Here is a 56,174-nt window from a genome sequence, read left to right as displayed (position 1 = left end):
CAGCAGGGTCGATTTGCCGATGCCGGGATCGCCGCCCATCAGGATCGCCGAACCGGGCACGAGTCCGCCGCCCAGCGCGCGGTCGAATTCCGCAAAGCCGCTGGCGCGGCGCTTGGGGAGAGGCCCCGGCGCGTCGAGAGGCGTGAAAAGGATCGGCCGCCCGCCCGAAGACAGATCGTGCTTGGAGGAAAACACCGTCTGCGGCGCCTCTTCCGCCAAAGTGTTCCACTCCCCGCAATCGGGGCATTGACCTTGCCAGCGGGTGGAGACGCCTCCGCAGGCCTGACAGACATATCGACGCTTGGGCTTTGCCATGCGGCCTCGAATATCTGGAACGGAATGAGAACGCAATTGCCTTTCCTCAAGGATCCCGCCAACATGGAGCCATGCGGCAAAAAGAACTGCGGATTGCGCTGGTCTGCTACGGCGGCATCAGCCTGGCCGTCTACATGCATGGGGTCACCAAGGAGCTTTGGAAAGCGCTTCAGGCCAGCCAGGCATTCTGGTGCGGAGAAGATGCGCCGCAAGGCGCCGCCGGCGTTTACCGCAAGCTGCTGGAAAGGCTCGAATCAGGTAGCAACCTGAGGCTGCGCATCCTCACCGATATCGTCGCGGGCGCCAGCGCCGGCGGGATCAATAGCGTGTTCCTCTCGCAGGCGATCCATTCCGGTCATTCGCTGGAACCGCTGACCGAACTCTGGCTGGAAAACGCCGATGTGGATGTGCTCCTCGATCCCGAAGCGCGGGCGCGCAGCCAGGTCACGAAATTCTGGGCGAGGCCCATCGTCTCCTACCTGCTGCATCGCCCCGGCAACGCCGTGACCACCAGCGTCGCACCGGAGACGCGAGAGGAAGTGCGGCAGAAGCTGTCCCGCCTGATCCGTTCGCGCTGGTTCGAGCCGCCCTTCAGCGGCATGGGCCTTTCGCGGCTGCTGGCCGGTGCCTTCACCGCCATGGCCGAGAGCAAGGCCGGGCCGCCGCTACTCCCCCAAGGCCATCCCATCAACCTGTTCGTCACCGCCACCGACTTCAAGGGCCATCTCGAAACCCTGCGCCTGCACTCGCCGGAACTGGTGCTGGAAAGCGAGCATCGTCTCAGCATCGGCTTCGAGGGGCGTGCCGGCTCCCCTGCCCTCGCGGCGATGCCCGAACTGCTGTTCGCAGCGCGATCGACCGCGAGCTTTCCCGGCGCCTTTCCCCCGCTCCAGATCGAAGAGATCGATGCGCTGATCGGCGAACTTGGCTTGGCCTGGCCAGGGCGGGAAGCGTTCTTCCGCCGCGTCATGCCGGAACATAGCCAGCGCGGCGATCTCGACAATGTTGCACTGATCGACGGCTCCGTCCTCAACAACGCGCCTTTCGCCGATGCCATGAGCGTGCTGCGGGACCGCCCAGCAACCCGCGAAGTGGACCGCCGGTTCGTCTACATCGACCCCACGCCCGATCGCATCGGCGCATCGGTGCGGCAGGAGCGCAGAGCTCCCGGCTTCTTCTCGACGATCTTCGGTTCACTATCCTCGATCCCGCGCGAGCAGCCGATCCGCGACAATCTCGAAGCACTGGAGCGCGATTCGCAGGAGATGGCGACCTTGCGCGCCATCGTACAGGCCGTCCGCCCCGAGATCGAGGACACCGTCGACCGCCTCTTCGGCAACACCTTCTTCCTTGACCGGCCAACGCCCAAGCGGCTTGCGGCTTGGCGCAACAAGGCGCAGCAGGCGGCCCTGGAACAGGCCGGTTTCGCCTATCACGGCTATGTGCAGGTTAAGTTCTCCGGGATCGTCGCCAAGCTGGCTCGGCTTATCCTGGATGCTTCACCGCAGCTCGGGCTCTCTTCCAGCGAGCCGGTCGCGCTGCGGTTGCACGATCATTTCGCCAGCATCGGACTCGACCGCATCCACGGTCTGAAAGGCGACGGATCACCGGGCATGATCGACTTTTTTCGCCGTCATGACCTTGCGTTCCGCATCCGGCGCCTCAGGTTGCTGGCACGGCGCGTCACGCAGGAATGGCAGCAGGAAGCGAGCGTGACGGAAACAGAGCGGGACAAGGCCCGCGAAACGATCTACGCAGCGCTGGCGCTCTATCTCGACTGCGAGCCGGTGTCGGCCATGGGCGAGGAATTCGCGGATTTGGCGGCGAGCATCTTCACCGATCCCGCTGCAGCGATCGACCACATCGAGAAAGTTCGCAGCCTTGCCGAGATCGACGGGCAAGTGGACGTCATGCTGACCGAAGCGCTCGCGGAAATGCCGCAGGTCCTGCGGCGGCGGGTGCTGCTCGCCTATCTCGGCTTCCCGTTCTACGATACCGTCACTCTGCCGCTGCTGCGCGGCGAAGGGCTGACCGAGTTCGACCCGATCCGCGTCGATCGCATCTCGCCGGAAGACTGCCACATGATCCGCAAGGGGCCGGTGCTGCGCGGAACGGAGTTCTTCAACTTCGGCGCTTTCTTCAGCCGCGCCTATCGCGAGAACGACTATCTGTGGGGGCGGCTCCACGGCGCGGAGCGGATGATCGACCTGATCGCCTCGACAGCAGAAGGGGAGCACGCGCTGTTGGAAGGCGAACTCTGGACCTTCAAACGCGAGGCGTTCCTGGCCGTGCTGGACGAGGAGCAGGAGCGACTGACTGCCGATCCGTCACTCGTCCGCAATGTGCGTGATGAAGTGCTGCGAGGCGGCTGAGAAGGAGACTACGTCGTCCCGGACTTTATCCGGGACGACGTAGTAACTCATCTTATTCCGTCAGATCGCTCCAGGCTTCCTTGATCCGGTCGAAGAAGCCCTTCGACTGCGGGCATTCGTCGCCGGTTTCAGTGGCCTGAAGCTCGCGGATAAGCTCCTTCTGGCGCGCCGAAAGCTTGGTTGGCGTTTCCACGCTGATCTCGATGACGAGATCACCGCGGCCCCGGCCCTGAAGCACCGGCATGCCTGCGCCGCGCTTGCGCAGCTGCTTGCCGGACTGGATCCCGGCCGGAATGTCGATCGAGAGATTCTCGCCGTCCATGCCCGGAATTTCGATGGAGCCGCCGAGCGCTGCGGTGGTGAAAGTGATCGGAACGCGCGTGATCAGCGTCGTGCCGTCCCGTTCGAACACCTTGTGCCGCTTGACGTGCAGGAAGATGTAGAGGTCTCCCGGAGGCGCACCGAACGGTCCGGCCTCGCCCTTGCCGGAAAGGCGGATACGGGTGCCCGAATCCACGCCCGGCGGGATTTCCACCTGCAAGGCCTGCGGCTTGTCGACCCGGCCCTCGCCGCCGCACGAACGGCACGGCTTTTCGATCACTTCGCCGCGACCATGGCAGGTCGGGCAGGTGCGCTCGACCACGAAGAAGCCCTGCTGCGCGCGAACCTTGCCGTGGCCGCCGCACATGTTGCAGCCGCGCTTGCCCGTCCCCGGTTCAGCGCCGGAACCGTTGCACGGCTCGCAGCTTTGCGAGACTTCGATGGTGATTTCGGTCTGCTTGCCGTGGAAGGCCTCGTCCAGGCTCACTTCCATATCGTAGCGCAAGTCGGCGCCGCGACGGGCCTGCTGGCGACCGCCGCCACCGAAAGCACTGCCAAATATGGATTCGAAGATGTCTCCGATGTCGCCGAATTCGGCGCCGCCCGGATGGCCACCACCACCCATGCCCTGCTGGAACGCGGCATGGCCGTAGCGATCGTAAGCCGCCCGCTTTTGGGGATCCTTGAGGCAGTCGTAAGCCTCGCTGATCTGCTTGAAGCGCGCTTCGGAATCTCCACAGCCGGGATTCTTGTCCGGATGGTAGCGCATCGCGAGGCGACGGTAGGACGACTTGATCGTCTTGTCGTCGGCGCCGCGCTCTACTTCAAGCAGTTCGTAATAGTCGATTTCGGTAGCTGACACGTCTCGTTATTCCCCGCGTGCGACCTGGCCGCCATCCTCACATGGAGCAAAGATGGCGGCCACGCTTGTCATGAGGACCGATCAGCCCTTGTTGTTTTCGTCGACTTCCGAGAACTCGGCATCGACGACATCATCGTCACCGCCGGCCGGAGCGGCTTCCGGCGAAGCGCCCGCAGCCTGTTCCTTCTCGTAGATGGACTGGCCCATCTTCATCGCGACTTCGGTCAGCGCCTGCGACTTGGCGGTGATCTCGGCGGGTTCGCCGCCTTCGATTGCCGTCTTCGTCGCGGCGATGGCCGCTTCGACTTCGGCCTTCAGGCCGGCGTCGATCTTGTCGCCATGTTCGGCGATCTGCTGCTCGGTCGCGTGGACGAGGCTGTCGGCGTTGTTCTTGGCCTCTGCGGCCTCACGACGCTTCTTGTCCTCTTCGGCGAACTTCTCCGCGTCCTTGACCATCTGGTCGATGTCGTTGTCCGACAGACCGCCAGACGCCTGGATGCGGATCTGCTGTTCCTTGCCGGTGCCCTTGTCCTTGGCGGAAACGTTGACGATGCCGTTGGCGTCGATGTCGAAGGTGACTTCGATCTGCGGCACGCCGCGACGCGCGGCCGGGATGCCCACGAGGTCGAACTGGCCGAGCATCTTGTTGTCCTGCGCCATCTCGCGCTCGCCCTGGAACACGCGGATGGTCACCGCCTGCTGGTTGTCCTCGGCAGTCGAGTAGACCTGGCTCTTCTTGGTCGGGATCGTCGTGTTGCGGTCGATCATCTTGGTCATGATGCCGCCCAGCGTCTCGATACCCAGCGACAGCGGGGTGACGTCCAGCAGCAGCACGTCCTTGACGTCGCCCTGAAGCACGCCAGCCTGGATCGCGGCGCCCATGGCCACGACTTCGTCAGGGTTCACGCCGGTATGCGGTTCCTTGCCGAAGAAGTCCTTCACGACTTCGCGCACCTTGGGCATGCGGGTCATGCCGCCCACGAGAACGACGTCGTCGATGTCCTTTGCCGAAACGCCGGCATCGGCCAGCGCCTTGCGGCAGGGCTCGAGCGTGCGCTGGATCAGGTCCGCGACCATCTTTTCAAGGTCGGCGCGGGTGACGGTCTCGACGAGGTGCAGCGGGGTGGTGGCGCCGCCTTCCATGCGCGCGGTGATGAAGGGCAGGTTGACCTCGGTCGTCGCGGTGGACGAGAGTTCGATCTTCGCCTTCTCGGCCGCTTCCTTCAGGCGCTGCAGAGCGAGCTTGTCGCTGCGCAGGTCCATGCCTTCCTTGGCCTTGAACTTGTCGGCCAACCATTCGACCAGCTTGGTGTCGAAGTCTTCACCGCCCAGGAACGTGTCGCCGTTGGTGGACTTCACTTCGAACACGCCGTCGCCGATCTCGAGGATCGAAACGTCGAACGTGCCGCCGCCAAGGTCGTAGACCGCGATGGTCTTGCCGTCCTGCTTGTCGAGGCCATAGGCCAGCGCGGCCGCGGTCGGCTCGTTGATGATGCGCAATACTTCAAGACCGGCGATCTGGCCGGCATCCTTGGTCGCCTGGCGCTGAGCGTCGTTGAAGTAGGCGGGCACGGTGATGACGGCCTGCGTCACAGTCTCGCCGAGGTACGATTCGGCGGTTTCCTTCATCTTCTGCAGCGTGAAGGCAGAGATCTGCGACGGGCTGTAGTCTTCGCCGCCGGCCTGGACCCAGGCATCGCCGTTCTTGCCCTTGACGATGTGGTACGGAACCAGCTCGGTGTCCTTCTTGGTCACCGGGTCGTCGAAGCGGCGGCCGATCAGGCGCTTCACCGCGAAAATCGTGTTATCGCCGTTGGTCACGGCCTGGCGCTTCGCAGGCTGCCCGATCAGACGCTCACCATCCTTGGTGAAGGCGACGATCGAGGGCGTGGTGCGCGCGCCTTCGGAATTTTCGATAACCTTGGGCTTGCCGCCGTCCATGACGGCGACGCAGCTGTTGGTGGTGCCAAGGTCGATACCAATTACTTTTGCCATTATCCCCATTCCTCACGTCAGTGGATGACACCATGCGGATCGCCTCCCTCCACAAGGCAAGGCGGCTTGCACGGCTCGATGACGTTCAAAGTCGTCGGAGCGGCATATAGGTGCGGTTTCGCTTGGAACAAGTCATTCGCAATGGCATTACGCGGGGGAAATTTTCAGCGCCCCTGAACTCCTTGTGGTCAGGGTTCGTCCAGGAGGATCTGCCTGCCGTGAAGTTCGCCTTGAAGTCTGCGCGTCCGTTCGTTTCCGCCCGCACCATCTCCCTTGTCGGAGCCTCGACCCTGGTTCTGGCGGTCGGCGCCTGCCAGCAGGCAGACAAGGCCTCTGCGCCGCAGGAAAGCGCAGCGGCGGATAACGGCCCGAGCGCGAAGCCCGGCATCAGCGCCAGCGACGGCCACTTCGTGCTTCCCGTGGTCGCGGGGCGGCCCGGCGCGGTCTACTTCACGGTCCGCAACGATGGTGCCGCGCCCGTGAAGCTCGTGGGCGTTCACATCGAGGGTGCCGAAAGCGCGCAGATGCACAGGACCGACGGCGGCAGCATGGCCGCCGTGGAGTCGCTCGACATCGCTCCCGGCGCTCAAGTCGAATTTCGCCAGGGAGGCCTCCACGTCATGGCGTTCGGCATCGAAGACAGCGTGAAGGCCAGCGGCATGGCCGAGCTTACCCTCACGTTCTCTGACGGTGACAAGCTCTCGATGCCTCTGCGCGTGGAGACCATGGGCGGCGACGCCGGTGGCGATCATGGCGCGATGCCGGGCATGGGAAGCTGAGCGTCATCCCGAGCAGCGATGATTTGGAGAGCGGGGAACCCTGCCTGTCGAGGTCCGAAAGGCCACTGACGGGGGGCGAGATCGCGCTCGCTCGTTCCATTTTCGGAGACGCGCTGGACTGCACATTCGTTCGTGTCAGGCGGCGCAAGTGGTTTCCCTTGCAGCCTACGAACGTGGTCATGGCGCCTTGCGGGCATCTCCACTTCCATCACGCATCGCCGCTCTACCGGGATGACTTCTCGCAGGCCTCGGCAGGGCTCCAGGGGCTGTTCGTCCACGAGATGACCCATGTCTGGCAGACCCAGCGCAAGGGGCGCTGGTATCTCCCCCTGATGCGCCACCCCTTTTGCCGCTACGATTATGCGCTGCGGCCGGGCTGGACTCTCGATCGCTACGGGATCGAGCAACAGGCGGAGATCGTGCGCCACATCTTCCTGTTGGGCCGTGGGTGGCGTGTGCCCGGCGCGCCGCCGCTCGACAGCTATCGCGGCATCTTGCCGTTCACCGGGCTATCCGTCTGAAAAACGAAAGGGCGCGGAAAATCCGCGCCCTCTTTCATGTCCTTGGCGCAAGCGCGATCAGCAATCGCGATCCCAGTAGCGGTCGCCGCGCCGGTCATAGCGGTAGCAGCCGTTATGCTTCTTCTGGGTCGAGCCGACCGCAGCACCGGCAGCAGCGCCGACGGCGGCACCAGCCCCGACATCACCTGCCAACGCGCCCACGCCCGCGCCCAGCGCGCCGCCAGCCAGAGCGCCTTCGCCGCCGTAATTGCTCGCGCAGCCCGTGATGCCCAGAGCACCTGCGGCCAGGAGAGGAAGAATAAGCATTCGCATGGTTTGTCTCCGCTGATTTTCAGGTTTCTGCCTGATCAACGGGTGCAGGGCGAAGCGGTTCCATACCCCCTCTCAAGCCATCGACGCCACACCCCTGTCCGTCGCGCAAGACCTTGACGATCCTGGAAACTCGGCAGGAGTGCGGCCTCGAAGCGGCGGTCAGTCCGGCTTCTTGGCGACGGCAACCATGGCCGGGCGCAGCAGGCGATCCTTGATCATGTACCCGGCCTGAAGTTCCTGAACGATCGTCCCGGGCTCGGCATCGGCCGAGGGAACCTCGATCATGGCCTGGTGCTGGTTGGGATCGAGCGGCAGGCCCATTGCGGCCACACGGGTGATGCCGTGGTTGGTGAAGACCTTCTCGATCTCGCGGCCGGTCGCCTCGATACCGGCGACGATGCCCTTCAGCTTTTCGTCCTCCCGCAAGTCGGCGGGAATTGCCGAGAGCGCGCGGCTGAGGTTGTCCGACACGGAAAGAATATCGCGGGCGAAGCCGGTCGCGGCATAGGCACGCGTATCGGCGACGTCCTTTTCCAGGCGGCGACGCACGTTCTGTGTTTCCGCGCGCGCGTAGAGCACGTCCTGCTTGGCGACTTCCAGTTCCTCACGGAGCTTGGCGAGTTCGCCGCTGTCCTTGTCCCCATTGATGCTGCTGCTGTCGATCATGTCTTCGGGCACGCCCTTCAGTTCTTCTGCAACGGCGGGATCTACAGTCCCACCCTCTGGCGGCTGGGTCTTGTCGTCAGTCATTATCGTAAGGTTCCAACTATCCGATGAGCTTGCCCAGGCTCTGGGCAGTGAAATCCACCATGGGGACGACGCGCGCATAATTCAACCGCGTCGGCCCGATTACCCCCACCACGCCGACGACCCTGCCCTCGCGATCCCGGTAGGGCGAAGCGATGACCGAGGAGCCCGACAGCGCGAACAGGCGGTTCTCCGATCCGATGAAGATACGCGTGGAATCGGCCTCGCGCGCGATGTCGAGCAGGTCGGCCACGGATTGCTTGTTCTCCAGATCGTCCAGCAGAGACCGCACGCGTTCCAGGTCCGAAAGAGCCGTCTCATCCAGCAGATTCGCCTGCCCCCGCACGATCAGCACTGGGCGAGCCATGGCATCCTCGCTCCACACGGCGAGACCGCGCTCGACCAGATCGCGGCTTGCGGTGTCGAGTGCCGACTTGCCGTCGGCAATATCCGCCCGCATCGCCCGCGCCGCTTCGCCGAGCGTTCGCCCGGCCAGATGCGCGGTGATGTAGTTCGAGGCTTCCTCGAGGGCGCCGGGCGGCAAGGCAGCGGGAAACTCGACGATGCGGTTCTCCACCGCGCCGTCCTCGTCCACCACTACGGCCAGCGCTCTGCCCGGCCCCAATGGTACGAGTTGAAGGTGCATCAGCCGTGGCTCCCGGCGCGGCACCATCACGACGCCGGCGCCTGAAGTCAGGTTCGAAAGCAAAGCGCTGGTCGCCTCCAGCGCTGCCTCGATCGGGCCCGGCGAGGCAATCCGGCTCTCGATCGCGAGGCGCTCCTCCACGGTAGGCTCGGCAACCTGCATGATGCCGTCCACGAACAGGCGCAGGCCCGCTTCGGTCGGCAGCCGCCCCGCGCTCGTATGCGGCGCGGCAAGGAGGCCGATCGATTCGAGGTCCGCCAGCACCGACCGGATCGAGGCCGACGACAGCCTCACACCCCCGGGCCCGGCCAGAGCCTTGGAGCCGACCGGGGTCCCGGTCGCCAGATAACCCTCCACCACGAGGCGGAAGATCTCGCGTGCGCGCTCGGAAAGCTCGGTGATCGGCGGTGTCGGCATTTGTCTCCAATTTAGGGCCTGGCGCGGGCGTCTCAAGCCAAATGCGCGGGAGCCATTCGATCGCGCGCATTTTTCCGCGCCGGAGGTGTTTCCACCCGCCGCAAAAATGCTCTAGGGGCGCGCGGGACATCGACGATCAGAACTTGAGCAAAGGACCTCACATGCGACCTTCCGGCCGTACCCCCGACGAGATGCGTGCTATCGACATCCAGACCGGTTTCACCAAGCACGCCGAAGGTTCGGTGCTGATCTCCTTCGGTGACACCCGCGTCCTCGTCACGGCCTCGGTCGAGGAGAAGGTTCCGCCGTTCCTGCGCGGCAAGGGCGAAGGCTGGGTTACGGCCGAATACTCGATGCTGCCCCGCGCCACCCACACGCGCGGCAGCCGCGAAGCGGCCAAGGGCAAGCAGTCCGGCCGCACGCAGGAAATCCAGCGCCTGATCGGCCGCTCGCTTCGCGCGGTGGTCGACATGAAGAAGCTGGGCGAGCGCCAGATCGTGCTCGACTGCGACGTGCTCCAGGCCGATGGCGGCACCCGTACCGCGTCGATCTCGGGCGCCTGGGTGGCCCTGCGCCTCGCCGTCGACAAGCTGATGGCCGAAGGCAAGATCAAGGAAGATCCGATCACCGGCCGCGTTGCCGCGATCTCCTGCGGCATCTGCCAGGGCACGCCGGTGCTCGATCTCGACTATATCGAGGACAGCGCGGCCGATGCCGACGCCAACTTCGTGCTGATCGAAGGCGGCAAGATCGCGGAAGCGCAAGCCACAGCGGAAGGCGCGACCTACGACGAGGAAGGCCTGCTGCGCCTGCTGCGCCTTGCCCGCATCGGTTGCGACAGCATCTTCGCCGCCCAGGCCAAGGCCGTCGGCCGGTGAGCAATCGCCGCCTGAATGGAGAGCGCCTCGTCATTGCCACGCACAATGCGGGCAAGCTGCGCGAGATCGGCGCCCTGCTCGCGCCGTTCGGCATCGAATGCGTCTCCGCCGGCGAACTCGGCCTGCTGGAGCCTGAGGAGACCGGCACGACCTTCGTCGAGAACGCTCTCCTCAAGGCTCGTGCCGCCGCCCAGGCTGCACAGCTTCCCGCGCTGGCGGACGACAGCGGCATTTCGGTGACGGCGCTGGGCGGACGGCCTGGCGTCTACACCGCCGACTGGGCAGAGCGGCAGTGGTTCGAAGGTGAGTCCGGTCGCGACTGGTTCATGGCCATGGGCAAAGTCGAAGGCTTGCTTTGCGAGCAAGGGCCGGGCGTGGACCGCTCCTGCTGGTTCTCCTGCGTCCTGGCGATCGCCTGGCCGGATGGCGAGGAAGTGGTCTACGAAGGCCGCTCCAACGGCGCCTTCACCTGGCCGCCGCGTGGCAAGCTGGGCTTCGGCTACGATCCGTGCTTCGTGCCAGACGGACTAGACCAGACCTTTGCCGAAATCGCGCCCGAAAAGAAGCACGAGATCAGCCACCGGGCCGATGCTTTCGCCAAGCTGGTCGCGGAGCAGTTCCCGGGCTAATCTGACACGATGGCGCGCGCGCTCTATATCCATTGGCCGTTCTGCCTCGCAAAGTGCCCCTATTGCGACTTCAACAGCCATGTCCGCGAGCGCGTGGAGCATGACCGCTGGCAGGCCGGCCTGCTGGCGGACATGCGCCACGAGCACGAAGTCGCGGGCGGGGAAAAGCTCGATTCGATCTTCTTCGGCGGCGGCACGCCTTCGCTGATGCCCCCTGCCCTCGTCGCGCGCCTGCTGGACGAGGCGGAGAAGCTCTGGGGCTTTTCAGACGGGATCGAGATCACGCTGGAGGGCAATCCCTCGTCCATCGAGGCAGGCAATTACGAGGCGCTGGCATCGGCAGGCGTCAACCGCGCCTCGCTGGGCCTGCAAGCGCTCGACAACCAGACCCTGCGCTTTCTCGGCCGGCTGCACGACGCGCAAGAGGGGCTGAAGGCGCTTGAAGTCGCACAGGAACGCTTCTCCCGCGTCAGTTTCGACCTGATCTACGCGCGTCCGGGTCAGACGCTGGACCAGTGGCGGGCGGAACTCGCTCATGCCCTGTCTTACGGCACCGGACACCTCTCCCTCTACCAGCTCACTATCGAGCCGGGCACGAAGTTCGCGACCATGGTGCGCCAGCACGAATTCGAGCCGCTGGACGAAGACGCCTGTGCCGACATGTTCGCTCTTACGCGCGAGATGACGGCCGGCGCGGGCCTCCCGGCCTACGAGATCAGCAACCACGCCCGCCCCGGCGAGGAAAGCCGCCATAACCTCACCTACTGGCGCTACCAGGACTACTGCGGCATCGGGCCCGGCGCGCACGGACGGCGCAGCGGCGTTGCCACCACCCGCCACCGCAAGCCCGAAAACTGGCTCGAAGCCATCGACCTCCACGCGCAGGGCATCAACGAACACCGCGACCTCGGCCGCCGCGAACAGGCGAGCGAGGCCATGCTCATGGGCCTGCGCCTGCGCGAAGGCGTGGACCTCGATGTCATGGCCGCGCGCTTCGGCTTGGCCATCGCGGAGCTTTGCGATCCGGTAAAGGCGTCCTTCTACGAAAAGCAGGGCTTGGTCCGGCAGGAAGGATCGCGGCTGCAGGTCACCGAACAGGGCATGCCGCTGCTCGACGGCCTGCTGGGCGAGATCGTCCCCGTCGATCTGGTGGAGCCCTGAGGTCCGTGACCAAGGCGGACCTGCTCGAAGCCTGGGGCAACCACCTCAAGAACGGCAGGCGGCGCAGCCCGCATACGGTACGTGCCTACGTCGCCACGGCCGCGCGCCTGATCGACAGCGCCAGGCCCAGCGACTGGGCTGCTCTCGTCGGTCTTGAAGCGGGCGACTTGCGGATTTACCTGGCCGAGCGGCGGGAAAGCGGGATCGGCAATACGTCCGCCGCGCGCGAGCTTTCCGCGCTCAAGAGCTTCCTGGCCTTCGCCCGCGAGCAGGCCGGCGTGGCTCATGCCACCGCCCCGCGCCTGCGCGGTCCGCGCGTGAAGAAGGGCCTGCCGAGACCGGTCACGCCCGACGAAGCCGTCAACCTTGCCGCAATGGTCGAGGAAGATGCTCGCGAGCCCTGGATCGGGGCGCGGGACCGTGCCGTACTGCTCCTACTCTACGGTGCAGGCCTGCGCATTGCCGAAGCGCTTGGCGTCACTGGCTCAGCTCTGCCGCTGGGCGAGACGCTGATGGTCAACGGCAAGGGCGGCAAGCAGCGCATGGTCCCGCTCCTGCCGATCGTGCGCGCCGGCGTCGTGGATTATATTGCCAAATGTCCGTGGCCGATGGCAGCGGATGCGCCGATCTTTCGAGGCGCCAAGGGCGGGCCGCTGTCGCAGGGCATGGTGCAGAAAGCCGTCGCCCGCGCCCGCACCGTGCTGGGGCTGCCCGCCAGCGCCACGCCCCATGCCTTGCGCCACAGCTTCGCCACCCATCTGCTTGGTGCCGGCGCGGACTTGCGCAGCCTTCAGGAACTGCTCGGCCACGCCAGCCTGGGTTCCACGCAGATCTACACCAAAGTAGATGCAGCGACCATGCTCGACGTCTACCGCAACGCCCATCCGCGCGAGCAAGGGTGAGGTCCGGCGGCTCCGGCTCTCATCACACCCTGCGCTAGTCACCCCCTGCGTTCACCGCGCTCCCCACTTCGTGATGGGCGAACCCGTCCGCGCAATTCATCCAGCGCGGTCCTTCGACGGCTTCCAGGTGGCAACACGCCAGACGTACCATACTGCCGCAGCCGCGGCGACTGCCACGGTCCCCCAGCCGATCCAGCTTTCCGCTTCTGCGAAACGCCGGCCAAGCCAGCGCCCTGCCATGATCAGCAACGTGTTCCAGATCGCCGCGCCGGCAGCCGTGTAGAGCAGAAAGATCCAATGCCGCATGTGCGCGAGCCCTGCTGGCACGGACACCATCGTTCTGAACATGGGCATGAATCTCAGAACGAAAACGACCCAGTGACCGTGCTTGCGCAAGTAGCTGCCCGCATGCTCCACCGCTTGCCAATCCAGGGTGAGCCAGCGGCCCCAGCGGTCGATGAAGGGCTTGAGGCGTTCGTATCCGAGCCGGTCGGCTGCGACGAACAGGAGATAGTTGCCCAGGGTCGATCCCACCGTGCCCGCAAGCAGCACCGGCAGGAACTCCATGCGGCCATGCGCCGTGGCGATACCCGCCACGCCCATGATCAGCTCCGAGGGGATCGGGGGCACGATGTTCTCCAACATCATCAGCAGGAGGATACCCCAGTATCCGCCGCTTTCGATCAGGGAGATGACCCATTTATCCATGGCGGAGCAGTCCAGGCCCGCCGAACCAAGAGGTTACATCGCAGCGTGACGTGCCTCGATCGCATCCCAGATCTTCGCGCCGGTATCGGTCCCGTTGAACCGGTCGATCGCGACGATGCCCGTCGGCGAAGTCACATTGATTTCGGTCAGCCATTTTCCGCCAATCACGTCGATGCCCACGAAAACAAGGCCGCGCGCCTTGAGTTCCGGGGCAAGCGCCGCGCAGATTTCCTCTTCCGCCGAAGTGAGCTCGGCGGCCTCGGCCGAACCGCCTACAGCCAGGTTGGAGCGGAATTCGCCCGCACCGGGCTTGCGGTTGATGGCGCCCGCGAACGCACCGTCGACCAGAACGATGCGCTTATCGCCCTCTGCCACGTCGGGAAGGAAGGGCTGGACCATGAACGGTTCGACCCAGGCGTTCTCGAACATCTCGATCAGGGCGCCGAGATTGCTGCCGTCGGCAGGCACGCGGAACACCGCCTTGCCGCCATTGCCGTGAAGCGGCTTGATGACGAGGTCGCCACCAAAACCGGCTTCCACGTTTCGCTGCTGGAACAGGCGCACGTCCTCGATGCGGCGGGCGATGAACGTCGGCGGCATGAAGCGCGCGTAATCGAGCACGAAGACCTTTTCCGGCGCATTGCGGACGGATACGGGATCGTTGACCACCAGGGTCTGCCCGGCAAGCCGCTCAAGCAGGTGCGTGGCGGTGATGTAACCGAGATCGAACGGCGGATCCTGCCGCATCAGCACGACATCGACGTCTGCCACAAGGTCGATCAGGCGGTACTCGCCTCGTGTGAAGTGCGCGCCTTCCACGCGCTGCACCGTCACCGGCGCACCCCAGCAGGTCAGCCGCCCGGCCGCACCCGAGGACGCGTCATAGGCAAGTGTGCGCACATCGTAATGGAACAGCTCATGCCCGCGCGCCTGCGCCGAGAGCATGAGCGCGAACGAGGAATCGCCCGCGATCTTGATCGATTCCAGCGGGTCCATCTGAATGGCAATGCGTAAGGTCATGAAAAAGTCTGGTCCTTGCGGATTTGTACCGAGCGGTATCTTTCGGAAAGGCGGCTTAATCGAGTTTCGCGGCCTGCGCGAATGATTTCGGGATAGCGCCGCAGCTTTAGGCGCCGGGCTGCCAGGCATTGACGATACGGCGAGGCCAGCAACCCGGCGCCAGCAAGAGGACGTCGATCCTCACGTCGTCCCCCGGCTTCCCGTAGCGGTGCGCTACGGCTTCGGCGGCGGCAGCCACGCGGCGGAGGCGATAGTGGTCGATCGCATGGTCGAGATCGGCCCGGCGGGCGCGCCACTTCACTTCGACGAAGCACAAGGTTCGCCCGCGCCGGGCCACGATGTCGATCTCGCCGCGCCCGGTCTTCACCCGGACCGCGCGAATGCTCCAACCGGTCAGACGCAGGTACCACGCGGCGAGGGCTTCGCCTTTGCGGCCCCTGCGTTCCGCCTCGGCGCGCTGCCCGCTCACGAACGGCGTCTCACTTGAGCTCCATCGCCCGGGCATAAAGCACCTTGCGGTCGAGCCCGGTAAGCTTGGCCACGCTGGCAGCGGCCTGGGAAGGCTTGGCAAGGGCAAGTTCGGCGCGCAGCAGGGCATCCACGTCGACTTCGCCGATCGACTCCTCCCCTGGCGGTGCGATCAGGAGGACGATCTCCCCCTTGGGCGGGTGTGCGGCGTAATGTGCGATGAGGTCTTCCGGCGTGCCGCTGCGGCATTCCTCGAACTTCTTGGTCAGTTCGCGCGCCACCGCGACTTCGCGTCCCGGCAGAACGGACGCAATCGCCGTCAGCGCATCCTCCAGGCGCGGCGCGGTCTCGTAGAAGATCAGCGTCGCCGGAACCTTGGACAGATCGGACAGCACCGTCTCGCGCGCCTTGGCCTTGTTCGGCAGGAAACCGGCGAACAGGAAGCGGTCGTTCGGCAACCCGGAAAGCGTCATCGCCATCACCGCCGCATTGGCTCCCGGCAGGCTGGTAACGGGAATGCCGCGTTCCCGCGCGATCTTCACGAGACGGTAGCCGGGATCGGAGATCAGCGGCGTTCCCGCATCGCTGACGAGCGCGACGGCCTCGCTTTCCATCAGCGCCAGCAACCGCTCGCGGTCGCCCTCGCCCGCATGGTCGTCGTAGCGGACCATCTTCCGCTTGATGCCGAGGTGATGCAGGAGTTTTCCGGTGATCCGCGTATCCTCGCAGGCCACCGCGCTTACCCCCTTGAGGACCTCCACGGCACGAAAGGTGATGTCCCCGAGGTTGCCAATCGGGGTGGCCACTATGTACAGGCCTGAAGAGAGAGTGTGTTCCATCGCGGGAACTCATGGCCCAAGGACTAGGGGAGCGGCAAGCAATGTTCTACAATCGCCTCAACCGGCGCAACCTGCTCGCGGCGGCAGCGATGGTGGCCCTGGCGGGCTGCGCCGTGGTTCCCAAGGCGCCCGCTCCCGCCCCCGCCCCTGCCCCGACGCAGCCGGAAGGCGATATCCCCACGGATACAGAGCGTCACCGCGTGGCGCTGCTGGTGCCGACCACCGGCCCCAACGCCGGCGTCGGCCAGTCCCTGGCCAATGCCGCCAACATGGCGCTGCTCGATACCGGCGCCAAGAACCTGCGCATCACCACCTATGATACGGGGACAAATCCCGGCGAGGCGGCGCGCCGGGCCATTGCCGACGGCAACAAGCTGATTCTCGGTCCCCTTCTCTCGGACGATATCGCCTCGGTGGCGGCCGTGGCAAAGCCTGCACATGTGCCGCTGATCTCGTTCTCCAACGACGAGAAGGCGGCCGGCAAAGACGTCTTCATCATCGGCAACCTGCCCGGCCAGTCGATCGCCCGTACCGTCAGCTATGCGCGCGGCAAGGGCGTGAGCACTTTCGCGGCGCTCGTGCCAAAGGGCGATTACGGCGAGCGCGTCAGCAGCTCGCTGCTCGCCTCCGTGCGCAGTGGCGGCGGCTCCGTCGTCGCCATGGAGACTTACGACCGCTCCGCCGCCTCGATCGCGGCGGCAGCGAACCGGATCAAGGCCAAGAGCGGCTACGGCGCCCTGCTCATCGCCGACAGCGGCAGCCTTTCGGCCAAGGCGGCAGTGTCCTATCGCGCGGCGGGCGGCGGCGCGGGCGTCCGCCTGCTCGGCACCGAACTCTGGGGCGGCGAGCGCGAACTGGCGACGAGCCCCGCGCTCAACGGCGCCTGGTTCTCCACCGTCTCCGACGTTCGTTTCGCGCAGTTCGCCAAGAGCTATCGCAGCCGCTTCGGCGCCGCACCGTTCCGCATTGCTACGCTGGGCTACGATTCCGTGCTCCTCACCCTACGCGTCGCGCGCGACTGGATGCCCGGAAAGGCCTTCCCTGCCGCTGAAATGCTCGATCCCGGCGGCTTCCTCGGCGTGGACGGCCCCTTCCGCTTCGGTCGCAACGGCCTGATCGAGCGCGCGCTCGAGGTCCGCGCGGTGGAAGGCGGCGCGGTCAAGGTCATCAGTGCCGCGCCCAGCGGCTTTGCCAAGTAGCCGTTCATTTCCGGACGAAGGATCAGAAAGTGAACATCTCTTTGCGGATAAGCCCAAACCCGTGCTTGATCACGGGTTTGCGCACCCTATAGTCCTGCCGATGTCCGATGACCTGTTCGACAAGCTCCCGTCCGCGGGCGGGGAATCCTACGATGGCTCCGCGATCGAAGTGCTGGAAGGGCTGGAGCCCGTCCGCCGCCGACCCGGCATGTACATCGGCGGCACCGACGAGCGTGCCCTCCACCACCTCGCGGCCGAAGTGCTCGACAACGCGATGGACGAGGCTGTCGCGGGCCATGCCAACCGCATCGAGGTGACCCTCGATGAAGGCAACCGGCTGACCATCACCGACAACGGCCGCGGCATTCCGGTGGATGAGCATCCCAAGTTCCCGGGCAAGTCGGCGCTGGAAGTGATCCTCTCGACGCTGCACTCGGGCGGCAAGTTCTCGGGCAAGGCCTATGCCACCTCGGGCGGCCTTCACGGCGTGGGTATCTCCGTGGTCAATGCGCTGTCGAGCCATACCCGGGTGGAGGTGGCTCGCAGCAAGGAGCTTTTCGCGCAGGAGTTCGCGCGGGGGGCGACCCTGGGGCCGCTCCAGAAGATTGGCGCTGCGCCCAACCGGCGCGGCACCGCCGTCAGCTTCACGCCCGATACCGAGATTTTCGGGGACCAGCAGTTCAAGCCTGCACGGCTGTTCAAGCTCGTCCGCTCGAAGGCCTATCTTTTCGCGGGCGTGGAAATCCGCTGGAGGTGCGCGCCGTCGCTGGCGGACGACACTATCCCCGCTGAAGCGACCTTCCAGTTCCCCGGCGGCTTGGCCGACCACCTCGCCGAGCAGATCGGCAGCCGCGAATGCGTGACCACGCAGTTCTTCTCCGGCACGCAGGACTTCCCGCGCGGGGACGACGGCTCGGAGCAGGGCCGCGTCGAATGGGCGATCGCCTGGCCGCTTTATTCCGACGGTTCCTATTCCTGGTACTGCAACACCATCCCGACGCCGGATGGCGGCACCCACGAGCAAGGCCTGCGGGCGGCGCTCACCAAGGGCATCCGCGCTTTCGCCGAACTCGTCGGGCAGCAGAAGAAGGCCAAGGACATCACGCCGGACGACGTGGTGACCGGCAGCGAAGTCATGCTCTCGGTCTTCATCCGCGATCCGCAGTTCCAGAGCCAGACCAAGGACCGCCTTACCAGTCCCGAGGCCGCGCGCCTCGTGGAAGCGGCGGTGCGCGACCACTTCGACCATTTCCTCACCGACAATCTCGAACGCGGCAAGGCCCTGCTCGGCGCGGTGATGGAGCGCATGGACGAGCGCCTGCGCCGCAAGGCCGAGCGCGAGGTCAAGCGCAAGACCGCCACCAACGCCCGCAAGCTGCGCCTGCCCGGGAAGCTGACCGACTGCTCGGGTGAAGGCGGAGGCGAAACCGAACTCTTCATCGTCGAAGGCGATTCGGCAGGCGGCTCGGCCAAGCAGGCGCGTAATCGCAAGACCCAGGCGATCCTGCCGATCCGCGGCAAGATCCTCAACGTCGCCTCGGCCACGGCCGACAAGATTCGGGCGAACTCGGAAATCGCGGACCTCGGCCTCGCGCTCGGCTGCGGCACCCGCAAGGACTGCAACGCCGACAACTTGCGCTACGATCGCGTGATCATCATGACCGACGCCGACGTCGACGGCGCCCATATCGCCACCCTGCTGATGACCTTCTTCTTCCAGGAGATGCCGGATATCGTGCGGCGCGGCCACCTCTACCTGGCCCAGCCCCCGCTCTATCGCCTGACGGCAGGTTCGACATCCGCCTATGCCCGCGACGATGCCCACCGCGCCGAACTGGAAGCGACGGTGTTCAAGAACAAGAAGGTCGAGGTGGGCCGGTTCAAGGGTCTCGGCGAAATGAACCCCGGCCAGCTTCGCGAGACGACGATGGCGCCGGAGAGCCGTTCGCTGATCCGTATCACCCTGCCGCCCGAATACGAAGGCCGCGCCGCGGTGAAGGATCTGGTCGACCGCCTGATGGGTCGCAACCCCGAGCACCGCTTCATGTTCATCCAGAACCGTGCCGGCGAGATCGATCCCGAACTGATCGACGCCTGAACCCATCGATTAGCGGGATGGCATCTTTTCGCGGCGCCAGATCACGGCGAACAGCAGCATCATTGCCAGCGGCATGATCGGGACGTTCAGAAAAAGCGCCAGCGGTCGAGCCAGTGCCGGCGCGGCAAAAGCTGCGGCCAGCGCGCAGCGTTCCCAGTTCCGGAAGCCGTTCCGCAGCCCCTCCCCGGCCAGCCAGAACATCGGGAAGGCCAGGATCACCATGTCGTAATCGAGCACGTAAGGCGTCGCCAGCGGTGCGCCCGCCAGCATCAGAGCGGCAAGCCCCGGCGTCCAGGCCTTGCGCCATGAAGCCTTCAGAACCAGCGCGACGACGGCTAGCGTCACGGCGCCCTGAACGGCATAGCTCATCGCCATCGATCCCCCGAGCAGCCGCAGCGCCGCGAAGGGGCTCATGATCTTGCCGTAACCGATCTGGCCATAGGCCATCGCTACCTGCGCCCGCTCGCTGGCGCCAAGCCAGTCGATCCAGGTCTGCGCGCCGAAGGTTCCGGCGGAAAGCAGGGCCACCATCGCAGCCGTCGCCGCGGCAGAGGCGATCACCCGCCATTCTCCGGTCGCCAGCAGCATCAGCGGCAGCAAGAGGCCGAACTGCGGCTTGATCGTCGCCAGGCCGAACATCGCTCCGGCGAGATACGGCCTTACCGGAACCAGCCAGGCGCCGAGACCAAGCAGCCCCGCGACCAGGAACGCCGTCTGCCCATGGGTGATGACGATCGGTACGGCCGGAAAGGCCGCGAACAGCAGCCAGAGCGGTGCGGCGAGGCTGGCCTTTCTCCACCAAAGGCGCACGGCGACGAGATAGACCGCTGCGGTCGTTGCCAGCCACAGGCCGAGTGCAGGGAAATAGGGTAGCCAGCCGAGCGGCCAACAGAACAGCAGGAAGGGCGGCGGATAATAGAAGGCGGTATAAGCGCCATCAGTGGAATAGTAGGTGCGCTGGGCCAGGATATGCGCGGCGCCGTCATAGGGATTGGCGTGATCGACCAGCATATGGCCGGTCGTCCAGAAGCTGATGAAATCGCTTCCCAGCAGATAGCCGTTGAAATCGATCCCGCCCCGGGATGTCGCCACGAGCCATACGATCATCGCGGTGTTGAGCGCCGCAAACAGGCGCAGATATCCGGTGACGCGCGAGGCGTCCAACCATTCCATGCGTCTCAGAAAATCGGCCCCCATGCAGATCATCTGCAACGCCCCGGCAGCGAAGTCCATGCTCCGCTTGAGGTAGTCGGCTCCGCCCTTGCCTTGCTGCGTTGCAAAACATAGAACTTAAGCGAGCGGTTAAAGGCCGAAGACGAGAGGGACGAAGATGCAGCGTTTCGAAGGCACCACTAGCTATGTCGCCACCGACGATCTGAAAGTCGCGGTCAACGCCGCCGTCCTCTTGCGCCGTCCGCTGCTGGTGAAGGGCGAACCCGGCACCGGCAAGACCGTGCTGGCGGAGCAGATCGCCGCTTCGCTCGATGCGCCGCTGATCACCTGGAACGTCAAGTCCACCACCAAGGCGCATCAGGGGCTCTACGAATACGATGCAGTGGGCCGCCTGCGCGATGGCCAGCTTGGCGACGCGCGCGTTCACGACATCAACAACTACATCCGCAAGGGCAAGCTCTGGGAGGCTTTCACCTCGCCCCGGCTGCCGGTGCTGCTGATCGACGAGATCGACAAGGCGGATATCGAGTTTCCTAACGATCTCCTCGCCGAACTCGACCGCATGGCCTTCGATGTCTACGAAACCGGCGAGCACGTTGCTGCGGCGGAACGCCCTATCGTCGTGATCACTTCGAATAACGAGAAGGACCTGCCGGACGCCTTCCTGCGCCGCTGCTTCTTCCACTACATCAAGTTCCCCGACCGCGAGACGATGCAGGCCATCGTCGATGTCCACTTCCCCGGCATCCAGAAGACGCTCGTGTCCCGGGCGATGGAGATCTTCTACGAGTTACGGGACGTGCCCGGCCTCAAGAAGAAGCCTTCCACCAGCGAGCTGCTCGATTGGCTCAAGCTGCTGCTGAGCGAGGACATGCCGCTCGACGTGCTCCAGAACCAGGACGCGACGAAGGCGATCCCGCCGCTGCACGGAGCCTTGCTCAAGAACGAACAGGACGTCATGCTGTTCGAACGGCTCGCCTTCATGGCTCGCCGCCAAAGATGATCACGGGGAATCGACCTTCATGACCGCTCCCTATCCCGGCGGCTGCCTGTGCAGTGCCGTTTCGCTGACCGTAGCCGGTGAGCCGATCGCCACCCGGCAGTGCTGGTGCCGGCAGTGCCAGCAACTCGCGGCAGGCGGTCCGACCAACAATGCGATCTTCAAGGCCGAGGAGGTGTCGATAGACGGCGCCCTGGCTTCTTCCACCTGGACGGCGGCGAGCGGAAATGCCCTCACGTTCCACTTCTGTCCGATGTGCGGCACGCAGATTTACGCGCAAAGCTCGGCTCGGCCACACCTCATGACGATGCGTCTTGGCGCCTTGAACGCGGGTCACGGGCTGAAACCCGAAGCAGTGATCTGGACGGACGATGCGCCCGAGTGGGCTACGTTCGATACTGCTCTGGAAAGCTGGCCGGGCCAGCCGCCACCGCCCTCCGCCCCGCCAGCGGCGGCATGACGACGCCTTCTCGGCAGAAGCCGGGCACCGCACACACCCGCTTCGCAGGCATTCGCACCCGTCTGGAGGCGTTCGAGCCGCGTCCCGGCGCGGCTGCATGGATCTACGAGTTCCTGCTGTTCGGGTTCAAGCAGGCCTGGGCCTGCCTGTTTGGAGCGTTGCTGCTCGGCCTGCTGGTCGCAACGCACTTGTTCTATCCTGCCGAGGCCGCTTTCGCCCGCTACGATTTCCTGACTTGCGCCGCGCTCGCGATCCAGATCGCCATGCTGGCGCTGAGACTGGAGACACTGGACGAGGCCAAGGTCATCCTGGCTTTCCATATCGTCGGGACGGTCATGGAGCTGTTCAAGACGGCCCATGGCTCCTGGGAGTATCCCGAGCCCAGCCTGCTGAGAGTGGGCGCGGTCCCGCTCTTCTCCGGCTTCATGTATGCCGCTGTCGGCAGCTACATCGCGCGCATCTGGCGCATCTTCGATTTTCGCTTCACCCGCTATCCCGCAGAAGGCCTTTCCGCAGTGCTGGGCGCGGCGATCTACATCAACTTCTTTGCACACCACTGGCTGCCCGATGTGCGTATCGGCCTCTTCGCGGCACTGGCGCTTCTTTTCCATCGTACCCGCATCTGGTTTCGCGTCTGGAGGGAGGAGAGATGGATGCCGCTCCTGCTGGGCTGGTTCCTGGTCGCCCTGTTCATCTGGTTCGCGGAGAACCTCGCCACGTTCTCGCGGGCATGGATCTATCCGAGCCAGAAGCACGGCTGGGCGATGGTTCACCCTGAAAAGCTCGGCGCCTGGTATCTGCTGATGTATATCTCCTTCGTGCTGGTGGCATGGCTTCACCGCGCCAGGGAACAGACCGACCGGAACATCTCATGCTGCTGAACTTCGTGGACGAACTGCGCGCTGCGGGCATCCCGGCCTCGCTCAAGGAGCACCTCGTGCTGCTGGAAGCGCTGGAGCGGGAAGTGATCGAGCGGACGCCGGAAGCCTTCTACTATCTCAGCCGGGCGACCTTCGTGAAGGACGAGGGCCTGCTCGACCGCTTCGACCAGGTGTTCCAGAAAGTCTTCAAGGGTGTGCTGACCGACTACGGCCAGCAGCCGGTGGAGATCCCCGAGGACTGGCTCCGCAAGGTCGCCGAGCGCTACTTCTCGCAGGAAGAGATGGCGCAGATCAAGGCGCTGGGATCCTGGGACGAGATCATCGAGACGCTCAAGAAGCGTCTGGAAGAACAGGAGAAGCGTCACTCCGGCGGCAACAAGTGGATCGGCACGGGCGGCACCTCGCCGTTCGGCCATTCGGGCTACAATCCCGAGGGCGTTCGCATCGGCGGCGAAGGAAAGCACGGCCGCGCGATCAAGGTCTGGGAAAAGCGCGAGTTCGCCAATCTCGACAACACCCGCGAACTCGGCACGCGGAACATCAAGGTCGCGCTGCGGCGTCTGCGCCGATTTGCCCGCGAAGGCGCGGCAGAGGAACTCGATCTCGACGAAACGATTTCGGGCACCGCCAGGCAGGGCTGGCTGGACATCCGCATGAGGCCGGAGCGGCACAATGCCGTGAAGGTACTGCTGTTCCTCGATGTCGGTGGTTCGATGGATCCCCATATCGAATTGATGGAGGAGCTGTTCAGCGCTGCCAGTTCCGAGTTCAAGAACATGGAATTCTTCTACTTCCACAACTGCCTCTACGAAGGCGTGTGGAAGGACAATCGCCGCCGCTGGTCGCAGCGCACGCCGACCTGGGACCTGCTCCACAAGTTCGGGCACGACTACAAGGTGATCTTCGTCGGCGATGCGGCGATGAGCCCTTACGAGATCAGCCATCCGGGCGGCTCGGTGGAGCACATGAACGACGAGGCCGGCTCGGTCTGGCTCTCCCGCGTCGCGCAGACTTACCCGGCGACGATCTGGGTCAATCCCACGCCGGAGCGGCAGTGGGGCTATTCTTCCTCGACCCGCATGATTCGCGACCTGCTCGGCGGCGCCATGTTCCCGCTGACGCTGGACGGCCTCGATGCCGCGATGCGCGAGCTAAGCCGGAAGAAAGGCTGACCACTTGTAGCGGCGCGAAATCTGAGGGATCATATCTGCAACCATTATCGGGAGTCCGGCGATGAAAAAGGTTGTCCTTCTGCTGGCGCTCGGAGCGGCCACCATGGCCGCAGCGCCGCCGAAAAAGGCTGACGGAACTGCGGCCGACAAAGCCCGGTGCGGCTATACCATCCAACAGGCTAACGCTGCTGCCGGCCATGCCGAGCCGCGCGCCAGATCCGACATGCAGCCCGGAATGATACGGGCCGTGGAGCGGAAGCTGGACGGCTGCCCGGTGCTGGTCAGCACGAGCGGGCGAGTGATGGCGCCGCCTGCCTATAGCGATGGACCGGCGAGACTGGCGCCGGCCCGCTGATCCGGGTCCGCGCCCGGGTCAGCGCCCGGGTCAGCGGTAGAGCAGCAGGTCCGCGACTTCGGCCTTCCACGCCGTTTCGTCGCGTCCGGCGATGAGATCGAGATCGCCGGGAAGCGCGGCGGGATCGTCGACCCATTCGCGCAAGGCCGGGCCGCCGTTGATCACGTCGATGGCAAGGCGATCGAACTCGTATTCATAAGGGAAATCGCGCCAGATCGGGTAGTCGGGATAGAGCTGGCGGATGGCTTTGAATGCCAGGGCCTGGAGACGCCAGGGCCGGAAGGCATGATGGTCGTAGAACCTGCCTTCGGCATGGATCATCAGACCGCTGCAGAGCGTGCCAGCGTGCTTGTGGAAGGTCGGCTCAAACCAGCACTCGCGCAAGGCACAGCCCTCCAGCCATCGCGGCGCGATCCGCTGCATCTCCGCCAGCACTGCCTTGGCGTCGACATCCGGCGCGCCGAACAGCACTTCCAGCGGCCGCGTGGTGCCGCGCCCTTCCGACAGAGTGGCGCCTTCGATCATCACCGTTCCGGCATAGGCGCGGGCCATGTTGAGATTGGCGGCGTTCGGACTCGGGTTGATCCAGATGCGGTCCTGCGGCCATCCGAAACCTTCGCCTTCCGGTTCCCAGCCTTCCATCTCGACCACGCGGTAATCCACGCCGAGATCGAACCGGCGCACGAACCAGTGCCCCATTTCGCCCAGGGTCAGGCCATGACGCATCGGCATCGGCCCTGCCCCCACGAAGCTCTCCTGTCCCGGCAACAGGATCGTGCCTTCGACCGGGCGACCGGCAGGGTTCGGACGATCGAGCACCCACACCGACTTGCCCTGCTCCGCCGCCGCTTCGAGCAGGTAGAGCAGCGTGGTCACGAAAGTATAGATGCGGCAGCCGAGGTCCTGGAGATCGAACAGGAACACGTCCGCGCTCGCCATCATCTCCGCGCTCGGACGGCGGACTTGCCCGTAGAGGCTGTAGACCGGGATGCCGTAAGTCGGATCGCGTTCGTTCTCGGTCTCGACCATGTTGTCCTGCTTGTCGCCCTTGAGCCCGTGCTGCGGACCGAAGGCGCTCGTCACGTTGACGCCCGCGGCGATCAGCGCATCGAGAGAATGGACAAGGTCTTCGGTAACCGAAGCAGGGTGCGCCACGAGCGCGACGCGCTTGCCTTCGAGAGGGGCACGCAGTTCAGGGTTTGCCAATAGGCGATCGATGCCGAATTTCATGTGCCGGTGGGTGCCGCAAGGTCGATCGTGAAGCAAGCCGGATCGTGGAAGTCCGGTGCATCTGCCTTGTGGGTAAGCGACCAGTAGCTTTTTACCCCGCCTTCTTCCTCGATCACTGCGGTAAAGCCGCAGCGCAGCGCCGTGCCAGGCACTGCTGCCGCTGGAATGGCCGCATCGAAGACGGCGATGTCCGAGCCCTTGCGCAGGCCGCATTCAGGCTCCCGCGGCATTGGACGCTCGACCATGCCCTCGCGGCGGCCGGAGAAATCGTAGGCGTTCCAGCGCTCGGAAGGCGAAAGGTTGAACTCGATGTAGCCTGCCGCGCCCGGTTCCTGAAGGAACAGTTCGAAGCAGGTCGTCTGCCATAGATCGCTGGCGCGGCCCTTGCCGGCAAAGGCTGGAACCACGAGCTTGCCCGCGCCCAGAATACGCCAGCGCACGCGCAGCCAGTTGCGATCGAAACCGATTACGCGCGTCTCTATGGAGCGGACGAGGACGGAAGGGTGTGCCGGGTGGCAGGTCAGTTCGGCCATCGCGCCTGCCTAGAGGGACCGCCAACCGGCTGGCAATGTAAATCGAAGAGAATCCGACCGGCTCGCCCTTGCAGGAGACCAACCGCTTCATCTTATGCGCCGTGCGTGCTAGGCGCGCGGCTTTCGATCATCCTAGCCAAGAAGCACTGGGCCATCATGACCTACCAATCCTCCCTGCTCCGCACGCTCGAAGAGCGCGGCTACATCCACCAGATGACGGACGCCGAAGGCTTAGACGCCCTCGCCGCCAAGCAGGTCGTGCCCGGCTATATCGGCTTCGACGCGACGGCCCCGTCGCTTCACATCGGCAGCCTGGTGCAGATCATGATGCTGCGCCGCCTCCAGCAGACCGGTCACAAGCCGATCGTGCTCATGGGCGGCGGCACTACCCGCATCGGCGATCCCACCGGCCGAGACGAGAGCCGCAAGATGCTGTCCGACGAGACGATTGCCGACAACATCAAGGGTATCTTCTCGATCTTCTCGCGCCTGCTGAAGTTCGGCGACGGCCCCACAGACGCGGTCATGGTCAACAACCAGGACTGGCTGGGCCAGCTCGGCTACATCCAGTTGCTCCAGGAAGTCGGCACCCATTTCACGGTGAACCGCATGCTTTCTTTCGATTCGGTGCGCCTGCGCCTCGAGCGCGAGCAGCCGATGACCTTCCTCGAATTCAACTACATGATCCTTCAGGGCTACGATTTCCGCCATCTCAACAAGGAGCGCGGCGTCCGCCTCCAGATGGGCGGCTCGGACCAGTGGGGCAACATCGTCAACGGCATGGAGCTGACGCGCCGCATGGACGGCAAGGAAGTCTTCGGGCTGACCACGCCTCTGCTGACCACGGCCGATGGCGGCAAGATGGGCAAGACCGCCGCCGGCGCCGTCTGGCTCAACGAGGACATGCTGCCCTCCTACGATTTCTGGCAATACTGGCGCAACTGCGACGACCGCGATGTGGGCAAGTTCCTGCGCCTCTTCACCGACCTACCGCTCGACGAGATCAAGCGCCTCGAAACGCTCGAAGGCGCCGCGATCAATGACGCCAAGGTGGTGCTTGCGAACGAAGTGACCAGGCTGTGCCGCGGAGAGGACGCCGCCGTCGCCGCCGAAGCGACCGCGCAGGCGACGTTCGCAGGCGGCGGTCTCGGCGAGGACCTGCCGGCCCTGGAAGTCGCCAGTGAAGGCGTGCGCCTAGGCGCGGCGCTCACCGAACTGGGCTTCACTGCGTCGAATGGCGAAGCCAAGCGCAAGATCGGCGAAGGCGCAGTCAAGCTCGACGACGTGGCGATGACCGACCCGGCATTCCTCATCGAGGTCGCCTCCGGAGAAACGCGCAAGCTCAGCCTCGGCAAGAAGAAGCACGCGATCCTCAAGGGCGCTTGATCGTCTGAGACTTCCATCTGGAAGCGCCCCGGTTCCAGAAACCGGGGCGCTTCAACGTAAGGTAGGCACGTTTTGCCGCCTTGCACTGCGCAGTAGTAAACGGGTTTACCGTTTCTTTGCCATTTCCCTGCACTGTCTCCCCTCAAGATCACAGCAGAGGCGATAGAAATGACTGCAGGAGCGCAGCTCACTGTAACCGACAAGCGTCGTGCGGCACGCCACCCGGTCGATTACAAGGTGATTGCGGAACACCGTCAATTGGGCGACCTGCACCTTCATATCGTCAACCTTTCGGCACAGGGCTTCATGTCGCAAGGCGAGCTGCCCCTCGATCGCGGAGAACGCCTCGTCATGCGGCTACCGGTGATCGGGCGAATCGAGGCTCACCAGATCTGGGCGCATGAGGGCCGGGCCGGATTTCAGTTCGAACGCATCATTCGCGTCGACGATTTCCTGAAGCTGGTCGATACGGTTCAACCCAATCCTCGTCTTCGCCCCCGGCGCTGAGTGTCTGCCTCCAAGGTGCGGACTGCAGTTATAAAAAGCTGACGGGTCGGCGGATCGTCGCAATACCTGCGATCCGACTATCGAGCCGCCCGTCGGAGCTATGAGTGCAGTCGCCTGAAGAAGCCACGCCTTATCGACTTATCGCTTGCTAACAACGCCTCGTCGCCCGGAAACCTTTCGGAATTGATATGTTATATCCTCGCAATTAACCGAGGCGCATGACGCTCCCCACCTCCCGAATCGCTCTGCTGGTAACTGCCAGCGCTTTGTCCTCCGCGCTCGTGCCCACGCTTGCCACCGCGCAGACCACGACCGCCCCTGTCGCGAGCGACACCAGCTCCCACCCTCAGGAGAGCGGCGCCGACATCATCGTCACCGGGCGTCTCATTTCCGGTAATGCCGATCCGATTTCCGCTCCTGTCGTGCTTTCCGGCGAGGCCCTCACCCGCGACCTGAGGCCGCAGATCGGCGAAATGCTTGCCAGCCTGCCCGGCGTCTCGAGCACCGGCTTCGCGCCCGGCGTTTCGCGACCGGTCCTGCGCGGCTTCGATGGCCCCCGCGTACAGGTTCTGCTCGACGGCATCGGCTCGCTGGATGCCTCGTCGGTCTCGGCGGACCACGCAGTCTCGCTGGACACGCTCAACATCGACCGCGTCGAAGTGCTGCATGGCCCCCGCGTCCTGCTCTATGCCAGCGATCCCGCGGGCGGTGCGGTCAATGCCGTAGACAAGCGCATCCCCCGCAAGGTTCCCGAGAAGGCGTTCACCGTCGATGCGCTGGGCTCCTTCGGTACGGCTGCTGACATGGTCAATGGCGGCGTGGCGACCGACATTCGTCTTGCCAGCCGCCTCGTCGCACACCTCGACGCCTCGTATCACCATAGCGACGACTTGCGCGTCGGCGGCCACGTCCTCTCGCCGCAGCTGCGCGCTCAGACGCTGGCCCAGGCCAGCGACCTTGCCGATGCCGGCGATCTCACCGGCGCAGCCACGCTGGCGCAACAGGCGAACCGGCGCGGGAAGATCGCCAACAGCGGCACCGAAGGCTGGACGCTGGGCGGCGGCTTGGCCTTTATCGACGACGGCGGTGACATCGGGGTCTCGGTCCAGCGCCTCGCCACCGACTACGGCATTCCGCCGCGCCCCTCGGCCGATCCGGAAGCCACCAGCATCTCCCTGCGGCAGACCCGCGTGGACTTGCGTGCAGGTCTCAACCTTTCCGGCTTCCTGAAGCGACTGGAAGTGCGCGGGGCCTATGGCGACTATGAGCACGCCGAGATCGAAGGCGGTGAAATCGGCACCCAGTTCCACAACAAGGCCGTCGAAGTCCGGGTCCAGGCTGACCAGGCCCGGCGCGGAATCTGGAGCGGCTCGACGGGCGCGCAGTATTCCTCCTCGCAGCTCGACATCAACGGCGACGAGAAGCTGCTGCCCAACAACAATAGCGATCGCTTTGCAGTCTTCACGCTGCAGCGGCTGGAAGTCGGACGGTTCGATCTGGAAGGCGCGCTTCGCTACGAGAACACCCGGATCCGCACCATTCCGGCACGCGACCACCGCAACTTCGATCAATACGCCGCCGTCGCCGGGGCCGCCTGGCATCCGACCGACACCGTCACGCTGTCGTTCAACTATGCGCACGGCGAACGCGCGCCTTCGGCGGAGGAACTCTTCATCGACGGCATGCACGATGCGACCCAGTCCTACGAACGCGGCAATCCCGATTTCAAGGTGGAACGCAGCGACAGCATCGAGGCCGGAGCGCGCTACAATGGCGGCGACATCGCCGCCTCCGTCACGGTGTTCGGAACCAACTTCGCCAACTTCATAACCGCAGTCCCGACCGGCGAAGTGATCGAGGACTTCCCAGTGTACCAGTATCTCCAGGCGCCTGCCCGCTTTCGCGGCATCGAGGCCGAGGGCGGCGTGACCTTCGCCCGCTGGGGCGACAAGGCGATCAAGGCAGATGGCGGGGTCGACTACACCCATGCCCGCCTCGTCGACAGGGGGCCGGTGCCTCGCATCCCGCCGGTTCGTGCGCGGGGCGGCCTGGAATTCGATTCGTCCGCCTTTACCTTGCGCGGCGAAGTCGAGTGGAACGCCAAACAGACCCGCGTGACCGAGAACGAGAACCCCACGAACGCGTTCACCCTCGTCAATGCCAGCGCCACCTGGCGGCCGTTCGGTGAGCAGGGCCCCCTCTCGCTCATTCTCGCCGCCGACAACCTGCTGGATGTGACCGGCCGCCTTGCCGCTTCCGAAACGCGGGACTTCGTGCCGATCGCCGGCCGTGACGTGCGGATCACCGCGCGCTTTACCTACTGAGCGAAAAACATAACCTGCCCGGATGGCGGAGCAGCATGTCTTGGCAATGCTTTGACATGCTGCCATGCACCAGCGGGTGAACACCATCGAGACCCCCAGCCCGGTTCCGCCCGAGGCGACCTCCCCCCTGCGCATCGCCGACTATCGCAAGTTCTGGCTCGCCCGCTTCGCCGTGGTCTTCGCCTCGACAGGCATGGTCGTCATCATCGGCTACCAGCTCTACGATGTCGCCCGCAGCGATTACGGCATGTCCATCGCGGAGGCTTCGTTCCAGCTCGGTCTGCTCGGGCTTGCCCAGTTCCTGCCGATTTTCCTGCTGACCCCGATCGCAGGCGTGATCGCCGATCGCTTCGATCGGCGCAAAGTGGCGGGCCTGGCCATGTCGGCGGACATTCTCGTGGCGATCGGCCTGGCGGTGATCACGGAACTCGAACTGCGCAGCCTGCCGCTGCTCTATGTCTACGCGGCCCTCCACGGCATTGCGCGGGTTTTCGTCAGCCCCTCGATGACCGCGATTGCGCCCAACATCGTCCCGGTCTCGCTCATACCCCGCGCAATCGCCTTCAACTCGATCGCGATCGAAGCCGGTACGATCATCGGCCCGGCCGCCTTCGGCTTTCTCTTCGCCCGCCATCATGCGACGCCCTACTGGGTCGCTGCCGGGCTGATGGCGATCGCCGCCTTCAGCATCACCAGCATCCGCAACCTGCCCCCGGTTCCCAAGGAGGCACGGCGCGACCACCCGATCCGGCAGATCGTCGATGGGTTTCACTTCATCTGGCGAGAACGCTTCCTGCTCGGCTGCATCACACTGGACCTGTTCGCCGTGCTGCTCGGCGGAGCGACCGCGCTTATGCCTGTCTTCGCGCGCGACATTCTGCACGTCGGACCCGAAGGCCTGGGCCAGATGCGTGCGGCGACCGCCTGCGGTGCCGCCGTTGTCGCGCTCTGGCTTTCGTTCAGGCCCTTGGCGAAGAACGTCGGCGTGAAGATGCTGCTGTCCGTCGCCGCCTACGGCGCCATGACGGTCGGCTTCGGCCTGTCCCGCAGCTTCATGATTTCGCTCGGCTTCCTCGCCCTTCTCGGCGCGGCGGACATGATTTCCGTGTTCATCCGCAGCTCGCTGGTTCAGCTTCGCACCCCCGACGACAAGCGCGGCCGCGTGTCGGCCATATCCGGTCTCGCCATCTCGGCCTCCAACGAGCTTGGCGAAATGCAGTCGGGCGTGGCGGCGGCCTTGCTCGGCGCGACCGGGGCTGTTGTTTTCGGCGGCGGCGCTGCCATAGTCATCACCGCAATCTGGGCCTGGAGCTTTCCCGAGATCCGCCGCGCCCGCACCTTCGCACCACGATGGGAGCATGAACAATGAAGGCCGACAGCATTCTCGCCACGATCGGGAATACGCCGCATATCCGCCTCTCCCGCCTGTTCCCGGACCATGAAGTCTGGGTCAAGGCGGAGCGTGCCAATCCCGGCGGCTCGATCAAGGACCGCATCGCCCTCGCCATGATCGAAGCTGCGGAAGCCGGTGGCACGCTCAAGCCCGGCGGCACCATCATCGAGCCGACCTCGGGCAACACCGGCATCGGCCTCGCCATGGCGGCCGCGGTCAAGGGCTACAAGCTCATCCTCGTCATGCCGGAATCGATGTCGATCGAGCGCCGCCGACTGATGCTGGCCTATGGCGCCACCTTCGACCTCACGCCTCGCGAAAAGGGCATGAAGGGCTCGATCGAGCGCGCCAAGGAACTGATCGAGAGCACGCCGAATTCGTGGATGCCCCAGCAGTTCGAGAACCCGGCGAATATCCAGGTTCATGTCGAGACCACGGCACGGGAAATCCTTGCGGACTTCGCGGACAGCCCCATCGACGTGCTGATCACCGGCGTCGGCACGGGCGGTCACCTCACCGGCTGCGCGCAAACGCTCAAGCAGTCCTGGCCGGCGCTCAAGGCCTATGCGGTCGAGCCGACGCTTTCGCCGGTCATCTCCGGCGGCCAGCCCGGTCCGCATCCGATCCAGGGCATCGGCGCCGGGTTCGTTCCCGCCAACCTTCATACCCAGTCGATCGACGGTGCGCTCCAGGTCGATCCTGCCGACGCCAAGGAGTGGGCACGCCGCTGCGCGACCGAGGAAGGCATGTTGGTCGGCATCAGTTCAGGCGCCACGCTGGCCGCCATCGCACAGAAGCTCAAGGAACTTCCCGAGGGCAGCCGCGTCCTTGGCTTCAACTACGACACCGGCGAGCGCTATCTTTCGGTGCCGGACTTCCTGCCGGAATGACCATGCTCGAAAAGGTCGCCTACAGCCATGCCGGTCAGGAACTGACCGGCTACCTGGCCCGGCCACAGGACGCGCCGCGCGCAGCGGTTATCGTCTTTCCGACGATCGCCAACTTCAATCCGGCGATGGAACGCCGTGCCGCAATGCTCGCAGATCTGGGCTACATCGTCATGGTTGCAGACTTCTACGGCGAGCCGGTAGCGAGCTTCGAAGCCTCGTTCCCGCTGGCCGAGAAGCTGCGCGCCGATAATGCCCACTACCGCGCCCGCATCGCTGCCGGGATCGCCGCGCTGCGCAGTGTGCCGGAAGCAAGCGGCTTGCCTTTGCTCGGCATCGGCTACTGCATGGGCGGGCAGGCGGTGCTGGAAGCGGCGCGCAGCGGAGAGGATCTGGCGGCGGCCGTGAGCTTCCACGGCACGCTCTCGACTGCGGCACCTGCCGAGCCGGGTGCGGTCAAGGCGCGTATCCTGATCTGTCATGGCGACGCCGACCCGCTCGTCCCCCGTGAACAAGTGCTCGGCTTCTGGGAAGAGATGGACCGTGCCGGTGCCAACTGGCATTTCCATGCCTACTCGGGCGTCCGTCACGGCTTCACCGATCCGGGAAGCGACGCGCGCGGCATGGCGGCCATCGGCTATGACGCCAGCGCGGATCGCCAGAGCTGGGCGGCGCTGCTCAGCTTCTTCGACGAAGTTCTGGGATAATGACGAAAGCCGTGGCCGCCCCTCGAGGAGCGGCCACGGCCGTCAGGTCGCCGGCTCAGCAGCCGTCCGACTTGCCGTCATCCGGATCCCAGCCGTGACCGGGTCCATGACCATGGCCAGGTCCGCCATGGCCCCAGCCGGGCTTGCCCCAGCCCCAACCAGGCTTACCCCAGCCCCAACCGGGCTTGCCCCAGCCCCAGCCGGGCTTACCCCAGCTGCCGCCGGGCTTGCCCCAACCCCAGCCCCAGCCGGAACCGGGTCGGCCCCAACCGGGCTTGTTGGAACCCCAACCGGGCTTGCCCCAACGATCGCCACCGCGGTCGTTTCCACGTTCACCACTGTCGCCCCGGCCCCAGCCGGAGTTCTTGGAGAAGTTGGAGGTTTGGAAGTTGCTGGAGGACGAGCTCGGCCTCTGATCTGCCATCGCGGCGGTTGGTGCTGCAACGAGCCCCACCACCACGGCAGCAATCAACGCTTTATGCTTCATTGATGCTTCCCTTCCATTCGTGTGCCCCAGGCGCCTGACAAGGCCACCCAATCTCCCGCAGCCGGGCCGCTTCCAGTCGTCGGCGAACCGGCAGCCGCCAGTGCGCGCCGATCCGCGCGCGGGGCACGAAGCACGGATCGAACACACTGCCGTTCAACGATTTTCTCGTAGGACGGGCGCGACCAAAGAAGGTCGTTGCACCCTGTCATCCGGGATAATTCATTGCGCGGAATACTCTTGCGAGCCGATTGCGACGATCCGTCCGTTCCGTCCGCTCAGTGGTGATCGATAGAACATGCTGATTCTTCGGTTAATTTTGAAATAAGCCGATAAGTGCATGTTCTTAGGGCAAGAGATGCTGCTCCTATACTTGTACCGCGGTTTCGGTAGCTAACGCCTTACTCCGCCACTCGAATCAGCAAATCGCCGGAGAGCTTCCTATAAAAACAGCTGCGAGCCCCGGTGTGACAGGCCGGACCTTCGGGGCGCACGCGAAGCTCGAGAGCATCCTGGTCGCAGTCTACAAGCATCTCTTCCACGCGCAGGAAGTGGCCGGAGGTCTCCCCCTTCAGCCACAACCTGCCGCGCGAGCGGGAATGGAAATGGGCCAGCCCGGTTTCGCGCGTCTTCTCGAGCGCTTCGGCATCCATATAGGCCACCATCAGAATGTCGCGCGTCTGTGTGTCCACGGCGATCGCGATCAACAGCCCCTGCGCGTCGAAGCGCGGCAGAAAGACTGTGCCCAGCTCGCGTTCAACCTTGCTCACTTCGGACATGACCATTTCCTTCGCTCGATGTTCATTGGACGCTGTTGTTGCACGATAACCACAGCCGCCCACCAAAATCCTCGTAGCTTTGCGCTACCTCTTTTCAACCCCTGGGTTTCGTAGGATTGTGCATGTGCAGCCGGGGGGCTGCTGCTGACCCACAGGTCGCTGATACAAGCGCCACGGTTCAGGGAACAAGACCGGAATACTTTCGAGTGGTCTGGTTTCAATACTTGAGGGATCGGGCCAGGCGGCCGGCAGGGGACCGCCGAACTGCCATGCAGGGCTCAACAGTTTCGTCACGAGGACGCCCGAAACCTTCGGTTTCGGGCGTTTTCGTATGTATCGGCTCGGCCACTCACGCTTGTCCGGCTGTCGGGAAAACCGGCCTCGGGGATGCTTGCGTGGGGCGGACATGGTCCAACGCCTCGTCCAAGACCCGGGCAAAGCAGCCGATCACCACGCGTTCGGCTCCCGAGCGCTTCAGGGCGGACACGCAGACCTCGCTGGTGGCGCCGCTCGTCAGGACGTCGTCCACCAGCACGACTCGCGCCCCTTTCAGCATCGTTCTGCGCGCCGGACGGACCGCGATCGCGCCGGAGAGAACCCGTCGCCGGGCAACTTTGCCCAGCCCGGCCAGCGAACGCGTGGCCTTGCGCCGGTCGAGCATGTCCACCACCAGCGTCCCCCCGGTCGCTCTCGATATCTCGCGCGCCAGTTCCGCTGCCTGGTTGTAGCCCCTCCGCCAGATCCGCCAGCGATGGAGCGGCACCGGCACGATCAGCCAGGTTTCATCCACGAATGGCAACTTCGTACTGATAAGCCGCCCCATGAGGCCGGCGTGCGCGATGCGATTGCCGTGCTTCAAGGCCAGCACCAGGCGGCGCGAGGCATCGTTGTAGAGCGTGGCAGCGGCGATGCCGTCATGCCTGGGCGGATCGCCCATGCAGGGCGCGCACAGGGAACCGGTAGGCACATCCGCGGCAAAGGGCCTTGAACAGGCGGTGCAGCACGGATCGCCGGGAATGGCCAGTTCGCCCCAGCAGGCACTGCAAAGCCCGCCGTGGGCGCTGATTCCCGCCCCGCAAAGCGGGCATCGCGGGGGAAAGAGCAGATCGACCAGGAGATCAAAAGCGCGCAAAATCGACATCTTCGACGAGGGGTAAAGGCCGAGCGGCTCTTTGCAAGCTACAAGGCGTTAATCCGATTGCACGAAGCGCGGTTGCGCCGGGCGTGACAAATCGGCAGGGGACCATGATGGCCAGCAAAGCTCCCCCCCGCATCTTCTCGCCCGCTCGGCGCATCGCCGCCCGCCGCCGCGCCATCGCTACCCGGCACCAACCGGACGCGCCTCGTTACCTGCTCGACGACATGGTCGAAGACGTTCTGGAGCGCCTCTCTTTCCTGCGCTTCGAGCCCAAGCGCGCGCTGATCGTCGGGGACTGGACGGGATCCCTCGCTCAGGCGCTGGAGGCCCGGAGTATCGAAGTGACGCAGGCCGAGCCAGGGGATGGCCTTGACGAAGAAGCGCCCTACCCGTTCGGCGGGTTCGACTTGATTGCTAGCCTGGGCACCCTCGATACGGTCAACGACCTGCCCGGCGCCCTGGTTCACATTCGCAGCGCCTTAGCGCAAGGCGGCATGATGATCGCGAGCTTCCTGTCGGCGGGGAGCCTGCCGGTCCTGCGTGATGTAATGCTGGCGGCCGATGGCGACCGGCCGGCCGCCCGCATCCACCCGATGGTCGATGTACGCGCAGGCGGCCAGTTGTTGCAGCGAGCGCTTTTTGCCGATCCGGTGATCGATCAGCGCCCTCTTCAAGTCGGCTTTCGCAGCCTCGAACGACTGGTCGGCGATATCCGGGCTCAAGCTGCCGGCAATGTGCTGGCCGATGTCGCCCCGCCGTTGACCAAGGCAGCATGGTCTCGGGCGCGAGAGGCTTTTGCCGCCGCCGGAACCGATGGACGAACCGTCGAGCGGTTCGAGATCCTCACGCTGTCCGGCTGGAAGAAGTAGAACCGCGCGTCCGCCCGCACGAGATCGGCCATCCGGGATGTCACAGCTCCCGAATGGCCGGCGCCCGTGACTAGCCTTCGATGCGCGAGAAGTCTGCGACCTTGTGAACCGCCGCGCGGAACCGATCCAGGAGCGCAAGCCGGGCCTGCCGCTTCCTGGCATCGGCGTCGTTCACGGTGACATCCTCGAAGAAGGCGTCGATCGGTGCGCGCAGCGAGGCCAACGCCGTCATGGCCGCCGCGAAGTCCTCCGCTGAAACGGCCTGCGCCACTTCGGTCTCCGCCGCCGTCACGGCAGCGATCAGCGCCTGCTCCGAAGGCTCGCAGGTGTAGGCGGGCGCCTGTTCGACGGCATGACGGTCCGCCATCTTGGCGGCGATCACCGGGGCAAGATCGGGATCGTCGACGACGGCGAGCGGATCTTCCTCGCCGGTGCGCGAAATCTCACCCTCGACGCCGTGCCAGTCTTCCTTCTTGAGGATGTTGGCCGCGCGCTTGTAGCCCGCCAGCAGGTTCACGCCATCGTCCGTCGAGACGAAAGCTTGAAGCGCATGGACACGGGCGAGCAGGCGAACGAGATCGTCCTCCCCGCCCAACGCGAACACCGCGTCGATCAGGTCGTGACGGACGCCCGCTTCCTTCTGCTGGACTTTGAGGCGGTCCGCGAAGAAGTCGAGCAGGTCGCCCTCAGCCACGCCGAAGCGCAGGCCGTTGTCGGTGACGAGACGAATGATGCCAAGCGCGGCACGGCGCAGAGCGAAGGGATCCTTCGAGCCAGTCGGCTTTTCGTCGATCGCGAAAAAGCTGCGGAGCGTATCGAGCTTGTCCGCCAGCGCCAACGCGACAGTCACCGGCGCGGTGGGTACTTCATCACCCTGCCCGACCGGCTTGTAATGGTCGCAAATGGCATCCGCGACGCTATCTGGCAGGCTTTCTGCGCGAGCGTAATATCCGCCCATAAGCCCTTGAAGTTCAGGAAACTCCCCTACCATCTCGGTAACGAGATCGGCTTTGCATAGCTCAGCCGCCTGACGCGCCAGCGCGGGATCGCAGTTCGGGACGACACCTTCGCTGGCCAGCCATTCGGCCAGCGTCGCCACCCGCTCCACCTTGTCGGCAAGCGTGCCCAGCTTCTCGTGGAAGGTGATGCGCGCAAGCTTCTTCGCATGATCCGAAAGCGGAGTCTTGCGATCCTGCTGCCAGAAGAAACGCGCATCCGAAAGGCGAGCCGCCAGGACCTTGCGGTTACCGTCGACGATCGCCGTACCGCCATCCGTCGCAACAATATTCGCCGTACAGATGAAGGCGTTGGCAAGGGAACCTGCGGCGTCTTCGCAAACGAAGTACTTCTGGTTGACTCGCGCAGTAAGCTGGATCGTCTCGGGCGGAACTTCCAGGAAGTCCTCCTCGAAACGGCCGAGCAGCGGCACCGGCCATTCGGTAAGGCCTGCGTTCTCGATCACCAGACCTTCGTCCTCCACCAGCACGAGACCGGCCGCAGCGGCTGCTTCACGCGCCTTGCTGCGCACGATGTCCTGGCGCTCCTCGTGGTTCACAAGAACATGAGCGAGGTGCAGCTTGTCGGCATAGTCATGCGCGCCGCCGATGGTGATCTCGCCGGGTGCGTGGAAACGGTGGCCAAGCGTCACGTAGGACGAGCGGATGCCGCCCACTTCGCATTCGACCAGATCCTCGCCGAAGATGGCGACGATGCCCGAGAGCGGCCGCACCCAGCGCAGCGACTCCGTCGAGATCGAAGCGGCACCCCAGCGCTGCGACTTAGGCCAGGGGAAGTTGCGGATGATCGCCGGGATCACCTCGCCCAGCACTTCGGCCACGGCACGGCCCGGCTTCTCGACGACGGCGAAGTAAGTGTCCTTGCCCTTGAGATCGCGAACTTCGAGCTGGTCCCTGGTGAGGCCGGTCTTGCGCAGGAAGCCTTCGAGCGCCTGTTCGGGCGCAGTCGTGGCCGGGCCCTTGGTTTCCTCGTGCACCGCTTCGGTCGCGAGCGGCAGGCCGCGCGCGATCAGCGCGAGACGGCGCGGGGTCGACCAAACGGTGACTTCGCCCACCGTGACGCCGGCAGCGGCCATGTCCTTGCGGAACAGCTTCTCCAGATCGGCGCGGGCGCCGGCCTGCATGCGAGCCGGAATTTCCTGCGAGCGCAGTTCGAGAAGGAAGTCGGTCATACGGTCCACCCCGGGAACTTGGCTTCCCATTCGGTCTTGTTCTTCGCGATCCAGGCCTCGCACGATCCCTTGGCGAGATCGCGGACGCGGCCGATGTAGCTGGCGCGTTCCTGCACGGAGATCACGCCCCGCGCCTGAAGCAGGTTGAAGAGATGGCTGGCCTCGATGGCCTGGTCATAGGCGGCGAGCGGAATTTCCGCCTCTATGCAGCGCATGCATTCGGCCTCGGCAGCTTTGAAGCCTGCGAACAGCGCCTCGGTATCGGCGATCTCGAAGTTGTACTTCGACATCTGCTGCTCGTTGGCGAGGAATACGTCGCCGTAGCTTACACCTTCATTGTTGAAGCGCAGGTCGTATACTCGGTCGACGCCCTGAATGTACATGGCGAGGCGTTCGAGGCCGTAGGTCAGCTCGCCGGCGACCGGCTTGCAGTCGAACCCGCCGACTTGTTGAAAATAGGTGAACTGCGTCACTTCCATGCCGTCGCACCAGACTTCCCAGCCCAGCCCCCAGGCGCCGAGCGTCGGGCTTTCCCAGTCGTCTTCCACGAAGCGGATATCGTGCGCCAGCGGGTCGACGCCGATCGCGGCGAGGCTGGCAAGGTAGAGTTCCTGAAGGTTGTCCGGGTTCGGCTTCAGGATCACCTGATACTGGTAATAGTGCTGGAGGCGGTTCGGGTTCTCGCCATAGCGGCCGTCGGTCGGGCGGCGCGAAGGCTGGACATAGGCGGCCTTCCACGGCTCGGGGCCGAGCGCGCGCAGCGTCGTCGCCGGGTGGAAGGTTCCGGCTCCCATGCGCATGTCATAAGGCTGAAGAATGAGGCAGCCCTGGGCGCTCCAGAAATTATGGAGCGTCAGGATCATGTCCTGGAAACTGAGCGGCTGCTGCGCTACGGTCGACATCGAAATCCCGTCAAAACTCTTGGCTTCGTGGCCTTTGGCGGATCGAACCCCGCAAATCAACCGCGCAAGCCCCAGTTTACGTCATGAATCCATGTTTGCCGGGGAGCTACCGGAAATCCGATCCAGGCGCTATCTCCCCGCAGGAATGATGCTGTTAAGGCTGCATTCGCTCCTGTCGTTTCAGGGAAACCCGATGATCTTTTCCAGTGCCAGGCGGCTGCGCCTTACTGCTTTCGTGCCGCTGTTCCTGTTTGCTCCGCCGGTCTTGGCCCAGGCCGCGCCGGCGGCGATGGCGGAGGCTCGTCCGGAAACGGCGGCTCCGGACCACCCGGCCTTGTGGAAGATCGCAGACCAGGACACGACGATTTATCTCTTCGGTACGATCCATATCCTGCCGGAAAATGCCGACTGGTTTCACGGCCCCGTAAAGGCGGCGTTCGATGCTGCGGATCTGCTGGTAACCGAGACGGCGGTTAACGCGCCGCAGACGCTTCAGAACGCCTTTATGGAAAAGGGACTGCGGCGCGACGGCAAGACATTGCGGGAAAGCCTGAACGCCAAGGAGCGTGAAAAATTCGAGAAATCCCTTTCAGATCTGCATCTTCCGCTAAATATCTTCGATCAGTTCCAACCCTGGTACGCTGGTCTTCTACTCACGCTCTTGCCGTTGAAGGCTGCGGGTTACGATCAGTCGAACGGGATCGAAACCCAGATCGAAGCCAAAGCGGCAGCGCGTAACCTATCAGGTCATCCCCTCGAGACAGCCGACTACCAGATCGGACTTTTCGCTGGACTACCCGAGAAGAGCCAGCTCAATTATCTCAATGAGGTGGTCGAGCAACTTCCCACTCTACGTGAAGACATCGCCAAGCTCGTTCAAGCCTGGAAAACAGGACGAGCGGAGGAACTGGCCGAATTGCTCAACGAAGACGAATCCGACGAACTGATGCGCAAGGTGCTTCTCAGCGACCGCAACAAGGCTTGGGCCAAGTGGCTGAAGGCCCGAATGGATGAGCCGGGCGTCGTCTTCGTGGCGGTGGGGGCCGGCCATCTCGCCGGACGCGGCAGCGTTCAGGATGAGCTGGCAAAAGTCGGATTCCGGTCGGTTCGGGTGCAATAGAGCGATGCGCAGAATAGTCTCGCGATTGGCGCTGGCGGGTGTCGCTTTCGTCATCCACGCGTGCAGTCCCAGCCCGGAAGCGGCAAGACCTGCGCTTTGGCATGTCGAGAGTCCGCGAGGAGAGATGGCGTGGCTCTTCGGCACCATCCATAGCGCCAAGACGCCATTGCTCTGGCAGACTGGCAAGGTCCGGCAGGCTCTGGACGATTCAAATGAAATCATGGTGGAAGTCGGCAATCTTGCCGATGAAAGTGACATCGCCGCCACATTCGCCCGCCTCGCTCAAAACCGGGGACAGCCGCCACTCTCCCAGCGCGTTGAGGCCGAGCAGCGCCCCGCTCTTGCAACGCTGCTTCGGAAAAGCGGCTATTCTGACGGGGACTTCGCAGCGATGGATACCTGGGCCGCCGCCCTCACCCTCGCACAAACCGGCGCGAACAAGGACCAGGCGCGCAATGGCGTGGACCGGGCCGTGATAGCGGCCGCCGGCAAACGCCCGGTCGTCGAACTGGAAGGCGCAGCGAAGCAGCTTGGGCTGTTCGACTCGCTAGCCGAACATGAGCAGCGCGATCTGCTCTCGGCCGTCGTCGCGGAAGCCGATCGTTTGGACGCCGATCTTGCCGCGCGCTGGCGCAAGGGGGACATGGTCGCGATCGAACGCGAAACCCGAAGAGGGCTGCTCGCCGACCCCGAACTGCGCGCAGTGCTGTTCGTGGGCCGCAATCGCGACTGGACGGCGCGGATTGCCCAGGCCATCAAGAGCGGCAGGCGGCCGTTCGTCGCAGTGGGCGCGGCGCACATGGCGGGGCCGGAAGGCCTTCCGGCGATGCTGGCGCGGCAAGGCTATACCGTCACGCGTGTTCAGTAATCTCCGACGAGGCGCCGGATACTTGCCTTTTGGCGGATTTCGCATTAAGGGCGCGCGCTTCCCGTCATGGTCATCCCTGGAGGCGTGACGGGACGGTGCTGGCCGATACGCGGCTGGTATCCGACATCTATCCAGTTTTGAAAGGCAAGTCCTCATGAGCGATACGCTTAACCTGCCGGCAGAGACGCGTGATCGGGCTGGCAAGGGAGCCTCCCGTGCACTGCGTCGCGAAGGCCGCGTCCCCGCCGTTATCTATGGTGGTAATGAAGAACCCCTCGCGATCCACGTCGAGGAAAAGGAGCTGGCCCGCCAGCTCGGAACCGGTCACTTCTTCAACTCGATCATCGAAGTCGAAGTCGGCGGCAAGACGTTCCGGACGCAGCCGAAGGACGTTGCCTTCCACCCCGTCACCGACCGTCCGCTTCACGCCGACTTCCTGCGCATCGCCAAGGGCGCGACCGTGCACGTGAACGTGCCGGTGGTTTTCGCCAATGAAGACGCCTCGCCGGGCCTGAAGCGTGGCGGCGTGCTGAACGTCGTTCGCCACGACCTGGAACTGGTCTGCGACGCCGAAAAGATCCCGCATGAGATCGTCATCGACGTGACCGGCTTCGACGTGGGCGAATCGATCCACGCCAGCCACGTGAAGCTGCCGGCCGGCGTCGAGAACGCGATCACCGACCGCGACTTCACCATCGCGACGATCGCTGCTCCTTCGGCTCTGAAGAGCTCGGAAGGCGACACGGCGAAGACGGAAGGCGAAGGCGAGTAATTTCGCCTCCGGGCCTCTTCGAATAGAGGTCGTCTTCGGTTAAACGATCGGCCCCTCCCGCCCCGGCATGCCGGTGTGCAGGAGGGGCCGCTTCGCGTTCATACTACAGGATAATCCGTCATGCAGCTCTGGGTCGGCCTCGGTAATCCCGGTCCTCAATATTCCATGAACCGGCACAACGTCGGCTTCATGGCGATCGACGCCATTTCGGAAGTCCATGGCTTTGGCCCAACGCAGAAGAAATTCCAGGGCTGGCTGCAGGAAGGCCGCATCGGCAGCCAGAAGGTCCTGCTGCTAAAGCCTGCCACGTTCATGAACGAGAGCGGCCGCGCGGTCGGAGAAGCCATGCGCTTCTACAAACTGGCATTGTCGGATCTCACCGTCTTCCATGACGAACTCGACCTGGCCCCGTTCAAGGTCAAAGTGAAGCAGGGCGGCGGCCATGCCGGGCATAACGGACTGCGTTCGATCGACCAGCACCTCGGCCCCGATTTTCGACGGGTGCGGCTCGGCATAGGCCATCCCGGCCACAAGGACCGCGTACACGGCCATGTCTTGGGCAACTATGCCAAAGCCGACATCGACCCCCTGGCCGATATGCTCGGCGCCGTTGCGGGTGAGGCGGACCGCCTGGTCGCCGGAGACGACGTGCGATTCATGAGTGACGTTGCCCTGCGCCAGCAGGATTGATCCGCTGAATCAGCTATCAAGTGCGGCCAATTAGTGTCGAGTTAGCTTACAAATTCAATCTTGCCGCGGCTTGCGCGGAAGCCAAATCCCCGATTTTCCGACCTTGGCATGGCTATTGCTTATCTGCCTGCGATCCATTCGGAACAAGCCCATCGGGCTAACAGGGGAATAGGTATGATCCGCAAGTCCATGCTCGCACTGGCCCTCGCCGCCAGCACCACGCTCGCCTTCGCTACGCCTGCCCAGGCGACCTGGGGCTGGGGCGGCGGCAACAATGGCTGCGGCTGGGGCAAGAAGAACTGCGGCTCCAGCAGCAGCTCGGGCGGCAACACCTCAACCTCCGGCGGGACCACCACGACTTCGGGCGGTACGACCTCGGGCGGTACGACCTCGGGCGGAAATACGAGCACTTCGGGCGGCACTACCACGTCCGGCGGAACCTCGGGCGGTTCCGGTGGCAGCACCGCCGTGCCGGAGCCCGGCATGCTGGGCATGATGGGTCTCGGCCTGCTCGGCTTGGCTTACGCGCGCCGCCGCAAGACCCGCGACTGATCGGGCCATTTCGCAGGCCCGAAAGTCAGGGCCTGCGTTCCCAGAGCCGCTGCCGGTGCTTCAACCGGCGGCGGCTTTCGCTTTCTGGAGATCGCGGGCAATGTCGGCATTGCCAGGGTCCGCATCGGCCGCCGCTTCCAGCAATCGCCAGGCTGTCGCCAGATCGACGCCCAGTTCAAGCCTCACCAGTGCTGCCGAATGCATGTAGGCAGGGTTGTCCGCATCCTGCGCCAAGGCGCGATCGGCATAGGCGATAGCCTCGCGAGGGCGCCCCAGACCGGCCGATGCCCAGGCGAGACGTCCCAGGACTTCGGCATCGTCCCCTCCGGCAAGCAACCGGCTGTAGATCGAATGCGCCTCGCTCCAGTTCTGCCGGTCGAGAGCGGTCTGCCCTTTTTCGACCAGGTCCATGGTCAGCCTGATCCGCTCCGGATCGAGGCGGACCCGCAAGGCGTCGGCCTTCGGATCGCCCGAAGCCCGTGCCGCCTTTTCAGCGACAACGAGCAAGGCTGCGGGGGCGAGCGGGCTGGCACTCAGCGGCTCCAGCGTTTTCCATGCTCCGCTTGCGTCACCCGTCGCCAGCATCGCTTCACCCAGCATCGCACGACAGTAGGGGTTAGTCGGGTCCAGCAGTGCGGCCCGGCTGAACAGGACGCGCGCCTGTTCGGCCTGGCCGAGCCGGAGCAGCGCCTCCCCATAAGCAAGGCCGAGCGGCGATGCCGGCTCGAGCCCACCCTCCCGGCCTTGCAGCGAAAGGCGGATCTTTTCCCAATCGCCCTGTTGCGCCAGCAGCCGGATTCGCAGATTTTCGATCCGGGGATCGGACGGCTTTACTTTGCCTGCCTTGTCGACAAGCGCCATGGCCTCACCGGACTTCCCAAGGAGTCGGTAAGTCTCGGCGAGCGCCAGCATGGGATCTATCCGGGAGGGATAAGCAGCGATCGTACGGCGGTAGGCGGCGATCGCCTTCTCGGTCTCGCCGCGGGCCAAGGCCAGATCGCCGGCCAGAGCGAACGCATTGTAAGAGCGGTTCGCAAAGCGCTGAATTCGTGATAGAATTTTTTCCGCCAGTGACAAGTCGTTGTTCTCAAGCGCAAAGCGCGCATAAGCGACGGCCAGCGGTAAGTCGTCCCCTGCGCTCATGCCTTTCTCGAAAGCCTGAGCGGCCGCGCTCTTCTCTCCCATGGCAAGATGGGCCTCGCCGCGCAGCCTCCACGCATCGGTGTCGAAATCGTTTACAACAAGCGCGATGGCGTCCTTTGGACGGCCGCGAACGAGAACCGCGCCGGACTTCAGCCGGTTCAGCACCCTCCCCTTTCCACCCGCAGCCACGAAACGGGAAATAGCGCGATCCGCCGCATCCGCATTGCCGAGGGCGATTTCGGTCCTCGCCAGCATTTGCAGCGCGTCGAGATTTCCTGGTTCGGTTTCCAGCGTTTTCATAATGCTGAAACGCGCTGCTTCATAATCCTGAGAGGCGAAAGCTGCATGCGCCGTATCAAGCGGGGCTGGCCCGCGTTCGCCGCAAGCAGAAAGCAAGGCGAAGGCTGAAAGGATGAGAACGAGGCTGGCCAGGGCTTTCATTGCCCGGTTCTAGCGGGCAAGCCCTGAAGTTTCCATGAAACGAGCGCGGCAACTGGTAATACCCGCGCAGGGACGCTAAGGCGCCGCCCATACATTTCTTCCCGGAGTTACACATGGGTTTCCGTTGCGGAATCGTAGGCCTGCCCAATGTCGGCAAGTCGACCTTGTTCAATGCGCTCACCGAGACGCAGGCGGCACAGGCGGCCAATTATCCGTTCTGCACGATCGAGCCCAATGTCGGCCAGGTCGGCGTGCCCGATCCGCGGCTCGACAAGCTGGCCGAGATCGCCGGTTCGGCCAAGATCATCCCGACCCAGCTCTCGTTCGTGGATATCGCGGGCCTCGTGCGCGGCGCATCCAAGGGTGAAGGCCTGGGCAACCAGTTCCTGGGCAACATCCGCGAAGTGGATGCAGTCGTCCATGTGCTGCGCTGCTTCGAGAACGACGACATCCAGCATGTCGACGAGCGCGTCGACCCCATCGCCGATGCCGAGACGGTCGAGACCGAGCTGCTGCTCTCCGACCTGGAAAGCCTGGAAAAGCGCGTTCCCGCCGCCCAGAAAAAGGCGGCGCAGGGCGACAAGGAATCCAAGGTGATCGCCTCGGTCCTCGGCCAGGCGCTGGAACTGCTGCGCGACGGCAAGCCCGCGCGCCTGACCAAGCCCAAGGACGATGACGAGGAACGCGTGTTCCGTCAGGCGCAGCTGCTGACGGCGAAGCCCGTGCTCTATGTCTGCAACGTGGAGGAAGAAGCCGCTGCCGAGGGCAATGCCTTCTCCGCGCGGGTCTTCGAAAAGGCCAAGGCGGAAGGCGCCACGGCGGTCATCGTGTCCGCGGCAATCGAATCCGAGTTGGTCGGCATGGATATCGAGGAACGCATGGTGTTCCTCGAAGAGATGGGCCTTCACGAAACCGGCCTGGCCCGCATCATCCGCGCCGGCTACGAACTGCTCGGCCTGCTGACCTTCTTCACGGTCGGCCCGAAGGAAGCGCGCGCCTGGACCGTGCACAAAGGCGCGAAGGCGCCCGATGCGGCCGGTGAAATCCACTCGGACATGCAGCGCGGCTTCATCCGCGCCGAAACGATCGCCTATGGCGACTATGTCGAACTGAACGGCGAAGCCGGCGCCAAGGAAGCCGGCAAGCTGCGTCAGGAAGGCAAGGAATACGTCGTGCAGGACGGTGACGTCATGCACTTCAAGTTCAACGTCTGATCCATATCGTCGTCCCGGATCAGGTCCGGGACGACGAAGCATCCTCGAACGATTCCAGGATCGGGCACGGCCCCTCATCGGATCCCGCGCACTCGCGGGCAAGCCGGCGCAACGACCGGCGGGCCGTTTCCAATTGGGCGATCTCCCTATCCAGCGCCAAGAGGCGCAAGCGCGCCATCTCCCTTGCTCGCGGACGATCTCCGGTGTGGTCGAGGCTGATAAGTTCGGCAATCTCATCGAGGATGAAGCCCGCCGCCTTGGCCGAGCGGATGAAGCGCAACCGCTTCACGTCACCCTCACCGTAATGGCGCTGTCCTCTCGCGCCGCCGGTCGCTGCCGGGCGAGGATCGAACAGCAGGCCTTTGCGCTGATAGAAACGCACCGTTTCCACACCCACGCCGCTCGAACGCGCAAGTTCCGAAATCGTCAGGGCCATGCTTGACTCCGTACCATGGTACGGAACGTATAACCCTGCCTATGACACAGACGCCAGCCCGCACCGCCGTACTCCACCGCATGGTCATGGAGAAACACGCCTGCCCTTGGGGCATCAAGTCGAGACACCTGCTCAGGAAACTGGGCTACGCGGTCGAGGACCACTGGCTGACGACGCGGGAACAAGTCGATGCCTTCAAGGCGCAGCACGGCGTGGCGACGACGCCGCAGACGTTCATCGACGGCAAGCGGATCGGCGGCTACTCCGACTTGCGGAGCCATTTCGGGCTGAAGATCCACGACCCCAAGGCGACAAGCTATCGCCCGGTACTCGCCGTCTTCGCGACCGGGCTCGGACTTGCTCTGGCGGCGAGCTGGGCGGCTTTCGGGACGCCTTTCACACTTCGCAGTGCGGAATGGTTCGTCTCGATGACGATGATGCTGCTCGCCATGTTGAAGCTGCAGGATATCGAGCAATTCTCGACGATGTTCCTGGGCTACGATCTTCTGGCCAAGCGCCTCGTGCCCTATGCCTACGCTTATCCGGTTCTGGAATGGTCGGCGGGTGCGCTGATGACGGCGCATGCCCTGCCTTGGCTGTCGATCCCGATCGGACTGGCGATCGGCGGCATAGGTGCAGTTTCTGTCTTCTACGCCGTCTATATTCAGAAGCGCGAATTGAAATGCGCCTGCGTTGGCGGCACGGGGGCGGTTCCGCTCGGCTTCGTCTCCCTTACCGAGAACCTGTTCATGGTTGCCATGGCGCTCTGGATGCTGGCGCGAATGTTGTAGGGCGCCATCGACCTGTCATCATTGCGGGACTAGAGGCGCCGGCATGAAGTTTCTCCTCCCCCTGCTCGGCCTGTTCGCCCTGCTTGTCAGCCCCGCAACCGCCCAGCCCGCCAAGAACGCTGCGAAGAACGACGGCCCGCCAGTCGTGATCCTGGTCTCGATCGACGGCTTCCGTGCCGACTACCTCGAGCGCGGGATCACGCCCAATCTCTCGGCCCTCGCGGCGGGCGGGATCAGCGCACCGATGCGCCCTTCGTTCCCCAGCAAGACCTTCCCCAATCACTGGGCGATCGTCACCGGAAAGGTTCCCGACCGCAACGGTATCGTGTCGAATGGCTTCGAGGATCCCGCCCACCCCGGCGAAAAGTTCACCATGGCCAGCGACGAGCCCTATTGGTGGGACGAAGCAGAGCCGATCTGGGTCACGGCGGAGAAAAGCGGCATCCGCACCGCGACCATGTTCTGGCCCGGCTCGAATGTCGCCTGGGGCGGCACCATGGCCAGCGGTCCTTGGAAATCCGTCACCGGAGGCATTCGGCCGAGCGACTGGCAGCAGTTCAACGGCGCCGTTTCACCGGTCCAGCGCGTCAATGCGGTGCTGGACTGGCTGCGCCGCCCCGCCGCCATCCGCCCAAGGCTGGTGACGCTCTATTTCGATCAAGTCGACACCGCAGGTCACCGCCATGGCCCGGACGATGCTCGCACGAATGCGGCAATCCAGGAGGTGGACGGCAACATCGGCATGCTCGTGGATGGCTTGCGAGAGCTAGACCAGCCTGCCAATCTCATCGTCGTGGCCGATCATGGCATGGCCGCGGTAACGAGCGAGAGAACGATCCCGCTGGACGGGGTTGCCGATCCTTCGCTGTATACGCTCGGCGACAGCGGCCCGTTTGCCGGGCTTACGCCCACTGCGGGAAACCAGGAAGCGCTCGCCGCCGCGCTGCTCAAGCCCCACGACCACATGCAGTGCTGGCGCAAGCAGGAAATTCCGGCACGCCTGCATTATGGAAGCAACGCGCGGATCCCGCCGTTCTTCTGCCTTGCCGAGGTAGGCTGGCAGATCGCGGCCCGAATGCCCGAAAAGCCATCGAGCGGCGGAACCCATGGCTACGACAATGCCGCACCGGAAATGGCGGCCCTGTTCGTCGCCAACGGCCCTGCATTCGCCCGCAACGCGAAGCTCTCCCCATTCGACAACGTGGATGTCGCTCCGCTCCTGCGTGACCTGCTGGGGCTCGCCCCTGCATCCGACGGGGACGGCAGTGACAAGACCTTCTTAAAAGTTCTTAAAACAAAGCGTTAATGTCGATAGCTTAGGATCGGCATTGTACCTGGCCTTCGGACATGAAGGCAACGCGGTCCTGAGCATCGTGAAGGATCAGCTTGGCCGGCCAGTGCGCCGTATCCGACCCGCCCTTGTCGTCCGGCAGGCTGACGAGATCGACCCAGCTCGCGAGGCCGACGTAAGTGGAGCGCGCATTTCCGGGTAACTGCGCGCTTTCCGTTTTGGCGGCGTAGCGCTTGAGGTCGCCGCCGATCCGCATGAAGCCCTCTTCGGCATTGGCGATGAAGATCGGATCCTCACTGCCCGGCTTGCGGAAGCTGCAGCCGGGCTTGTCGAGGCCGTAGCGCGCGATGTCCACCTTACCGATGGGACGGGGGAGGATGGGTTTGAACGGCTCCTTGCTCATCCGCTCTACCATGGCGATGTCATGCGCGTCTTCCGCTGCCTTGCTTCGGGTGTCCTCCCGACCACATGCTGAGATCAAGAGGAAAGGAGCCAAAGCAAGGAACGGTTTTTCCATCATTTTCGTCCGAACAGTTTCTCGATGTCGTTATGAGCCAGTTTAACCCATGTGGGGCGCCCATGGTTGCATTGGCCGGATCGCGGTGTGCGCTCCATTTCACGCAAAAGCGCGTTCATTTCCGCCACCGAAAGCGAGCGGCCAGCACGAACCGAGCCGTGGCAAGCCATCGTCGCCAGTACGAGGTCGAGCTTTTCGCCCAGCAGCAGCGCGTCGCCGTTTTTCGCAAGATCGTCGGCAATGTCTCGCACCAGGGCATGGACATCCGACTTGCCGAGAACGGACGGTATCGCACGGACCAGCATGGCGCCTGGACCGAACCTTTCGAGCGTCAGACCGAACTTCGCGAGATCGCCGGATTTTTCTTCCAGAGCGTCGCAGGCCGCTTCCTCCAGTTCAACGACTTCCGGCAGCAGCAGCGCCTGCGATCGCGTCATCGCGCCCTCAGCGCCGCCGGCCTTGAGACGTTCCAGGACAAGGCGTTCGTGCGCGGCGTGCTGATCGACGATGACAAGGCCGTCCTGCGCTTCGGCAACGATGTAGGTCCCCGCCACTTGCCCACGCGCAACGCCGAGGGGATATTGCAGCGCTTCGTCCGCCTCTTCGGACACAGCTTCGGCGCGCCCGGAAGGCTGCGCCATGACCTCTTCCTCATAAGATCGCCAGACAGCGCCCGCTTCCGACACCCTGGCCTGCGAAATGGAGCGATAATCTCCGCGCGAGCCGGCGGAATACTCGCGGGCGAACAGCGACCCCAAGGCAGGTGCCGGCTCAGGCGCGGGCACGACCGGCTCGACCTGCCACATGCCCATGGCCGCTGCGGCAGCCGGCTGCGCGCTCCTTTGCCCGGACGACTCCAGAGCATGGCGCAGGGCGCCCACCAGGAAGCCGCGAATGAACGAGGGGTCGCGGAACCGCACCTCGGTCTTAGCCGGGTGGACATTGACGTCGACTTCCTCGGGAGGAAGTTCGAGAAACAGGGCCAATACCGCGTGGCGGTCGCGCGCCAGCATGTCGGAATAGGCCCCGCGCACTGCGCCGACCAACAAGCGGTCCTTCACAGGCCGGCCGTTCACAAACAGGTATTGGTGATCGGCAACCCCGCGATTGTACGTAGGAAGCCCTGCCACCCCGGTGAGACGCGCGGTGCCCCGCTCGGCCTCGATCAGCACACCGTCCTCGGCGAGCTCGCGCGCCACGAGACGCGCGACCCGGGACGCCAGTTCCTCGCGGGGCTGTACGGCGATGACCCGGCGGGCGTCGTGCTCCAGCACGAAACCTATGTCCGGCCTTGCCATGGCCAGACGGCGAACCACGTCCTGGCACGCGGCATATTCGGATCGCGCGGAACGCAGGAACTTGCGACGGGCCGGCACTTTGCCGAAAAGATCCTCCACCCGGACGCGGGTTCCGGGCGGAAGCGCGGCGGGCGCATCGGCGGCGATGACGCCGTGATCGACGACACGCTTCCATCCTTCGGCGGAATCGTGCGGCCTGCTCTCGATCGTCAGTCGCGCCACCGAGCCGATCGAGGGCAAGGCTTCCCCGCGAAAACCCAGGGACGAAACCAGTTCGATATGCTCGTCCGGCAGCTTCGACGTGGCATGACGTTCCAGCGCCAGAGCGATCTGTTCGGGCACCATACCGCAGCCGTCGTCTGTCACCTCGATAAGGTCGAGCCCGCCCGAGGCCAGGCGCACGGTCACTTGGGTGGCGCCCGCATCGACGGCGTTCTCGACGAGTTCCTTCAGTGCGGAAGCCGGCCGCTCCACCACTTCACCTGCCGCGATGCGGTTGACGAGGTGTTCGGGGAGGCGGCGGATCGTGGGCATCGGGTCTCTCGCATGAAGCGTGTAGGGCGCAGGCCAAGGATCGTGAGAGGCGCCGCGATTCGGCCGAACGACCGCAAGGCGCTCAGGATGGCACCGCGATCTCGGCAGGATACAAACACTAGCGATGAAACGCATTTAATTCGAGACGGGCTCTTCACGATTCCCCCATGAAATCGACACAAATTTTTGGCCTTTCGCGAATCGATGGGCTAAGGGGACCGCTTCCATGCCAACCTGCCTGTCGCGTCATCGGGATTCCCCATGGCAAGCGCCCGGAAAGACAACGGATTACTGATGGCCTCGCTCGTCTCGCGATTCTTCAAACTCGGCTCACAGAACATGGCGATCGACCTCGGCACCGCCAACACGCTCGTCTACGTTCAGGACCGGGGAATCGTGCTGAACGAGCCTTCGGTCGTAGCGATCGAGACACTGAACGGCGTCAAGAAGGTCAAGGCCGTGGGCGACGACGCCAAGATGATGATGGGCAAGACGCCCGACAACATCGAGGCCATCCGTCCCCTGCGTGACGGCGTGATCGCCGACATCGAAATCGCGGAAGAGATGATCAAGCACTTCATCCGCAAGGTGCATGGCAAGAAGAACCTGTTCCGCTACCCGGAAATCGTGATCTGCGTGCCTTCGGGCTCGACCTCGGTCGAACGCCGCGCCATCCGCGACGCCGCTTCGAACGCCGGCGCCAGCCAGGTCTACCTGATCCTCGAGCCGATGGCGGCGGCGATCGGCGCAGACATGCCGGTCACCGAGCCGGTGGGCTCGATGGTGGTCGACATCGGCGGCGGCACCACCGAAGTCGCCGTGCTCTCGCTGCGCGGCCTCGCCTACACCACCTCGGTTCGCGTCGGCGGGGACAAGATGGACGAATCGATCGTCTCCTACGTCCGCCGCCACCACAACCTCCTCATCGGAGACGCCACGGCCGAGCGCATCAAGAAGGACTACGGCATCGCCGTCATGCCGGCAGACGGTATCGGCGAAACCATCCACATCAAGGGCCGTGACCTCGTCAACGGCGTGCCCAAGGAGATCACGATCTCTCAGGCGAACGTCGCCGAAGCGCTGGCCGAGCCGATCGGCGCCATCGTGGAAGGCGTGCGCATCGCGCTTGAGAACACCGCGCCGGAACTCGCCGCCGACATCGTCGATCAGGGCATCGTGCTCACCGGCGGCGGCGCGCTGATCCAGGGCCTGGACGACTACCTTCGCGAAGAAACCGGTCTGCCGGTCAGCGTCGCCGAAGATCCGCTGTCCTGCGTCGCCCTCGGCACCGGCCGGGCGATGGAAGACCCGGTCTACCGCGGCGTGCTGATGTCCGCCTGATATTTGCAGGAGCGATCGCCGAAGGCCGGTCGCTCCCGCACTGCACGGCGTATCGACGCCGCTATTTTGACGTTCGAGCGGCAGGTCGACCATCGGGCCGACCATCGCGCCGCCACTACGAAGGAGTGCATGGCGCATGGCGCCGCCCGCAAACAGGCGCTCCAGCTATTCGCGCCGAGCGCAATACACGACGTTCCTCAGCTATACCGCAGGCGTCCTCGGCGCTGCGGTCGGGCTGGCGCTCGTGGTGATCTCGCTCGTGAACCCCGGATTCTTCTCCGCGCTGCGCGGCCTGGCTGATGACGCGACCGAACCCGCCGCTCAAGCCGCAGCAGGCAGCCGAGATCTCGGACGCGATGCCTGGGCCGACATTTCCGGTTTCTTCCATTCTGGAAGCGAACACGCGCGCATCCAGCGGGAACTGGCGGAAGCCAAGGTCCGGCTCGTGGAGGCGCGTGCGACAATGGCGGAAAACAAGCGGCTCAAGAGCCTCATGGGCCTGTCGGAAGAAGCCGGCGGAGCGGTCGCCTATGCCCGCCTCACCGCCTCGACCAGTGCCAGCACGCGGCGTTACGCCGTTCTCGGCGCCGGGCGCGACCGCGGGGTCGCGCCGGGGATGCCGATCCGTTCGCAGATGGGCCTGGTCGGCCGGGTTCTCGAAGTGGGCTCGTCCAGTGCGCGCGTGCTGCTCGTGACGGACAGCGAAAGTGTCGTTCCGGTGCGCCGGGCCACCGACGGCGTCGCCGCTTTCGCGCAAGGAAACGGCGATGGCACCTTACGGATCCGCCTGATCAACCTTGGCATCAACCCCCTGCGCAAGGGGGATGTCCTGGTGACCTCCGGCTCCGGCGGCCTGTACCGTCCGGGGACGCCGATGGCCATCGTCACCGATCTGATCCGCGATGGCGCCATCGCCCGCGTGCTCAGCAATCCTTCGGACACCGACTACGTCATGGTCGAAAAAAGCTGGGCCCCTCCCCCGCCGCCGCCGCCCGCGAGCGACGCGGCGGTCAAGAAACGCTGATGTTCCAGCGTCCCGCCTCCCGCTCCGTGTCGGGGCAACGCATCAATCACGCACCGTCGCGGATCGTGGCGCGGTCGTTTCCCTGGCTGACGATCATGCTGGCGTCGCTGGTGCCAGGCTGGTTCCTGATCGCCTCGGCGCCGGTCATGCCGCCGCTCGGCTTTCTGCTCTATCTCGGCTGGCGGCAGCTTCGTCCCGGTCTTTTGCCGATCTGGGCCGGCTTGCCGCTCGGCCTGTTCGACGACCTGTTCTCCGGCCAACCCTTCGGCTGTGCGGTCCTGCTCTGGTCGATCACCGCGATCGTGCTGGAGATCGTCGAGTTGCGCCTCCCCTGGCGCAACTTCGTGACCGAATGGCTCATGGCGATGGGCCTGATCGTCGCCTATATCGTTCTTTGCCTCGCTCTCGCCAACATAGCGGGTGCGTCGTCCCCACTCCGTGTCATCGTGCCGCAGGTCGTTATCTCAGTGCTTTCCTATCCGCTTGTCGGTCGTGTCGTCGCCATGTTCGATCGGATTCGGCTCGCGCCGATCGTCGTCCTGCGATGAAGATCAGCTTCAAGCGTTTCTTCCCGCAGCGCCATGTCAGCGCGGGTACGCTTCGCAACAGTTTCGATCGCCGCAGCATTGTGGTGGGATCGATCCAAGGCGGCGTCGGAGTTCTTCTCGCGGCGCGTCTCGGATACCTTTCGATCGCGCAGAACGCCAAGTACGAGCTTCAGGCGGAAAGCAATCGCGTCAACCTTTCGCTGATCCCGCCGCGTCGCGGCTGGATCATGGACCGCAACGGAACCCCTCTCGCCTCGAATCGGGCAGACTTCCGAGTGGACCTGATCCCGGAGCGCGTTCAGGATCCGGCCCATACCATCCAGACTCTGGGCAAGCTGCTCAGCCTCTCGCCGATCGCGATGCAGGATCTGGAAGACAAGCTGGAGCGCGCCCGCCGCTTCGCCCCCGTGGAAGTGGCCAGCGGTCTGGACTGGGACACTTTCGCCGCTGTCAGCGTCCGCCTGCCGGACCTCCCCGGCGTGGTCACCCAGCGCGGTTTCTCGCGCTACTATCCCCTCGGCCCCTCGGTCGGCCACTTGATCGGCTATGTCGGCCCGGCGTCGGCGGAAGAGTACGAGAAGGACCGCGATCCCGTGCTGATTACGCCGGGCTACAAGGTCGGCAAGGATGCACTGGAAAAGTTCTACGAGAAGGACTTGCGCGGCAAACCCGGTGCACGCCGGGTCGAAGTTACCGCTTCGGGCCGTATCGTTCGCGATCTCGACACGCGCGAGGACGTGCCCGGCAAGACGCTGAAGCTGACCATCGACGCCGGCATCCAGGAATACGCCTCCCGCCGCATCGGCCCGGAATCGGCCGCCGTCGTGGTGATGGACTGCCAGACGGGCGACATCCTGGCGATGTGCTCGATGCCCAGCTTCGATCCGAACAGCTTTTCGGACGGCATCGGTCGTCTCGAATGGAAGATGCTCTCGGATGACGACCATGTGCCACTGCGCAACAAGGTCCTGCGCGGGCTCTACCCGCCAGGATCCACGGTCAAGCCGATGGTGGCGCTCTCCTTCATGGAAGCCGGGCTGGACCCGAACGAATCGGTATTTTGCGGCGGCGGCCTGCGGGTCGGCAACCGTGTGTTCCACTGCTGGAATCGGCGCGGTCACGGCTCGGTCAACATGGCCAAGGGCATCTACCAGAGCTGCGACGTCTATTTCTATCACTTCGCCCAGCGCATCGGTATGGACCCGATCGCCGCCATGGCGGGCCGCCTCGGACTGGGGCACGACTTCCCTCTGCCGGTCTCCGGCCAGTCCTACGGCACCGTACCCAATCCGGCGTGGAAGCTGAAGAAGTACGGCAAGGAATGGCAGACTTTCGACACCGTCAACGCCACGATCGGCCAGGGCTACTTCCTGGTCAACCCGCTGCAACAGGCCATCCAGGCCTCGCGAATCGCCAGCGGCCGCGTAATCATGCCGCGCCTGATCCACGGGCACGAACATGATGTCGCCCCTTCTCTGGGGATCCCGGCCGAGCACCTGGCCTACGTCCGCCAGGCCATGTCCGACGTGTCGAACGGCCCCGGCTCCGCGCCGCATTCGCGCCTGCCGTTTCCCGATATCAAGCTGGCGGGAAAGACCGGCACCGCGCAAGTGGTCGGCCTCAATGTCGGCAGTGGCAAGGGCGGGCTTTGGAAGCACCGCGATCATGGCCATTTCATCTGCTTCGCGCCGACCGAAAACCCGCGCTATGCCTGCTCGGTCGTCGTCGAGCACGGCGGCGGTTCCGGCGCGGCCTATCCCATCGCGCGCGATGTCCTGACCTATATCTTCGACAAGCAGAAGGGCATGGACGCCCTGATCGAACTTGAGAAGAAATGGGGCGGAACACCGAAGGAACGTCTCGACACGCGTTTCAGGGCCTACTCCGCGCAATACGGCGTCGGCGCGCCCGCCGTCTCGGCGGAGGAGGAAAGCCGCAAGCTCGACGGCACGGACGGCGCTCAGCCTCCTTCGCAGCCGATCGTCCGCGACGCCGCCTCACCCGCGCCCGAACCCGACGCGGCAGATCCGCCCCCCG

General features: G+C 64.6%; 56 protein-coding genes and 1 pseudogene (1 of these 57 running past the window's edge). 34 read left to right on the top strand and 23 right to left on the bottom strand.

Annotated elements, in window-relative coordinates; all coding sequences use genetic code 11:
- Positions 1–315, bottom strand: the 5' end (the start) of a protein-coding gene (radA, locus tag L284_RS28180) for a DNA repair protein RadA (protein WP_031341488.1). The gene continues 1,062 nt to the left of window position 1, outside the view; 315 of the gene's 1,377 nt are visible here — the first part of the coding sequence; it begins with the start codon at positions 313–315; its stop codon lies off the left edge, out of view.
- A 71-nt stretch (positions 316–386) separates the two neighbouring features.
- On the opposite strand from radA, the gene L284_RS28175 reads away from it, so the two are divergent.
- Positions 387–2,687: a patatin-like protein gene (locus L284_RS28175; protein ID WP_021232627.1), complete on the top strand. Its 2,301-nt coding sequence runs from the start codon at positions 387–389 to the stop codon at positions 2,685–2,687.
- Between the two features lie 52 nt (positions 2,688–2,739).
- Here the strand turns inward: L284_RS28175 and dnaJ are convergent, their stop codons facing one another.
- Positions 2,740–3,870, bottom strand: a complete 1,131-nt coding sequence (gene dnaJ / locus L284_RS28170; RefSeq protein ID WP_021232626.1) for a molecular chaperone DnaJ — start codon at positions 3,868–3,870, stop codon at positions 2,740–2,742.
- Between the two features lie 81 nt (positions 3,871–3,951).
- Entirely contained in the window at positions 3,952–5,865 is a 1,914-nt protein-coding gene (dnaK, locus tag L284_RS28165) for a molecular chaperone DnaK (protein WP_021232625.1), read from the bottom strand.
- Between the two features lie 218 nt (positions 5,866–6,083).
- On the opposite strand from dnaK, the gene L284_RS28160 reads away from it, so the two are divergent.
- Positions 6,084–6,644 (top strand): copper chaperone PCu(A)C, encoded by a 561-nt coding sequence (locus tag L284_RS28160; RefSeq protein ID WP_235054292.1) that lies wholly within the window; start codon positions 6,084–6,086, stop codon positions 6,642–6,644.
- Between the two features lie 44 nt (positions 6,645–6,688).
- Positions 6,689–7,165: a hypothetical protein gene (locus tag L284_RS0123695; RefSeq protein WP_031341486.1), complete on the top strand. Its 477-nt coding sequence runs from the start codon at positions 6,689–6,691 to the stop codon at positions 7,163–7,165.
- A 57-nt stretch (positions 7,166–7,222) separates the two neighbouring features.
- Here L284_RS0123695 and L284_RS28155 read toward each other — a convergent pair whose 3' ends face one another.
- The 3 genes from L284_RS28155 to hrcA form a co-directional block, all read right to left on the bottom strand.
- Positions 7,223–7,471, bottom strand: coding sequence for a YgdI/YgdR family lipoprotein (locus L284_RS28155; RefSeq protein WP_021232622.1), 249 nt, complete (start codon positions 7,469–7,471; stop codon positions 7,223–7,225).
- 165 nt (positions 7,472–7,636) lie between these two features.
- Positions 7,637–8,227 carry a nucleotide exchange factor GrpE gene (locus L284_RS28150; RefSeq protein ID WP_021232621.1) on the bottom strand — a complete coding sequence of 197 codons (591 nt, stop codon included), beginning with the start codon at positions 8,225–8,227 and terminating at the stop codon, positions 7,637–7,639.
- Positions 8,228–8,243: 16 nt separating this feature from the next.
- Positions 8,244–9,287 (bottom strand): heat-inducible transcriptional repressor HrcA, encoded by a 1,044-nt coding sequence (gene hrcA, locus L284_RS28145; protein WP_021232620.1) that lies wholly within the window; start codon positions 9,285–9,287, stop codon positions 8,244–8,246.
- A gap of 161 nt (positions 9,288–9,448) precedes the next feature.
- Here hrcA and rph point away from each other — a divergent pair, with 161 nt between their 5' ends.
- The 4 genes from rph to L284_RS28125 are packed head-to-tail and all read left to right on the top strand — an operon-like array spanning position 9,449 to position 12,857.
- Positions 9,449–10,165, top strand: coding sequence for a ribonuclease PH (gene rph, locus L284_RS28140; protein ID WP_031341484.1), 717 nt, complete (start codon positions 9,449–9,451; stop codon positions 10,163–10,165).
- Entirely contained in the window at positions 10,162–10,794 is a 633-nt protein-coding gene (gene rdgB, locus L284_RS28135) for an RdgB/HAM1 family non-canonical purine NTP pyrophosphatase (RefSeq protein WP_021232618.1), read from the top strand. Before rph ends, rdgB begins: the two co-directional genes overlap by 4 nt.
- Before the next feature lie 9 nt (positions 10,795–10,803).
- Positions 10,804–11,955: a radical SAM family heme chaperone HemW gene (hemW, locus tag L284_RS28130; protein WP_021232617.1), complete on the top strand. Its 1,152-nt coding sequence runs from the start codon at positions 10,804–10,806 to the stop codon at positions 11,953–11,955.
- Between the two features lie 5 nt (positions 11,956–11,960).
- On the top strand, positions 11,961–12,857 hold the full coding sequence (locus L284_RS28125; RefSeq protein ID WP_021232616.1) for a tyrosine recombinase XerC: 897 nt from the start codon (positions 11,961–11,963) through the stop codon (positions 12,855–12,857).
- Positions 12,858–12,953: 96 nt separating this feature from the next.
- Here the strand turns inward: L284_RS28125 and L284_RS28120 are convergent, their stop codons facing one another.
- The 4 genes from L284_RS28120 to rsmI all read right to left on the bottom strand — a co-directional run bounded on the left by L284_RS28120 (position 12,954) and on the right by rsmI (position 15,892).
- The gene (locus L284_RS28120; RefSeq protein ID WP_021232615.1) at positions 12,954–13,565 is read right to left on the bottom strand and encodes a DedA family protein; all 612 of its coding nucleotides are present in this window, start codon (positions 13,563–13,565) and stop codon (positions 12,954–12,956) included.
- Positions 13,566–13,598: 33 nt separating this feature from the next.
- On the bottom strand, positions 13,599–14,585 hold the full coding sequence (gene gshB, locus L284_RS28115; RefSeq protein WP_031341482.1) for a glutathione synthase: 987 nt from the start codon (positions 14,583–14,585) through the stop codon (positions 13,599–13,601).
- A gap of 106 nt (positions 14,586–14,691) precedes the next feature.
- A complete protein-coding gene (locus tag L284_RS28110) occupies positions 14,692–15,054 on the bottom strand; it encodes a YraN family protein (protein ID WP_021232613.1) in 363 nt (120 codons plus the stop codon).
- A gap of 10 nt (positions 15,055–15,064) precedes the next feature.
- Positions 15,065–15,892, bottom strand: a complete 828-nt coding sequence (gene rsmI / locus L284_RS28105) for a 16S rRNA (cytidine(1402)-2'-O)-methyltransferase (protein WP_021232612.1) — start codon at positions 15,890–15,892, stop codon at positions 15,065–15,067.
- Positions 15,893–15,933: 41 nt separating this feature from the next.
- Here rsmI and L284_RS28100 point away from each other — a divergent pair, with 41 nt between their 5' ends.
- Positions 15,934–17,091: a penicillin-binding protein activator gene (locus L284_RS28100; protein ID WP_021232611.1), complete on the top strand. Its 1,158-nt coding sequence runs from the start codon at positions 15,934–15,936 to the stop codon at positions 17,089–17,091.
- Positions 17,092–17,191: 100 nt separating this feature from the next.
- A complete protein-coding gene (gene parE / locus L284_RS28095; protein ID WP_021232610.1) occupies positions 17,192–19,189 on the top strand; it encodes a DNA topoisomerase IV subunit B in 1,998 nt (665 codons plus the stop codon).
- 9 nt (positions 19,190–19,198) lie between these two features.
- On the opposite strand, the gene L284_RS28090 is transcribed toward parE, so the two are convergent.
- Positions 19,199–20,422 (bottom strand): glycosyltransferase family 87 protein, encoded by a 1,224-nt coding sequence (locus L284_RS28090; protein WP_235054291.1) that lies wholly within the window; start codon positions 20,420–20,422, stop codon positions 19,199–19,201.
- A 97-nt stretch (positions 20,423–20,519) separates the two neighbouring features.
- Here L284_RS28090 and L284_RS28085 point away from each other — a divergent pair, with 97 nt between their 5' ends.
- From L284_RS28085 to L284_RS28065, 5 genes are all read left to right on the top strand, one after another.
- On the top strand, positions 20,520–21,365 hold the full coding sequence (locus L284_RS28085) for an AAA family ATPase (protein ID WP_021232608.1): 846 nt from the start codon (positions 20,520–20,522) through the stop codon (positions 21,363–21,365).
- 19 nt (positions 21,366–21,384) lie between these two features.
- Positions 21,385–21,822 (top strand): GFA family protein, encoded by a 438-nt coding sequence (locus L284_RS28080; RefSeq protein ID WP_021232607.1) that lies wholly within the window; start codon positions 21,385–21,387, stop codon positions 21,820–21,822.
- Positions 21,819–22,703 (top strand): DUF817 domain-containing protein, encoded by an 885-nt coding sequence (locus tag L284_RS28075; RefSeq protein ID WP_021232606.1) that lies wholly within the window; start codon positions 21,819–21,821, stop codon positions 22,701–22,703. Before L284_RS28080 ends, L284_RS28075 begins: the two co-directional genes overlap by 4 nt.
- Positions 22,694–23,875, top strand: coding sequence for a vWA domain-containing protein (locus L284_RS28070; protein ID WP_021232605.1), 1,182 nt, complete (start codon positions 22,694–22,696; stop codon positions 23,873–23,875). The genes L284_RS28075 and L284_RS28070 overlap by 10 nt, the downstream gene beginning before the upstream one ends.
- A 61-nt stretch (positions 23,876–23,936) precedes the next feature.
- A complete protein-coding gene (locus tag L284_RS28065) occupies positions 23,937–24,230 on the top strand; it encodes a hypothetical protein (RefSeq protein ID WP_021232604.1) in 294 nt (97 codons plus the stop codon).
- Positions 24,231–24,260: 30 nt separating this feature from the next.
- On the opposite strand, the gene L284_RS28060 is transcribed toward L284_RS28065, so the two are convergent.
- Positions 24,261–25,460 (bottom strand): exo-beta-N-acetylmuramidase NamZ family protein, encoded by a 1,200-nt coding sequence (locus L284_RS28060; protein ID WP_021232603.1) that lies wholly within the window; start codon positions 25,458–25,460, stop codon positions 24,261–24,263.
- Positions 25,457–25,993, bottom strand: a complete 537-nt coding sequence (locus L284_RS28055; protein ID WP_021232602.1) for a DOMON-like domain-containing protein — start codon at positions 25,991–25,993, stop codon at positions 25,457–25,459. The genes L284_RS28060 and L284_RS28055 overlap by 4 nt, the downstream gene beginning before the upstream one ends.
- 156 nt (positions 25,994–26,149) lie before the next feature.
- On the opposite strand from L284_RS28055, the gene tyrS reads away from it, so the two are divergent.
- From tyrS to L284_RS28025, 6 genes are all read left to right on the top strand, one after another.
- Positions 26,150–27,379: a tyrosine--tRNA ligase gene (tyrS, locus tag L284_RS28050; protein WP_031341479.1), complete on the top strand. Its 1,230-nt coding sequence runs from the start codon at positions 26,150–26,152 to the stop codon at positions 27,377–27,379.
- Positions 27,380–27,547: 168 nt separating this feature from the next.
- A complete protein-coding gene (locus L284_RS28045) occupies positions 27,548–27,886 on the top strand; it encodes a PilZ domain-containing protein (RefSeq protein WP_021232600.1) in 339 nt (112 codons plus the stop codon).
- A gap of 218 nt (positions 27,887–28,104) precedes the next feature.
- Entirely contained in the window at positions 28,105–30,210 is a 2,106-nt protein-coding gene (locus tag L284_RS28040; protein WP_021232599.1) for a TonB-dependent receptor, read from the top strand.
- A 64-nt stretch (positions 30,211–30,274) separates the two neighbouring features.
- Positions 30,275–31,579, top strand: a complete 1,305-nt coding sequence (locus L284_RS28035; protein ID WP_021232598.1) for an MFS transporter — start codon at positions 30,275–30,277, stop codon at positions 31,577–31,579.
- Positions 31,576–32,493: a cysteine synthase A gene (gene cysK / locus L284_RS28030; protein ID WP_021232597.1), complete on the top strand. Its 918-nt coding sequence runs from the start codon at positions 31,576–31,578 to the stop codon at positions 32,491–32,493. Before L284_RS28035 ends, cysK begins: the two co-directional genes overlap by 4 nt.
- Positions 32,490–33,197, top strand: coding sequence for a dienelactone hydrolase family protein (locus tag L284_RS28025; protein WP_021232596.1), 708 nt, complete (start codon positions 32,490–32,492; stop codon positions 33,195–33,197). The genes cysK and L284_RS28025 overlap by 4 nt, the downstream gene beginning before the upstream one ends.
- Positions 33,198–33,252: 55 nt before the next feature.
- On the opposite strand, the gene L284_RS47850 is transcribed toward L284_RS28025, so the two are convergent.
- From L284_RS47850 to L284_RS48990, 4 genes and pseudogenes are all read right to left on the bottom strand, one after another.
- A complete protein-coding gene (locus tag L284_RS47850) occupies positions 33,253–33,684 on the bottom strand; it encodes a hypothetical protein (protein WP_152524598.1) in 432 nt (143 codons plus the stop codon).
- Between the two features lie 398 nt (positions 33,685–34,082).
- Positions 34,083–34,460, bottom strand: coding sequence for a phosphoribosyl-AMP cyclohydrolase (gene hisI, locus L284_RS28020; protein WP_031341478.1), 378 nt, complete (start codon positions 34,458–34,460; stop codon positions 34,083–34,085).
- Positions 34,461–34,809: 349 nt separating this feature from the next.
- Positions 34,810–35,397, bottom strand: a complete 588-nt coding sequence (locus L284_RS0123690; RefSeq protein ID WP_021232594.1) for a ComF family protein — start codon at positions 35,395–35,397, stop codon at positions 34,810–34,812.
- 9 nt (positions 35,398–35,406) lie between these two features.
- Positions 35,407–35,601 (bottom strand): annotated as a pseudogene (locus L284_RS48990) (double zinc ribbon domain-containing protein); the annotation flags it as partial.
- 107 nt (positions 35,602–35,708) lie between these two features.
- Here L284_RS48990 and L284_RS28015 point away from each other — a divergent pair.
- Positions 35,709–36,467, top strand: a complete 759-nt coding sequence (locus L284_RS28015) for a methyltransferase domain-containing protein (protein WP_031341475.1) — start codon at positions 35,709–35,711, stop codon at positions 36,465–36,467.
- Between the two features lie 70 nt (positions 36,468–36,537).
- Here the strand turns inward: L284_RS28015 and glyS are convergent, their stop codons facing one another.
- Together glyS and L284_RS28005 are read right to left on the bottom strand one after the other, a co-directional pair.
- Positions 36,538–38,655 carry a glycine--tRNA ligase subunit beta gene (gene glyS / locus L284_RS28010; RefSeq protein ID WP_021232592.1) on the bottom strand — a complete coding sequence of 706 codons (2,118 nt, stop codon included), beginning with the start codon at positions 38,653–38,655 and terminating at the stop codon, positions 36,538–36,540.
- Positions 38,652–39,557: a glycine--tRNA ligase subunit alpha gene (locus tag L284_RS28005; protein WP_021232591.1), complete on the bottom strand. Its 906-nt coding sequence runs from the start codon at positions 39,555–39,557 to the stop codon at positions 38,652–38,654. Before L284_RS28005 ends, glyS begins: the two co-directional genes overlap by 4 nt.
- Here L284_RS28005 and L284_RS28000 point away from each other — a divergent pair.
- The 5 genes from L284_RS28000 (at position 39,517) to L284_RS27980 (ending at position 43,559) form a co-directional block, all read left to right on the top strand.
- Positions 39,517–40,677 (top strand): TraB/GumN family protein, encoded by a 1,161-nt coding sequence (locus tag L284_RS28000; RefSeq protein ID WP_235054290.1) that lies wholly within the window; start codon positions 39,517–39,519, stop codon positions 40,675–40,677. The genes L284_RS28005 and L284_RS28000 overlap by 41 nt on opposite strands.
- 4 nt (positions 40,678–40,681) lie before the next feature.
- Entirely contained in the window at positions 40,682–41,545 is an 864-nt protein-coding gene (locus L284_RS27995; protein WP_031341473.1) for a TraB/GumN family protein, read from the top strand.
- Positions 41,546–41,699: 154 nt separating this feature from the next.
- Positions 41,700–42,317, top strand: a complete 618-nt coding sequence (locus tag L284_RS27990) for a 50S ribosomal protein L25/general stress protein Ctc (protein WP_021232588.1) — start codon at positions 41,700–41,702, stop codon at positions 42,315–42,317.
- 120 nt (positions 42,318–42,437) lie between these two features.
- Complete coding sequence (pth, locus tag L284_RS27985) at positions 42,438–43,007, top strand: aminoacyl-tRNA hydrolase (RefSeq protein WP_021232587.1); 570 nt, start codon at positions 42,438–42,440, stop codon at positions 43,005–43,007.
- Positions 43,008–43,181: 174 nt separating this feature from the next.
- On the top strand, positions 43,182–43,559 hold the full coding sequence (locus L284_RS27980) for a PEP-CTERM sorting domain-containing protein (protein WP_021232586.1): 378 nt from the start codon (positions 43,182–43,184) through the stop codon (positions 43,557–43,559).
- A 60-nt stretch (positions 43,560–43,619) separates the two neighbouring features.
- Here L284_RS27980 and L284_RS27975 read toward each other — a convergent pair whose 3' ends face one another.
- A complete protein-coding gene (locus L284_RS27975) occupies positions 43,620–44,744 on the bottom strand; it encodes a tetratricopeptide repeat protein (RefSeq protein WP_200861627.1) in 1,125 nt (374 codons plus the stop codon).
- A 6-nt stretch (positions 44,745–44,750) separates the two neighbouring features.
- On the opposite strand from L284_RS27975, the gene L284_RS48485 reads away from it, so the two are divergent.
- On the top strand, positions 44,751–45,110 hold the full coding sequence (locus L284_RS48485; protein ID WP_200861626.1) for a hypothetical protein: 360 nt from the start codon (positions 44,751–44,753) through the stop codon (positions 45,108–45,110).
- A 146-nt stretch (positions 45,111–45,256) separates the two neighbouring features.
- Positions 45,257–46,357, top strand: coding sequence for a redox-regulated ATPase YchF (gene ychF / locus L284_RS27970; protein ID WP_021232584.1), 1,101 nt, complete (start codon positions 45,257–45,259; stop codon positions 46,355–46,357).
- A 19-nt stretch (positions 46,358–46,376) separates the two neighbouring features.
- On the opposite strand, the gene L284_RS27965 is transcribed toward ychF, so the two are convergent.
- The gene (locus L284_RS27965) at positions 46,377–46,793 is read right to left on the bottom strand and encodes a MerR family transcriptional regulator (protein ID WP_021232583.1); all 417 of its coding nucleotides are present in this window, start codon (positions 46,791–46,793) and stop codon (positions 46,377–46,379) included.
- 41 nt (positions 46,794–46,834) lie between these two features.
- Between L284_RS27965 and L284_RS27960 the strand changes: the two genes are divergently transcribed.
- Both L284_RS27960 and L284_RS27955 read left to right on the top strand, forming a co-directional pair.
- A complete protein-coding gene (locus tag L284_RS27960; RefSeq protein ID WP_031341472.1) occupies positions 46,835–47,584 on the top strand; it encodes a glutaredoxin family protein in 750 nt (249 codons plus the stop codon).
- A gap of 43 nt (positions 47,585–47,627) precedes the next feature.
- Positions 47,628–48,890 (top strand): alkaline phosphatase family protein, encoded by a 1,263-nt coding sequence (locus L284_RS27955; RefSeq protein WP_021232581.1) that lies wholly within the window; start codon positions 47,628–47,630, stop codon positions 48,888–48,890.
- Positions 48,891–48,900: 10 nt separating this feature from the next.
- Here the strand turns inward: L284_RS27955 and L284_RS27950 are convergent, their stop codons facing one another.
- Together L284_RS27950 and mutL are read right to left on the bottom strand one after the other, a co-directional pair.
- Complete coding sequence (locus tag L284_RS27950) at positions 48,901–49,278, bottom strand: hypothetical protein (protein ID WP_235054289.1); 378 nt, start codon at positions 49,276–49,278, stop codon at positions 48,901–48,903.
- A gap of 113 nt (positions 49,279–49,391) precedes the next feature.
- Positions 49,392–51,224, bottom strand: a complete 1,833-nt coding sequence (gene mutL, locus L284_RS27945) for a DNA mismatch repair endonuclease MutL (protein WP_021232579.1) — start codon at positions 51,222–51,224, stop codon at positions 49,392–49,394.
- Positions 51,225–51,518: 294 nt separating this feature from the next.
- Here mutL and L284_RS27940 point away from each other — a divergent pair, with 294 nt between their 5' ends.
- The 4 genes from L284_RS27940 to mrdA form a co-directional block, all read left to right on the top strand.
- Positions 51,519–52,565: a rod shape-determining protein gene (locus tag L284_RS27940; RefSeq protein ID WP_031341471.1), complete on the top strand. Its 1,047-nt coding sequence runs from the start codon at positions 51,519–51,521 to the stop codon at positions 52,563–52,565.
- 136 nt (positions 52,566–52,701) lie between these two features.
- Positions 52,702–53,589 carry a rod shape-determining protein MreC gene (gene mreC, locus L284_RS27935; RefSeq protein ID WP_021232577.1) on the top strand — a complete coding sequence of 296 codons (888 nt, stop codon included), beginning with the start codon at positions 52,702–52,704 and terminating at the stop codon, positions 53,587–53,589.
- A complete protein-coding gene (locus tag L284_RS27930) occupies positions 53,589–54,137 on the top strand; it encodes a hypothetical protein (protein ID WP_031341470.1) in 549 nt (182 codons plus the stop codon). Before mreC ends, L284_RS27930 begins: the two co-directional genes overlap by 1 nt.
- Positions 54,134–56,174, top strand: a 2,041-nt coding sequence (mrdA, locus tag L284_RS27925; RefSeq protein ID WP_021232575.1) for a penicillin-binding protein 2, incomplete at its 3' end; no start/stop codon positions are given. The genes L284_RS27930 and mrdA, both read left to right, overlap by 4 nt.

The sequence above is a fragment of the Novosphingobium lindaniclasticum LE124 genome (genome assembly GCF_000445125.1).
In the GTDB taxonomy this organism is placed as follows: domain Bacteria; phylum Pseudomonadota; class Alphaproteobacteria; order Sphingomonadales; family Sphingomonadaceae; genus Novosphingobium; species Novosphingobium lindaniclasticum.
This window is presented reverse-complemented; position numbering and strand designations above follow the sequence as displayed.

Coding starts and splice junctions, on each gene's coding strand:
- L284_RS28175 (WP_021232627.1), top strand. CDS start 387: ATGCGGCAAAAAGAACTGCGGATTGCGCTGGTCTGCTACGGCGGCATC.
- dnaK (WP_021232625.1), bottom strand. CDS start 5,865: ATGGCAAAAGTAATTGGTATCGACCTTGGCACCACCAACAGCTGCGTC.
- L284_RS28155 (WP_021232622.1), bottom strand. CDS start 7,471: ATGCTTATTCTTCCTCTCCTGGCCGCAGGTGCTCTGGGCATCACGGGC.
- L284_RS28150 (WP_021232621.1), bottom strand. CDS start 8,227: ATGACTGACGACAAGACCCAGCCGCCAGAGGGTGGGACTGTAGATCCC.
- hrcA (WP_021232620.1), bottom strand. CDS start 9,287: ATGCCGACACCGCCGATCACCGAGCTTTCCGAGCGCGCACGCGAGATC.
- rph (WP_031341484.1), top strand. CDS start 9,449: ATGCGACCTTCCGGCCGTACCCCCGACGAGATGCGTGCTATCGACATC.
- hemW (WP_021232617.1), top strand. CDS start 10,804: ATGGCGCGCGCGCTCTATATCCATTGGCCGTTCTGCCTCGCAAAGTGC.
- L284_RS28120 (WP_021232615.1), bottom strand. CDS start 13,565: ATGGATAAATGGGTCATCTCCCTGATCGAAAGCGGCGGATACTGGGGT.
- gshB (WP_031341482.1), bottom strand. CDS start 14,585: ATGACCTTACGCATTGCCATTCAGATGGACCCGCTGGAATCGATCAAG.
- rsmI (WP_021232612.1), bottom strand. CDS start 15,892: ATGGAACACACTCTCTCTTCAGGCCTGTACATAGTGGCCACCCCGATT.
- L284_RS28100 (WP_021232611.1), top strand. CDS start 15,934: ATGTTCTACAATCGCCTCAACCGGCGCAACCTGCTCGCGGCGGCAGCG.
- parE (WP_021232610.1), top strand. CDS start 17,192: ATGTCCGATGACCTGTTCGACAAGCTCCCGTCCGCGGGCGGGGAATCC.
- L284_RS28090 (WP_235054291.1), bottom strand. CDS start 20,422: ATGGACTTCGCTGCCGGGGCGTTGCAGATGATCTGCATGGGGGCCGAT.
- L284_RS28085 (WP_021232608.1), top strand. CDS start 20,520: ATGCAGCGTTTCGAAGGCACCACTAGCTATGTCGCCACCGACGATCTG.
- L284_RS28080 (WP_021232607.1), top strand. CDS start 21,385: ATGACCGCTCCCTATCCCGGCGGCTGCCTGTGCAGTGCCGTTTCGCTG.
- L284_RS28075 (WP_021232606.1), top strand. CDS start 21,819: ATGACGACGCCTTCTCGGCAGAAGCCGGGCACCGCACACACCCGCTTC.
- L284_RS28070 (WP_021232605.1), top strand. CDS start 22,694: ATGCTGCTGAACTTCGTGGACGAACTGCGCGCTGCGGGCATCCCGGCC.
- L284_RS28065 (WP_021232604.1), top strand. CDS start 23,937: ATGAAAAAGGTTGTCCTTCTGCTGGCGCTCGGAGCGGCCACCATGGCC.
- L284_RS28060 (WP_021232603.1), bottom strand. CDS start 25,460: ATGAAATTCGGCATCGATCGCCTATTGGCAAACCCTGAACTGCGTGCC.
- L284_RS28055 (WP_021232602.1), bottom strand. CDS start 25,993: ATGGCCGAACTGACCTGCCACCCGGCACACCCTTCCGTCCTCGTCCGC.
- tyrS (WP_031341479.1), top strand. CDS start 26,150: ATGACCTACCAATCCTCCCTGCTCCGCACGCTCGAAGAGCGCGGCTAC.
- L284_RS28045 (WP_021232600.1), top strand. CDS start 27,548: ATGACTGCAGGAGCGCAGCTCACTGTAACCGACAAGCGTCGTGCGGCA.
- L284_RS28040 (WP_021232599.1), top strand. CDS start 28,105: ATGACGCTCCCCACCTCCCGAATCGCTCTGCTGGTAACTGCCAGCGCT.
- L284_RS28035 (WP_021232598.1), top strand. CDS start 30,275: ATGCACCAGCGGGTGAACACCATCGAGACCCCCAGCCCGGTTCCGCCC.
- cysK (WP_021232597.1), top strand. CDS start 31,576: ATGAAGGCCGACAGCATTCTCGCCACGATCGGGAATACGCCGCATATC.
- L284_RS28025 (WP_021232596.1), top strand. CDS start 32,490: ATGACCATGCTCGAAAAGGTCGCCTACAGCCATGCCGGTCAGGAACTG.
- L284_RS47850 (WP_152524598.1), bottom strand. CDS start 33,684: ATGAAGCATAAAGCGTTGATTGCTGCCGTGGTGGTGGGGCTCGTTGCA.
- hisI (WP_031341478.1), bottom strand. CDS start 34,460: ATGTCCGAAGTGAGCAAGGTTGAACGCGAGCTGGGCACAGTCTTTCTG.
- L284_RS0123690 (WP_021232594.1), bottom strand. CDS start 35,397: ATGGGCGATCCGCCCAGGCATGACGGCATCGCCGCTGCCACGCTCTAC.
- L284_RS28015 (WP_031341475.1), top strand. CDS start 35,709: ATGGCCAGCAAAGCTCCCCCCCGCATCTTCTCGCCCGCTCGGCGCATC.
- glyS (WP_021232592.1), bottom strand. CDS start 38,655: ATGACCGACTTCCTTCTCGAACTGCGCTCGCAGGAAATTCCGGCTCGC.
- L284_RS28000 (WP_235054290.1), top strand. CDS start 39,517: ATGTCCTGGAAACTGAGCGGCTGCTGCGCTACGGTCGACATCGAAATC.
- L284_RS28005 (WP_021232591.1), bottom strand. CDS start 39,557: ATGTCGACCGTAGCGCAGCAGCCGCTCAGTTTCCAGGACATGATCCTG.
- L284_RS27995 (WP_031341473.1), top strand. CDS start 40,682: ATGCGCAGAATAGTCTCGCGATTGGCGCTGGCGGGTGTCGCTTTCGTC.
- L284_RS27990 (WP_021232588.1), top strand. CDS start 41,700: ATGAGCGATACGCTTAACCTGCCGGCAGAGACGCGTGATCGGGCTGGC.
- pth (WP_021232587.1), top strand. CDS start 42,438: ATGCAGCTCTGGGTCGGCCTCGGTAATCCCGGTCCTCAATATTCCATG.
- L284_RS27980 (WP_021232586.1), top strand. CDS start 43,182: ATGATCCGCAAGTCCATGCTCGCACTGGCCCTCGCCGCCAGCACCACG.
- L284_RS27975 (WP_200861627.1), bottom strand. CDS start 44,744: ATGGGAGAGAAGAGCGCGGCCGCTCAGGCTTTCGAGAAAGGCATGAGC.
- L284_RS48485 (WP_200861626.1), top strand. CDS start 44,751: ATGGGCCTCGCCGCGCAGCCTCCACGCATCGGTGTCGAAATCGTTTAC.
- ychF (WP_021232584.1), top strand. CDS start 45,257: ATGGGTTTCCGTTGCGGAATCGTAGGCCTGCCCAATGTCGGCAAGTCG.
- L284_RS27965 (WP_021232583.1), bottom strand. CDS start 46,793: ATGGCCCTGACGATTTCGGAACTTGCGCGTTCGAGCGGCGTGGGTGTG.
- L284_RS27960 (WP_031341472.1), top strand. CDS start 46,835: ATGACACAGACGCCAGCCCGCACCGCCGTACTCCACCGCATGGTCATG.
- L284_RS27955 (WP_021232581.1), top strand. CDS start 47,628: ATGAAGTTTCTCCTCCCCCTGCTCGGCCTGTTCGCCCTGCTTGTCAGC.
- L284_RS27950 (WP_235054289.1), bottom strand. CDS start 49,278: ATGAGCAAGGAGCCGTTCAAACCCATCCTCCCCCGTCCCATCGGTAAG.
- mutL (WP_021232579.1), bottom strand. CDS start 51,224: ATGCCCACGATCCGCCGCCTCCCCGAACACCTCGTCAACCGCATCGCG.
- L284_RS27940 (WP_031341471.1), top strand. CDS start 51,519: ATGGCCTCGCTCGTCTCGCGATTCTTCAAACTCGGCTCACAGAACATG.
- mreC (WP_021232577.1), top strand. CDS start 52,702: ATGGCGCCGCCCGCAAACAGGCGCTCCAGCTATTCGCGCCGAGCGCAA.
- L284_RS27930 (WP_031341470.1), top strand. CDS start 53,589: ATGTTCCAGCGTCCCGCCTCCCGCTCCGTGTCGGGGCAACGCATCAAT.